Origin of the sequence: Salinicola salarius (genome assembly GCF_002179555.1) — a bacterium.
In the GTDB taxonomy this organism is placed as follows: Bacteria; Pseudomonadota; Gammaproteobacteria; order Pseudomonadales; family Halomonadaceae; genus Salinicola; species Salinicola salarius_A.
This window is the reverse complement of record NZ_NHOU01000005.1, coordinates 57,238-113,218: the sequence shown is the minus strand read 5'-3', so window position 1 is coordinate 113,218 and position 55,981 is coordinate 57,238. Positions and strand designations below refer to the sequence as shown.

Here is a 55,981-nt window from a genome sequence, read left to right as displayed (position 1 = left end):
CTATCGAAAAGCCGATGACGATGAATCGCCGTCATCGGCCTGACTGAGATCGCCGGCACACCGACGTGCCGGCTCAATCCGCCCAAGGCGGGACTCGACGAAGGAGCGACGAGCGATGATGTCACGGACACGATCCGTTTCGATGTTACTGGGTGTCCTGTTGACAGCGACGGCAACCGCAGCGGTCGCCTTGCCCAGCAGCTTCCCCACCGGCACGACCTACTACGATCCCGAGCGGGCCTACAACGGCTTTGTGCTGTTTCCCGGCGGTGACGGAAAGACCCACCTGATCGACATGAACGGCAACGAGGTTCACCGCTGGGACTACGAAAGCTTCCCGCCGGTGGCCTTGAGTGCCGACCAGACCAACGGCGAAAAAGGCCACCTGCTGGTGCAACTGGCACGGGCGAAAGAACTCCCGGAACACGCCAGCCCCGGCAACGGGCTGACCAACGCCTCGGTCGCCGAGGTGGACTGGGACGGCAAAGTGCAGTGGCAGTGGGGCAGCCAGCAGAACCCGGTCTATCAGCACCACGACATGCGTCGCCTGCCCAACGGCAACAACCTGGTGATGACCGCCGAGATGCGCGAGCTCAACGGCTTCGACTACCCGATCATCGAAAACGGTATCGAGGAGGTCGACGATGACGGCCGGGTCGTCTGGGAATGGAAGGCGGGCGACCATCTCGACGAGATGGGCTTTTCCGACGCCGGCCTGCGGTCGCTCAAGGATTCCGAGGATCCCGACTTCCTGCATCTGAACACGGCGGTGCCCGTCGGGCCCAATCACTGGTACGACGCGGGGGACGAGCGTTTCGCGCCGGACAATATCCTGGTCAACTCCCGCAACGCCAACGTCACTTTCATCGTCGATCGACAGAGCGACGAGATCGTCTGGCGCATCGGCCCCGATCTGCCGGCGCTGCAGCTCAACGGCAAGCTCGGACGCCCAGTGGATCAGACCGTGGGCTCCCACGATGTTCATCTGATCCCCGAAGGGTTGCCGGGCGCGGGCAACATGCTGATCTTCGACAACCAGGGCAATGCCGGCTTTCCGCCTGCCAGGCAGGGGTTCTTCTCGTCCTCCCGCGTGATCGAGGTCGATCCGAGCAGCGGCAAGATCGTCTGGCAATACACCGGCAACATGTCGGGAGGTTCGCCCTACACCTTCTACAGTTCGTTCATCTCGAGCGCGCGGCGACTGCCCAACGGCAACACGCTGATCGATGAAGGCCAGAACGGCCGCCTGTTCCAGGTCACCCCGGAAGGCGAGATCGTCTGGGAGTACGTGAGCCCGTTCTTCGGCAAGTCGATGCCGAGCGACGACTACGTCACCAACCAGGTCTACCGTGCGCAGCTGGTCGATTACGACTGGGCGACGGACGGCACGCCGCACGAGGAAACCGCGGTGAAGGCGGACTGCAGCCTCTATCCGGCGGCGCCTGGCTGCCATCCGGGCGAGTCCGACGATCCGTCCCACGGCGGAGTCGCGCGATCGGCCGGCGTAGCGGCAAGTCGCCGCATGCCGGCCGGATGCAGGTTGCGTGGTGTCTGCGTAGACTGCCAGTGACATTTTCTCGTGCGAGTCATCATGGACAGTCAGGCTGCAGACGTTTCGACCGCGACGCCTCGTTCCCCCAGCGAGGCCCTTTCCGATACCTTGATCGTCGGCGCTGGCGCCACCGGGCTGGCGGCGGCCTGGGCGCTGGCCAAGCGCGGACGACATGTCACCCTGCTGGAGGGCAACTCCCGGGTCGGCGGTAACCTTCGTACCGAGCGCGATAGCGAGTGGCAGATCGAGCACGGGCCTAACACCGTCATCATGAAGCCCCCCCTTTATGCGCTGCTGGAAGAGCTCGACCTGCTCGACGAGGCGCAACCCGCCAATGCCGTTGCCAACAAGCGTTACGTCGTGGTGAACGGCGAGCCGGTGGCGCTGCCGATGAAACCGCTGGACGCCCTGGTCAGCCCACTCATCGGCTGGCGCGGCTGGGCACGACTGGCTCGCGAGCCGTTCATCGGCCGTTCGAGCGCGCCGGAGGAAACCCTGGCCGCCTTCGTCGAACGGCGGCTCGGCCCGCGCATTCTCGCGCGCATGGTCGATCCGTTCGTCTCCGGCGTCTATGCGGGCGATCCGCGCAGACTGTCCGTTCAGGCGGCCATGCCGCGTCTGGCCGCCATCGAGCAGGAACATCGCTCGCTGATCCTCGGCGGGATGAAGCGGCTGCGTCAGGCGCGTCGTGATCCCGGCGGCGTGCCGGCCGAATGGCGCGGCAAGCTGGTGAGCTTCCCGCAGGGGCTGCAGCATCTGGCCGATAGGTTGGCGGAGCGCATCGCGGCCCAGCCGACGGCCGCCATCCACACCGATCGCCCCGTGCAGGGCATTCGTCGCGACGGCGAACAGTGGATCGTCTCGGATGATCACGGCGGGGAGTGGCGAGCCAGGTCGCTGGTGCTGGCGGTGCCCGCACCGGTCGCGGCCCGGCTCCTGCAGCCGCTGGACCCGGCGTTGGCGGAGCCGCTCCAGGGCATCGTCTATCCGCCGGTCAACGCCATTGCGCTGGGCTTTCGCGAGCAGGATATCGTCCATCCGCTGGACGGATTCGGCGTGCTGATCCCTCGCGCCGAAAAGCGGAGAACGCTGGGCGCACTATTCTCGTCGACGCTGTTTCCGAACCGCGCACCGGCGGGGCACAAGCTGCTCAACGTGTTCATCGGCGGGCGGCAGGATCCGTCGGCGGCGGACGGCAACGACGACACGCAGGTCGCGCGCGTGCGCGATGAGTTGCGCGATCTGCTGGGCATTCGCGGCGAACCGGTATGGCAGAAGGTAACGCGCTGGCCGCAGGCCATTCCGCAGTACGAAATCGGCCATCTGGCGCGAATCGAGGCCCTGGACGATGCGCTGCGGGCGCATTCCGGCTTGCATCTGGCGGGCAACTGGCGCGGCGGTATCGCGGTGGGGGACTGCCTGGAGAACGGCCGACTGCTGGGTGAGCGTCTGCTGTCGGAGACTTGAGCCGAGGCGGCGCGGGAAACGCCGCCTCGACGACGCGGGTAGCGTTACTTGTCCACCAGCTCCGCCACCGACGACAGGATCTCCTTGGGCCGGAACGGATAGCGTTCGATATCGGCCTTGTCGGCGATGCCGCTCAGCACCAGCACCGTGTGCATGCCCGCCTCGATACCGGCGACGATATCGGTATCCATGCGGTCGCCGATCATGCCGGTGCCATCGGAGTGCACGCCCAGCTTGTTGAGTGCCGAACGGAACATCATCGGGTTGGGCTTGCCGACGATATACGGCTTGCGCCCCGTCGCTTCGGTGATCAGTGCCGCCACCGCGCCTGTCGCGGGTAGCACCCCTTCGGCGCTGGGGCCGGTGGCGTCCGGATTGGTGCAGATGAAACGAGCGCCATCCTTGATCAGCCGGATCGCCTTGGTTATCGCCTCGAACGAATAGGAGCGTGTCTCGCCCAGCACCACATAGTCCGGCGCGGTGTCGGTCATAATGAAACCGGCTTCATGGATCGCCGTGGTCAACCCCGCCTCGCCGACGACGAAAGCCGAGCCGCCCGGTGCCTGGTCGCGCAGGAAGGCAGCCGTCGCCAATGCCGAGGTCCAGATGCGATCCTCCGGCACGTCGAGGCCGGATTGCTGCAGTCGCGCGCTCAGATCTCGCGGGGTGTAGATCGAGTTGTTGGTCAGCACCAGAAACGGGATGTCCTTCTTGCGCCACTGGTCGATCAGTTCCGCCGCTCCGGGAATCGCCTTGCTCTCGTGAACCAGAACGCCATCCATGTCCGTGAGCCAGGATTTGATGTTACGTCGGCTCAGGGTATTGGCCTGCGCCTTGTCTGCGCTCTTACCGGACGCGCTCTTGCCCGATCCATTCTGATTCGACATGACCTCTCCTTAGCGACCATCGATGAGCAGCCAGCTAGCGGTGATAGACGACTGGCTGTGGATAAAACCGAGGCAATGACTTGCCCATAGGCAGTCTAGCAAGTTGTTGGCGCTCGGTGGCGAGGCCTTGGGGGCCGTGGCGCTTTAATAGCCCCGCGCGGCGTCGGCGAGATCCGGTACGCTGCCTTCGCGCTCGAATCGCTCAATATTGGCGGCCACGATGCGCGAACCGGTGGGCGCGTCGATCAGCGACGCGGTGTGCGGCGTTATCGTCACTCCGGGATGTGGCCAGAACGCGTGCTCGGCGGGCAGCGGCTCGACATCGAAGACGTCCAGCGTGGCATGACTAAGCTGGCCGCTCTCCAGGGCAGCCAGCAGATCCGCCTCGACCAGATGCTGGCCGCGGCCGGCATTGATGATACTGGCGCTCTTGGGCAGGCGCTCGAACAGCGCGGCGTTCAAGATGCCTGTCGTCGCCACGGTCAGCGGCAGCAGGCAGACCAGAATCTCGCAGCGGCTGACGAATTCGGAAAATTCGCTGTCACCGGCGTAGGTGATGACACCTTCGATCTCTCGCTTCGTGCGTGCCCAGCCGAGCGTCTCGAAGCCGAGTGCGGCGAGCGTCCGCGCCGCTGCACCGCCGAGGTTGCCGAGCCCCATGACGCCCACGCGGCGCTGCGTCGCCGGTGGCACGACCAGCTGTTGCCAGCGCTTCTCGCGCTGGTTGGCGGCAATGGCCGGTATGTCGCGGTGGTGGCGCAGCACGTGCAGCGCCACGTACTCGCGCATGCGCTGGGTCAGGTCCGTGCCCACGGTGCGGATGATCGGCATCTGGCGCGGCAGTTCGGCATCGGCCAGCACGTGGTCGATGCCGGCGCCCAGCGACACGATCGCCTTGAGATTGGGGAAGGGCAGGAAAGCGCCGGTTGCCGGCTTCCAAACCACGGCATAGGTGACTTTCTCGACATCACCCGGGTCGTGAATGGGGCGGATCGTCCAGCCCGGGAGCAGGGCCTGAAGCTGCTCGATCCACCAGTTCGTTTTATCCACATCCGGTATTGATACAACGATAGACATCTCGGAATCCTGCTAGTGAATCAGGGGCGCACGACCGGCTCGTCGTCGAGCGGTTCAATCTGAAACGGCGCCGGTGTGGCACCGCCGCCGATCGGCTGGGTCGGGTCGTTGATGCCGATGCACTCGCCGCTTTCGGGATCTCGCGAAACCGCCGAGACGCAGGCGTAGAGCTTGGGAAATACCAGCTGCTGGGCAATCTCCAGCTCGAAGCGCTCGCCCAGCTTTGCCAGTGTCTCGGGATCGAAGCGCGGGTCGACACGGACCGAACCGCGGTAGCTGGCGTCCAGGCGCGGATGGTGCACGGCCTCTTTCAGACTCATGTCGAAGTCCATCATCAGCGCGGCCACCTGGGTCACTGCCGGCATGATCAGGTTGCCGCCGGAGGCGCCCACCGAGAAGCGCGCCTCGCCGCCCTTCACCGCAACCGTCGGGCACATGTTCGAGGAGTTGATGCGCTTGCCGCCTTCCATCGTCGTGGGATAGCCGGGGCGCGGGTCGAAGTAGCTGACGCTGTCGTTCATCAGCATGCCGGTCGAGGGCAGGGTGACGCCGGAGCCGAAGCGATTGAGCAGGGTGTAGGTGAGCGCCACCATGTTGCCTTCGGCGTCCACCGATGACATCGACGAGGTGCAGGCGCCCTGTTCACCGTCCGTCTCCGTTAGCACGCCGTTGCGAATCTTGTGCCGCTTCCAGCACTGCTCCAGCGCTTCGGCATAGACGAGCCAAGTCGCCGGTGTCGGCGTTTCCGGCGGGGTCGGCATCGCCTCCAGCGCGTACGCCAGCATCTCGCGCTGGCGCAGGCCGCCGGAAACCTCGCCCGGCGTATAGAGCGTGTAGCCGCGATGCGCGGCGGCCATGGGGGTGTATTCGAATACCTCGTAGGCGGCGAGGTCCTCTCGCGAGATGCGCGAGCCGCCCGCTTGCAGATCGCCAACGATCTTCTCGGCCAGGGCGCCGCGATAGAAAGTATCGGCGCCGTTCTCGGCGATCTCGCGCAGGGTGTCGGCCAGTTGCGGAATGCGCAGCCGGCTCTCCGGCGTCGCCGGGTGCCCGCCAGGCAGATAGATTGCCCTCGAGATCGGATCGCGGGCCAGCGTTCTGGCGCAGACGCCGATCTGCAGGCTGGTGAACCAGTCGACATGCAGGCCTCGCTCGGCCAGGGCGATCGCGGGCGCCATGACGTCGGCACGTGGTTTTGAACCGAAACGGGCGAGCGCGTGATCGAGCCCGGCCACGGCACCGGGAACGGTGATCGAGCGGTAGCCTTCGATGTTGGCATTGTCGACCACGCCGGGAAAGCCCATTGGCGTCGCGGGCAGAGCCGGATCGACGGGATAGTCCTCGAGTCGCGTATCGCCGGCCAGCACGCCCTGGAAATCGAGCGCCACGGCGCGCCGTTCCTTCGCCAGCCAGATCAACATGAAACCGGCGCCGCCGAGGCCGCACATCCACGGCTCGACGGCGTTGAGCGCATAGGCGGTGGCGATAATGGCATCGATGGCATTGCCGCCGGCATCGAGCTGGGCCGCGCCCGCCTGCGCCGCCATGCGGTGTTGCGAGGCCACCGCGCCGCGTGTCGATCGGACGGCGGGGGTGGTGAGGAGCCAGTTGTCGCGGTCTCGGTGAGGATGTTTCACGGGGAGGGTTCCTGATTGGGACGATGGGTCGCCTCGATCAAATCGGCAATCAGCGCTTCGACTTTTTCCAGATAGGCGCTGCCATTGGAGGGCGGCGTCGGGTCGGAGGTCATCACCACGGTCATGGCGCGAGATGGCACCACGTAGAGCAGCTGGCCGCCATAGCCCCAGCCGTAGTAGACGGGCTGGCCGGCGATGCGGGTGATGAACCAGCCGTAGCCGTAATCGTCGCCGTTGAAGAACGAGCGGGTGCGCGGCTGCCAGGAGCGTTCGATCCAGTCGGCCGAGAGCACCGTGCGGTCGTCGCGGATCCCGTGCTGGCGGATCATCTCGCCGAAGCGCAGTAGCGCCTGCGGTGTCAGGCCCATCTCGTTGCCGCCGAAATAGATGCCCTGCGGGTCCCGTGTCCAGGGAGGAATCGCGATCCCCAGCGGATCGCCCAGCCAGTCGCGCGCCAGTGCCAGGGTACTGCGGCCGGTCGCTTCGGTGAGCGCCGCCGAGAGCAGGTGGCTGTTGCCGGTGGAGTAGAGCATGCGTTCACCGGGTTCGGCGACGAAAGGGCGTTCCAGTGCGTCGGTGACCCAGTTCGAACTTGCCACCCAGGCGCCATAGTTGCCGCCCGAGGTGGGTTCGAGCCCCGCCTGCATCAAAAGCAGGTTGCCGACGGTGATATCGCTCACCCGCGGATCGATATCCGCGGAAACCCGGTCGCCCAGCAGTTCGATCACCGGCTGATCGACGCTCTCGATCACGCCACGGTCGATGGCCGCGCCCACCAGCGCCGAGACCAGCGTCTTGGAAAGCGACTTGATGTTGGCCGTCTCGTTCGTCCCGTGGCCGCGAAAGCCTTCGTCGATCACGGTATCGCCATCGATGGCGACCAGCAGGGAGTGACTGCGCGGCAGGACGCCCGCCTGCTCGGCAATGCTGTCGCGAGCGGCCTCGGGCAGCGGGGCGGCCAGGGCTGGCGACGTCAGTGTCGCCAGCAGCAGGGCAAAGGCGAAACGTCGCCCGCGGGTACGGGCGGCGACGGTCGGGAATCGAAACGAGGGCAGTATCGGCATGCGTCCAGTCTGGCGCATGCCGCGGCGTTCTTCCATGACGTCAAGCCGTGGACGATGGCGGCAGCGTACGATGCGCTGGCGGGTATCAGCCGCCGAGGAAAGAGGACATGGCTTTGTCGGCAATCATGCCGCAGGCGCGCTCGCCGACCTGATCCTTGAGGTTGGTCAGGCTGAAGGTCTGGCCGTTGCCGCTATCGAGCAGCCCGCCCAGCCCCTTCTGGTAGCTGTCGCTCTCTTCGGCCTGGCTCTGGCCGCCGATCTGCTCGAGCAGGCGGTTCTTGACCTTGTCGGTGGTGCTTTCGGTATAGCCCTGTTCCTGGCAATAACCGAGCACGCCGGCCACGTTCTGCATGCTGCCCAGGTTCAGGGAGCCGGAACTCAGCGCGCCGAGCAGCGAGGCGCCACCGGCGGTATCGGTGTTCTGAGAGGACTGGCCGGACAACATTTCGCCGGCGCTTTTCTTGACGCTATCGAAGCTCACGGCCGCGGCCATCGGGGAGGCGACGACGGAAGCGGTCAGCAAGGCGGCGGAAAGAAAACGAAGATTCATGAATTAATACTCCTGGCGGAAAAGACCCTGCAAACGAGGGGACGATGAAACGATCCGCGAATGGTGACGACAGGGCGATGAGGCGCCGCGCCAGCGCTGTCCTGCGCTAGGGTGACCATGGTCGGGGGTTCGGGGTCGGGTGGCAACGGTCATTCTGTGACCGAATGACACGGTGGTGAAACGCCCCCGGCGTCATGGTCTAGGCTTGGAGTGTCGGGGGGCGTTCGACGTTCCCTAGAACATTTCCTTGAACCATTCCCTCGAAAAAAGGAGAGGTCATGATCATTACCGTTGGCGAATTCAGGAAACTGCTCGAAGAGTACGATGATCAACTGGAGCTGAGCTTCAGCGGTCTGGAGTACCACCGCGTCCGAGCCAAGGGCGACAAGCATCTGGAAGTCGAGTTCGCGGAGAAGGTCTTCAAGGACAAGGTGGGCCATGTCAAGGTTCACAGCGAAAAGCAATGAACGCGCCTGTCGGCCTTGGAAATCGCACCGGCTTGAACACCGCTCGCTCGAACACGGACGGGGAGTATTGCCATCTGGTGCCGAACCGGCCGGATGATGGCGGCGTTAACCTGGGATGCGACGGGTGAGGCTTCGCCGTGGCATCTTTTTCCGTTACCGTTACGCCCCATTGACGCTAGGGAGCGGCACGAATGGATGATTCAATCTCTGTGACGCAGGTCGACGTCGCCATCGTCGGTGCGGGGCCGATTGGCTTGTGTTTTGCCAACGCGCTGTCGCGTCATGGCGTGAGTTCGGTGCTGATCGATCGTCAGTCGCGGTCGGCGATGGTGGAGCCGGCCAGCGATGGGCGAGAGATCGCGTTGACTCGGGCCGCCCAACAGATTCTCGACAAGCTCGGCGTATGGTCGCGAGTCGAGCCGGCCGAACGCGCTCGGATGCGTGCCGCCAAAGTCTTCGATGGTCAGTCGCTGTTCGCGATGGAAATTGCACCAGGCGCTTCTCGCAACGAACCCCTCGGCTGCCTGGTACCCAATCAGGTGATTCGACGTGCCGCCTATGCGGCGTTGCCGGCCGGCTCGATGGACGCGGGAGAGATCCTGTGGCGGGATGAACAGCAGATCAAGCGGTTCGAGGCCAACGACGCCGAGGTCGATATCACTCTCGCCGGCGGCGAGCGGCTGCAGGCCTCGCTGCTGGTGGCGGCGGACAGCCGCTTTTCCACCACCCGCCGTGCCATGGGCATTCCCGCCCATACCTACCAGCATGGTCAGCACATGCTGGTCTGCCGGATGCACCACGAAGAGCCGCACGACCAGACGGCGTGGGAGTGGTTCGGCTACGGCCAGACGCTGGCGCTGTTGCCGGTGGATACGCACTGCTCGTCGCTGGTGCTGACACTCTCGCCGGCGGAGATGGAAAAGCAGCTGTCATTGAGCGACGAGGACTTCGACGCCGATATCACCCGGCGCTTTGGCGGCCGACTGGGCGCCATGCGTCGGGTTGCGGCGCCTCATCGCTATCCGCTGGTCAGTGTCTATGCCGAACGCTTCGTCGGGCACCGCCAGGCGCTGATCGGCGATGCCGCCGTGGGCATGCATCCGGTGACCGCGCATGGCTTCAACCTCGGGCTGCAGGGGCTGTCGCGACTGGCAGACCTGATCGGCGAGGCGCGAGCTCGAGGGCAGGATATCGCCTCGCCGACGCTGCTGGCACGCTATCAGCGCGAGCAGCGTCTGGCGACGGCGCCGCTGTTCGCCGCCACGCTGGCGATCGTCGGGCTCTACACCGACGACCGTACACCGGCCAGATGGCTGCGCAAGGCGGTACTGCGCGCCGGTGAAGTGGCCTGGCCGGCCAGGCGCCTGATCGCGAGTCATCTGACACGCTCGATCGGCTAGCCACACACGCCAACCGTAGGCGCCGAGCGCGGGGAGCATCTCGGCCGACGACGCCTTTCTCGACTCAAGAGGAGTTCGTATGGATCTTGCAATGGTGGGACTCGGGCGCATGGGCGCCAACATGGCGGAACGCCTGGTGCGCGGCGGGCACCGCGTGGTGGGGCACGACCCCAGCGCGGAAGCGATGGCGAAGGCGGCAGAGAAGGGGATCGAACCGTCGGACTCGCTGGCGGCGGCGATCGACGCCCTTTCCTCGCCCAGAATCGTGTGGCTGATGGTACCGGCCGGCCCCCTGGTCGATACGCTCATCGGCGAGCTCGAACCGCTGCTGTCGAAGGGCGACATCGTCATCGATGGCGGCAATTCGATGTACAAGGACACGGTGCGTCGGGCCGAGACGCTGCGCGAATGCCACCTGCATTACGTCGACGTCGGTACCAGCGGCGGTGTCTGGGGCCTGCAGGAGGGCTACAGCATGATGGTCGGCGGCGAGACGGCTATCGTCGAATCGCTCAGGCCGCTGTTCGAGCGTCTGGCGCCGGCCGCCGACAAGGGATGGGGCCATGTCGGTCCCAACGGCGCGGGCCACTTCACCAAGATGGTCCACAACGGTATCGAGTACGGCATGATGCAGGCCTATGCCGAAGGCTTCGCGATCATGGAGCGCAAGGATTTCGATCTCGACCTGCATCAGGCCGCCGAGATCTGGCGTCATGGCAGCGTGGTGCGTTCCTGGCTGCTGGATCTGACGGCCAACGCGCTGGACAAGAATCCGTCGCTGGAGGGCATTGCGCCCTTCGTATCGGACTCCGGCGAAGGGCGCTGGACCGTGGCGGAAGCCATCGAGCTTGACGTCAGCGCGCCGGTGATTACCCTGTCGCTGCTCGAGCGCCTGCGCTCCCGCGAACAGGATTCCTATGGCGACAAACTGCTGTCTGCCATGCGTAACGAATTTGGCGGGCACGCGATCAAGAAGGGGTGATTCGCGTTCTGTCTTCGCTACCCGATCTCTCTTTTCCTGCTACCAGATAGTGTGTTTCGACGCGCCGGTTTGGCACAAGCCATCGGCGCGTTTCCAATTCCGGGGCAGGGCGTTTTCACCCTTGACATGACGGGAGGCGGGCTACCATGCGGCCTCCGCGAGGGCAAAAAGTTGTCCACAGGAGATTAACAGAAAAACAGCACATCTATGCTTGGAAAAAGGCGCGGCTACCATATATAGTATTTTGCAGAAGCGGCGGACACGCTCAGAAAGCGTGAATTCCAGTCGTCCAAGCCTGCACCATCGGACATCGATGGCGTCTTCCCCAGTCAAGGATGGTTATTCATGAGCATCACGATCTATAGCAAACCTGCCTGCGTCCAGTGCAACGCCACCTATCGCGCTCTGGACAAGCAAGGAATCGACTATACCGTGGTCGACCTGACGCAAGACGCCGATGCGATGCAGCGTGTCCAGAATCTGGGCTATCGCCAGGTGCCGGTTGTGGTCGCGGGTGACGATCACTGGGCCGGGTTCCGCCCGGACAAGATCAGCACGCTGGTTGCCTGATCTCTCTTTTTCGTTTTTCTAGGCGCGCATCGGGATTGTTCCGCGCCGTCTGAATGCCGCGCAGGGGCGCAGGAGAACCGTCATGGCTGAGCTGGTCTATTTTTCGACCAAGTCAGGCAATACGCGGCGCTTCGTCGAAAAGCTGGGCCTGTCGGCCAGTCGCATTCCTTTGAGTCGAAACGACCAGCCCCTGCGGGTCGACGAACCTTATATTCTTATCGTACCGACCTACGGTGACGGCGATCCGCTCAGTTCGGTGCCGCCTCAGGTCATACGATTTCTCAATGACGAACACAACCGGTCCCTGATTCGCGGCGTGATCGCGGGTGGCAACACCAATTTCGGCGAGGCATTCGGCCTCGCCGGACGGGTCGTGGCGCAGAAATGTCGGGTACCGCTTCTCTATCGGTTCGAACTGATGGGCACTGCAGAAGATGTCCGTCGCGTTCTTGCAGGGGTGAATGAATTTTGGAAACGCTCAGCCTAGAAAAAGATACGGCAGCGCGACCCGCTGCCGATCACAACGCCAAGACGCTCGATTACCACGCGCTCAACGCCATGTTGAACCTGTACGACGCCAATGGCCGTCTGCAGCTCGACAAGGACCGTGAAGCGGCGCGTCAGTATTTCCTGCAGCACGTGAACCAGAATACGGTGTTCTTCCACTCGCTGAAGGAAAAGCTCGACTACCTGGTGGAAGAGGGCTACTACGAGCAGCAGGTGCTCGACCAGTACGACTTCGGCTTCGTCTCGTCGCTGTTCGATCAGGCCTATGCGGCGAAGTTTCGCTTCCAGAGCTTTCTGGGCGCGTTCAAGTACTACACCAGCTATACGCTCAAGACCTTCGACGGCAAGCGCTACCTCGAACGCTTCGAGGACCGCGTGTGCATGGTCGCGCTGAGTCTGGCGCGGGGCGACGAAACACTGGCCAGACAGCTGGTCGACGAGATCATCCACGGTCGTTTCCAGCCCGCAACGCCGACTTTCCTCAACTGCGGCAAGCGTCAGCGCGGCGAGCTGGTGTCGTGCTTTCTGCTGCGCATCGAAGACAACATGGAGTCCATCGGGCGCTCCATCAACTCGGCGCTGCAGCTCTCCAAGCGCGGCGGTGGCGTGGCGTTCTCGCTCTCCAACGTGCGCGAATCCGGTGCCCCGATCAAGCGCATCGAGAACCAGTCCTCCGGCATCATCCCGATCATGAAGATGCTCGAGGACGCCTTCTCCTACGCCAATCAGCTGGGAGCGCGACAGGGCGCGGGCGCGGTCTATCTCAACGCCCACCATCCGGACATCCTGCGTTTCCTCGACACCAAGCGCGAGAACGCCGACGAGAAGATCCGTATCAAGACGCTGTCGCTGGGCATCGTGATGCCGGACATCACCTTCGAGCTGGCCAAGCGCAACGAGGACATGTACCTGTTCTCGCCCTACGACGTGGAGCGCATCTACGGCGTGCCGTTCGGTGACATCAGCGTGACCGAGAAGTACGAAGAGATGGTCGCCGACGGGCGCATTCGCAAGAAGAAGATCAACGCCCGCGAGCTGTTCCAGACCATCGCCGAGCTGCAGTTCGAATCCGGCTATCCGTATCTGATGTTCGAGGACACGGTCAATCGCGCCAACCCGATCCACGGCCGGATCAACATGTCGAATCTCTGCTCGGAGATCCTGCAGGTCAACACGCCCACCGAATACGACGACGATCTTGGCTATCGTCACATCGGCGAGGACATCTCCTGCAACCTGGGCTCGCTCAACATCGCCAAGACCATGGACTCGCCGGATTTCGGCACCACGGTGGAAGCGGCCATTCGCGGTCTGACCGCGGTCTCCGAGATGAGCAACATCACCTCGGTGCCGTCGATCGCCGAAGGCAACGCCAAGTCTCACGCCATCGGCCTGGGGCAGATGAACCTGCACGGTTACCTGGCGCGCGAGCACATTCTCTACGGTAGCGAAGAAGGGTTGGATTTCACCAACATCTACTTCTATACCATCGCGTTCCATGCCATCCGGGCGTCCAACCGCATTGCCATCGAGCGTAACCAGCGCTTCGCTGGCTTCGAGAAGTCGACCTATGCCAGCGGCGAGTACTTCGACAAGTACACCGAAAAGGCGTGGGAGCCGAAGACCGAGAAGGTACGCGGCCTGTTCGAGAAGAGCGGCATCGCCATTCCGACCCAGGACGACTGGCGCGAGCTGAAGGCCTCGGTCATGGCCCACGGCCTGTTCAACCGTAACCTGCAGGCGATCCCGCCGACTGGTTCGATCTCGTATATCAACAACTCCACCTCGAGCATCCATCCGGTGACGGCCAAGGTCGAGATCCGCAAGGAAGGCAAGCTGGGTCGCGTCTACTACCCGGCGCCATACCTGACCGACGAGAATCAGGAGTACTACCAGGACGCCTACGAGCTCGGCCCCGAGAAGATCATTGACACTTACGCCGAGGCGACCCAGCACGTCGACCAGGGCCTGTCGCTGACGCTGTTCTTCCGCGACACGGCGACGACTCGCGACGTCAACAAGGCGCAGATCTACGCCTGGCGCAAGGGCATCAAGACGATCTATTACATTCGTCTGCGGCAGGCCGCGCTGGAAGGCACCGAGGTGGAAGGTTGCGTTTCCTGCACCTTGTGATGCCTGTCTCTCGATAACGACCGACTTTGCGTGAACGCGCCGGGGCCCGATGTCTCATGAGGCATCACCCGCCCCGGCGCCAACCGAACGAGACCACTCTCATGGATATGCCCACCTCTGCTGCCCGCCACCTGAACCGTGTCGACGCGATCAACTGGAACCGCCTGCAGGACGACAAGGATCTGGAAGTCTGGAACCGGCTCACCGGCAACTTCTGGCTGCCGGAGAAGATCCCGCTTTCCAACGATATCCCGGCCTGGAACACGCTGACCGAGCACGAACAGCAGCTGACCATCCGCGTCTTCACCGGCCTGACGTTGCTCGACACCATTCAGGGCACCGTCGGTGCACCGGTGCTGATCGAGGATGCGATCACCCCGCACGAAGAGGCGGTGTTCACCAACATCAGCTTCATGGAGTCGGTTCACGCCCGCTCCTACAGCTCGATCTTCTCGACGCTGTGCGCGACTCGCGATGTCGACGACGCCTACCGCTGGAGCGAAGAGAACCCGTTCCTGCAGAAGAAGGCGGAGCTGATTCTCGAGCGTTACCGCGCCGAGGACCCGCTGATGCGCAAGATCGCCAGCGTGTTCCTGGAATCGTTCCTGTTCTACTCCGGCTTCTACCTGCCGATGTACTGGTCCAGCCGCGCCAAGCTGACCAACACCGCCGACCTGATCCGCCTGATCATTCGTGACGAAGCGATCCACGGCTACTACATCGGCTACAAGTTCCAGCGTCAGTTGGCCCGGCTGCCGGCAGAGCGTCAGGAAGAGATCAAGATCTATGCCTACGAGCTGCTCCACGAGCTCTACGACAACGAGGTCAAGTACACCGAGGCGCTCTACGACGACGTCGGCTTCACCGAAGACGTCAAGAAGTTCCTCCACTACAACGCCAACAAGGCGTTGATGAACCTGGGCTTCGAAGCGCTGTTCCCGGCCAGCGTCACCGACGTCAGCCCGGCGATCCTCGCCGCGCTCTCGCCCGGCTCCGACGAGAACCACGACTTCTTCTCCGGCTCCGGCTCCTCCTACGTGATCGGCAAGACCGTCAGTACCGAGGACGACGACTGGGCGTTCTAGACCGCCCGCCGGCTCCCGAACGAAAACCGCTCTGACAGGAGCGGTTTTTTTCTGTCTGCTGGCAGCGTCGACTAGTGGACCTCGTCACTTGCCGATTTGGTGATTCAACCTTTCACGCTCGCTGCACACTGTCTGCACGAAACGACGAGATAGTGTTCCTGCACCGCGTCTCGGTGCGCAACCAGGAGCGTGAAGTCATGAATTTTTCGAAAAAGAACCTGTTGGCGCTGGCCGTTGCTGCCTCCATCCTGTCACCGCTCGCTCAGGCCGCGCAGACCGAACAACCCCGACCGCCGGCGGCCCATGGCGAGCACAAGGCGCACGGCAATCCTCTCAAGGACGCCGTGGTCGCCAGCTGGAATCTCGACGAAGACGAGCTGGCCAGCCTGGCTCAGGCCGACAGCGATTTCCGTGCCGGCCTCCAGCAACTGCGTGGCGATGATGGCAAGACGGCGCCCGAGCAGCGCCGCGCCGCGATGGAATCGTTGCTCGAGCAGCAGCGCGAACAGCTGGCCGATGTACTGACCGACGAGCAGCTGCACGCCTATCAGATGCTGGAACGGCCGCGCCCTTTGAATATGCGTCATCACGGTGGCCCGAAAATGGATCCCGAGCGGATGACGGCTGGGTTGGAGGATCGCTACGCCCCGTTGTTCGCCACCTGGGATCTGAGCCAGGAGCAGAGTGCCGCCGTGCTGAATGCCGAGCGCACCTTCTTCGACGGGTTGCACCAACTGAAGCGCCCCGATGCCAAGGCGGGCGAAGCGACGAAGGATTCACGCGGCGCGCAGTTCAAGCAGCTGATGGAGCAGCGCCACAGCGCACTCTCCTCGGTTCTCGACGATGAGCAGGTCGCCGCCTTCGAAGCGCTGACGAAACCGCCCCGCGGCATGCACAAGGGGCCTCGACACGGTCCGCAGCCGGAAGGTGAAACGCCCACGGCGGGCTGATACGGTCGGATGCCGCCTGCGTCGATCTCGCTGTATCGACAAGTACGACACTAGCCCTTCTCCGGAAGGGCTTTTTCGTGCCTGACGCCACCGCTGCCTGACGTTGCCGGCCGCAGTTGTTAGTCTTCAGGTGAACATTACCCACCCCTGAATCGGAAATCACCTCATGGAAGATCAATGGCTCGCCTGGGCCAAGCGGCTATCGGCACTCTCCGATACCGGACTGCACTACTGCCGCGACAAGTTCGACCGCGAGCGCTATGAAGAGGTCGCCGAGATTTCGACGTCGATGATGGCGATGCTGGGCGATATTCCCATCGGTCGCGTGAACCTGGCGCTGGGCGACGGCGAAGGACATGTCACGCCCAAGATCGATGTGCGCGCGGCGATCATCGACGACGGCAGGATCCTGCTGGTCAAGGAGAAGATGGACGGACGCTGGACGATGCCCGGCGGCTATGCCGAGATCGGGCTGTCGGCGGCCGAAAACACGGTCAAGGAGGTTTGGGAAGAAGCGGGCGTCACGGTCGAGGCCAAGCGGCTCTATGCCGTTCGCCACAAGGCCAAGCACGCCTATCCGGCGGACGTGCTCGACTTCTACAAGCTGTTCTTCCTCTGCGAGCGGCTCGATACCAAGCCGCTCGATCCCGGTCACGAAGTCTTCGATGCCGCCTATTTCTCGCCGGACGAACTGCCGCCGCTCTCCGAGCCTCGCGTCATCGCCCGGGATATCTTTGATGCCTTCGAGTTTCACGCCGATCCCCGGCGTCCGGCGCTGATCGATTGATCGAATTGGCGCCAGCGTTAAACCTCCTCGCCTCGAGACGGTCTATAGCAGTGCGGAACATTCAGGCAACGGGGTGATGGAGGATCGATGAACGCGCAGAAAATTCTTTCGCAGATCATGAAGCAGGCGGGCAGCAGCCGGAAAACGTCGTCGAGCGGTGGTGGTTTCGATGCCAAGTCGCTGCTGGGTGGCGGCGCGCTGGGCATGCTGGTTGGCAGCAAGCGGGGTCGCAGCATGGGCGGCAAGGCGATCAAGTACGGCGCACTAGCCGGGCTGGGGGCACTAGCCTGGAAAGCCTGGCAGGCTCATCAAGAGAAGTCGTCTGCAGCGCCGGCCAACGCGCCGACGACCGGAGCCGATCAGCCGCTGGAGCAGCTCTCCGGCGATCGGCAGGAGAACCGAAGCCTGGTCATCCTGCGTGCGATGATCGCCGCCGCGCGGGCCGATGGTCATATCGACGCCGAAGAGCGGGCCGCGCTGGCCGAACAGATCGACGCGCTGGGCGCGGACGACGAACTGCATGCCTGGGTCGAGCAGCAGATGTCCGCGCCGCTGGACGCCGAGGCGATCGCTCGTGATACCGATTCACCGCAGGCAGCGCGGGAAGTCTATCTGGCCAGCGTGGCGATCATCGACGAGCAGAACCCGATGGAGCGGGCCTGGCTCGATCAACTGGCAGCGGCGCTCAAGCTCGACGGCGATCTCTGCCGTACGTTGGAGCGCCAGGCGGAAGACGCTTCCTACGCTTTGTCTGAAAAATGCCTGCGTTCACCCATACGGCGTTAAAAATCGACTCAAAATGCTCATTTACTCCGCGTAAACTCCGCTTTTTCGCCGATTTTGATTCGCTACGCTCACCCTTCGGGCCAGCCTTCGGCTGTTACTCCCTACGGTCGTTGCGCCTTGTCTGGCTATCGCTCGTCGATTTTTCAGACAGCTTAGACCTTGGACGGGAAAGCCAGAGGTTAGAACGTCTCCCACTCGGATTCTTCCTGACGCGCACTGGCCAGCGGGGGCTGGGTGCCAGATTGGGTGCGGGGCTGGGGTCGTGTCGGCTGCGGCATCGCCGGAATGGCGGCGCTTTCGCTGGCGCTGAGCCGGAAGACCGCCACGGCGGCCTGCAGCGCCTCCGACTCCCGCTCCAGCGCGCGGGCGTTGTCGGCTGCCTGCTGTACCAGCGCCGCATTCTGTTGCGTGACCTGGTCCATCTGCGTGATCGCCTGGTTCACCTGGTCGATGCCATGGCTCTGCTCCTCCGAAGCCGTGGCGATTTCATGCATGATGGCGTCGACATTGCCAATGGCCGTGACGATCTCCTTCATCGTCGCCCCCGCCTTGTCCACCAGCCGGGCGCCATCCTCGACGCGCTCCGCTGAACGCTGGATCAGTTCGCGAATCTTCTTCGCCGCATCGGCGGAGCGGGTCGCCAGCGTCTGGACTTCATGGGCCACGACGGCGAAGCCGCGCCCCTGCGCTCCGGCCCGGGCGGCTTCCACCGAGGCGTTAAGCGCCAGAATGTTGGTCTGGAACGCAATCGAGTCGATCGTATCGAGGATGTCCACCACCTGGCGCGACTGGTCGCTGATGTCATGCATGGTGGTGACCACCTTGCCCACCACATCGCCGCCCTCGCGAGCGACGGCCGAGGCATCGTCGGCCAGCTGACTGGCCTGGCGGGCGTTATCGGTATTCTGGCGTACCGTCGAGGTCAACTGTTCCATGCTTGCCGCGGTCTCTTCCAGTGCTGCCGCCTGCTGTTCGGTGCGCGCCGACAGGTCGGTGTTGCCCTGGGCGATCTCGATGGCTCCCTGATGTACATTGTCGCTGGCATTCCGGGTATTGCCGACAGTGTGCAACAGATGCGCCTGGGTGCGCTCCAGTGCGGCAAACAGGCGGCCGATCTCGTTGTTGCCCCGGCTTTCGATCTCGCCGGAGAGATCGCCCTCGGCCAGGCGCTCGAAATGCTCGACCAGACGCTTCAGCGGTCGAATGACGTTGACGGACACGCCCCAGAGAATGATCGCGACCAGGACCAGCGTGAACACGATGGCGGTGCCGATGGCGAGGTTCAACCAGCCCGTCGACACCGTGCCGCCAGCGTTGGCTGCATAGGCGGCAAGCCCGGCAACGCTGAGCACCAGGAAGGTAAAAGCCAATATTACCAGTAGCCAACTGGTTTTAACCGTCAGGTCGTCGAGTCGTTTCATGCGATAACATCCCAAGGAGTGGAAAGCCTGGCAGGCCTGCGTAGCCTGCCGGCACGGTCGTTACACGCTGGTTACCTGCCGGATTATCGGCATGGGCCGTGGAGACTTGCAACGAGTCCGACGAGATCGGTAGCTTCGATCACCTGAAGGGAGAAGACGGGAGCGGTATTTTCGACGATTTTGGAGGGATATTGGCGCTGAAGAAGGGAATTAATCGCGATTTCGCGGCACACCCGGGGCGACGAAATGTCACGCTACAGGGAGCTGATTGACGATCTCGCCTTGTGCCGCAACGTCAGCGGGAAAGATTTTGTGCAGATACACGTTAGGCAGGGTTGCGGCTGCGAGCCCGGGACTCGGGCTGGCGCTGCGTCAACGTGCCGACGAAGGCGGCGAGAGAGAGCAGGGCCACCAGGCTGCCGTAGGCGTAGGTGGTGGGGATCAGCCCCAGATGCTGGGTCGCGATACCGCCGCACAACGCCAGCGTGCTCGCGGAGAGATAGCAGACCACGTAGAACGCCGCCATCAACGCCGAACGCTCGGTGGGCGGCGCCAAGGGCATGACGACGCGCATGGCGCCCATGAACGCGGCGCCGAAGCCGATGCCGGCGATCGCCGTACCCGCCAGCAGGATCGCGACCGACCGCTGATGGACTCCCAGCAGCAGTCCCAGCATGCCGACGATCAGACAGGCGGTGCCGAGCAGTACGGCCAGCCTTGGCGGCCTGGCGCGAAGCGTCAGCACGCTGATACCGCCGATGAAAGGCAGCAGGAAGGTAATCAGGCAACCGACCAGCGGATTGTGAACGCCGCTGATTCTCTCTACCAGCGTCGGTCCCAGCGACAGCGAAAAGCCGCCCAGCGCCCAAGAGGAAACCACCGCCGGGATGACGCGAAACAGCGGGCCGCGCACCGCCGGCGGGATGTGCGCGCGCGGACGCAGTGCCGCCAACGCACCGGGCCGCGGTGTCACGCTCTCCGGAATCCGCTTGAGCCATAGTCCCATCACGACGAGCATCACGATCAATATCAGGTAGACCAGACGCATCGGTGCCGGTGCGTAAGCCACCAGCACGCCGGCAAACAGCGCCCCGATCCCCATGCCCGATAGCGGCGCGATGCTCGCCAGCACCGGGCCGCGGTTGTGGTCGCTGTCGAGCATCGCCGCTGCCAGCGCGCTGGTCACGATTCCGGTGGCCACCCCTTGCAGGATCCGGGCTGCCAGCACCCATGCCAGCCCGTCGGCAGCCAGGAACAGCGCCAGCGACAGGAGTTCGCCCACGATCGCCATGGCGACGACCGGCCGTCGGCCGATGTAGTCGGACAAGGAACCGGTGGTCAGCAATGCCAGCAGCAGCGCGAACACGTAACTGGCGAACACCAGCGTCAGCCAGGTGGTCGAGAAGTGCCAGGTCGTCTGGTAGAGCTGATACAGCGGCGTGGGTGCGCTGGAGGCCGCAAGAAACGTCACCATCAAAACTGCGTAATAGACCAGCGAACCGAGACGAGGAGACGGATAGACATTGGTCTTGGGCGCAGACGCGGGCGGTGACATCGAGGAATCCATTAATGCTAAAATTTTGCGTTAGTGGAGTCTGAGCCTAGTCGATTCATAAAGCAAATATTTTGCGTTTGCCTCTCTTTCGTGTAGTGGATAGCCATGCCGATCAAAGAAGCCGTCAGACCGGGCGGCCGCAGCGCCCGAGTACAGGAAGCCGTTCATCAGGCCGTTCGCGAACTGCAGGCCGTGACGCCACGCGACGAACTGACGGTGCCCCGAATCGCGGAGCGAGCCGGTGTCACGCCATCGACGATCTATCGCCGCTGGGGCAACCTTTCGGAGCTGGTTGCCGATGTCTCCGTGGAGCGGATGCGTCCCGACGACGATCCCGTGGATACCGGCGCGCTGGCCGGCGATCTGCAGGTCTGGGGCGAGCAGTATCTCGAGGAGATGACCTCGGTGCCGGGGCAGCGCGCGCTCAACGACGTCATGGCCAGTGCCGACGGCGGGCGCCGGGAGCGTTGCTATCGCTACAGCGAGTCGCTCATGGGCACGCTGCGAGAGCGGGCCCTGGCGCGCGGCGAAGGGGCGCCATCGGTAGTGCAGCTCATCGACGGCATCATCGCGCCGATGACTTACCGGCTGCTTTACGATCCGGAAGCAGCGACGGTCGACAATCTGCGGCGATGGATCGCCGGCACGTTGACGAACGAAAAGTGAGTCGACACCGAGACGAGCCATCATGGCATCCCCGGGCCCTGGCTCGTAGTTGTCCGGTTGCGACAGCGGCGAGCCTGAACTGTCGAATTGGCAACCCGGCGATCAAAGTCCAACCCGCGTTAACTTGATTAACGTCAACGACACGAATTAACCGTGGTGAATTTTCTCTTTAAATTCAATCATTTATTGATATCTGGCGGGGAGGCGTCTATAGTCTGATTCCTCCTTGGGGAGTAGCCGATCACCGCCGACCAGACTTCGGCGGTGATGTTCGTGTCAACATGCTCGGCCGATGCCGTGGCACGAACGCCGGATCCGGTTGGCGAGACCATGGACATTTCGCAGTGCAGAGTCGGGTGCGGCGAATGTCATGGTGATACCACCGGCTGGATAAGATCATGAACCCTGCTTCTCTCGTCATACTCGCCTTTGCCATGTCGACCGATGCGTTTGCCGCGTCGATCGGCAAGGGTGCTGCTCTCAGACGTACTCGCTTCCCCGAAGCGCTTCGTATCGGCGTCATCTTCGGCACGGTCGAAGCGATCACGCCGGTCATTGGTTGGGCCATCGGGCTGGCGGCGACTCGCTTCGTCTCCGAGTGGGATCACTGGATCGCGTTCGTGCTGCTGGGCGCGCTCGGTGCCCACATGATCTGGGAAGGGTTCAAGCCCGTCGAGCCAGAGGCGAACGACGAGCAGGCGCCGGAGCGAAAGTCGGTCTGGCTGCTCGCCGTCACGGCCCTGGCGACCAGTATCGATGCCATGGCGGTGGGGGTGACGCTGGCATTCGCCGACGTGAATATCGTGGCGGCGGCGGTGGCGATCGGGCTGGCGACGACGCTGATGGTCACCATCGGCATCATGCTTGGCCGTGCGATCGGCTCGCTGATCGGCAAGCGCGCCGAAATCGCAGGTGGCGTGGTGCTGATCGCCATCGGCATCACGGTCGTCTACGAACATCTGTTCGCCCACATGGGTTGAAGCGCCGCTTTCCGACCCATACCTTCCTGCCACGGCCGCATGACTATGCGGTCGTTTGGTATCTGATACTTCGACATTCTCCCGCTATTCAGGAGCCGATATGAAACCGCATCCCATCCGGGACAACGCGCTCAAGGCGGCGTTGCGCTCGCCTCAATTCCGCCAGCAGCAACAGAAGCCCAAGAAAGGCAAAGGCAGCTATTCGCGCAAGGGGCGCGCGCCTCGGGGAGGACACCATCGCCAAGCGGCCTGAGGCAATTTCGGTCCCGGGCTGTTTCGCCATGGTGTCTTCCCCTATCCCATTTTCTGCTGCTATCTCTCCGTCCTCTTCATCTTCATCTTCATCTGCTACCGCTCCTTCCGCTTCCTCTCCTTCCGCTTCCTCTCCGTCCGCTCTCTCCCGGCTCGTATTCGCCTCCTCTTGATTTGCCACGCTTCGTCTGGCGGCGTCTATGCTGAGACATCGATCCTCTCCGGGAGTCCCCATGTCGACCTCGTCTTCGCTCTGGCAGAGCTCGCTTGCCGATTTTCAGCACGCCGTCGAAACGCGCTCCACCCCGGGTTGTGGCGCCGCCGCGGCGCTGAATGGATGCCTAGGGTTGTCGTTGGTTCTCAAGGGGGTGCGGTTGCATCGCGGCGAATCCGACCGCGACCTTCACCGCCGGCTGGTTGCCGAGGGCGATGCGCTTCATGACGCGTTGGCCAGCGCCGTGGATGACGATGCCGCGGCGTTTGCCGATTATCTCGACGCGCAGCATCTGCCACATGACACCGGTGCCGAGGCGAACCGGCGTGATTCGGCGTTGCGCGAGGCCCGCGACGCCTCGATCCGGATTCCGCTGGCTGCCGCCGAGCGGTGTCGTGACGGGCTGGCGCTGGCGGTCGAGGCGTTGCCTCTGACATCCAAGGCGATGCGCAGCGATACCCTGGCCGGCGCCACGATGCTCAGGGCGGCCCTGGAGGCGTTGTTGATCGGCGCGGAGGCCAACCTGGAAGCGCTGGCCGACCAGACGTCGCGCCGAGAGCGGGAAGAGCGCTGCGATGCGCTTCGTGCCGACGCTCGCGGCCATTGTCGGCGGCTGGGCCTCGACGCCTGATCGTGCCCTCAGCCGCTATCGACGACGCGTTTCAGCCCGGCATCAGCACGCTCCACCACGCTACGCCCAGCAGCAGAAAAGCCAGCCCCCGGTTGAACCATTGCCATTGACGCGATGTGCGAAACAGCCGGCCGACACCGCTGCCCATCAGCGCCCAGCTCGCCAGACAGGGCACGGCGACGACACCGAAGATGAGTGCCAGCGCGGCGACGTGCGTCGTGCTGGCGTTGCCAGCGGCGAACACGCCGACGACCGAGAACGCCATCATCCAGGTCTTGGGATTGACCAGTTGCAAACCGGCAGCCTGCAGGGCGCCGAAGTGCGGCAGGCGGCCGGTTGCCACGCTCTCCAGCATCGGTGGCGGGCTGCGATAGAGCTTCCAGGCCAGCCAGCTCAGCCAGGCGACGCCGACCATTGCCATGACGTGGCGCACGAGCGGATAGGCCAGCAGGGTCTGCGCCAGACCGCCGCCGATGACCAGCACGATCATCGCGGCCGCCAGGCTGGCGCCGAATACCGCGGGTAGTGCGCGCTGCCAGCCCCGGCGCGCGCCTTGCGTCAGGATCAACAGGTTGGTCGGCCCCGGCGTGATCGAGGCGACGAAGGCGAAAAGCGTGAAGGGCAACCAGGACGACATGGACAACTCCTCGAAAGTCGGGAGCGTCACTATGACGTCGGCGGGCGTTGGCGTCTGGAAGGTTTGAGCAGCCGTGCGGCACGAGCGGGCTGAACGACTCGACCCCGTGAGCCAGCGTCAGCGCGATGGCCGGCAACGACGGCGATAGTCGGCCGGCGTCAAACCGTAGGCGCGGCGAAACCAGCGGCCCAGATGGCTCTGGTCGGCGAACCCCAGTTGGCTGGCCACGATGGCGGGTGACTCACCGGTGGCGAGACGCTGGCGGGCCTGGGCCAGGCGCAGCTGGACCAGATAGGCATGCGGCGCCAGGCCGAAGGCGGCCTTGAAGGCGCGGGTAAGGCGGAAGCGGTCGACGCCGCACTGTTCGGCGAGGGTCTGCAGACCGATATCGTCACCGCTGTGAGCATGAAGGTACGCCTGGGCACGTCGCGCCACGCGGGGCAGGCGCGGGTCGTCGTCACGGTGTCGCTGGCGCCAGCCCAGGTGCGGAAGCATGCCCTGCAGCAACGTATCGAGCGCGGCATCGCGCTGGAGTCGCGTGCCCGGCCCGCGCAACGTGGCGAACGCGTTGGCGACGGCGGCGATCAACGGCGCATCGTCGACCAGGGTCGCGGCGAAGCCCGGCTCCCCCGAGGCGAGGCCCGGCGTGCCGAACTGGCGCAGTTCGCGCTGCAGCCAGGCTGCGTCGAGATAGAGCATGGAGTAGGTGAAGCCGCCGCTGGCCGGTGCGTGTCCGTCATGGATCTCCCCCGGCTCGACGAAGAAGAGGCGGCCCGGTGTGCTGTCGTGTCGCGAGTGCCGGCAGTGGAACTGCTGCACGCCCTGTTCGGTGAAGCCGACCAGATAGCTGTCGTGCCAGTGCGGATCGTAGGCGTGGCCCTCGAAATGGGCGCGGATCGTCTCGATGCCCGTATCGCCATCCTGTTGCAGGTCGATCCAGTTCGTCGATGTCATGCTGCCTCCCGCGCCACGGCCGATGCGGTATGCCGTCTCGATCCGTCAGCATGCCAGCACGAGAGAGGCTTGTCTGGAACGTTCGTGCAGTCAGCCCTTCGGGCCTTTTCCGAAGCGCCTCAGTCCGGCACCGGCGTTTCGAAGGTGTCGCGTCGGCGTACCGTCAGCGTGGTGCCGATCGAGGCGACGATGATCAGACCGATGGCCAGCCACTGCAGCCCGCTCAGGAGCTGGCTCAGGAACAGCAGGCCGGAGAGCGCCCCGATTGCCGGTTCCAGACTCATCAGGGTGCCGAAGGTCTGGGTCGGCAGGCGCGGCATGGCGATCATCTCCAGCGTATAGGGCAGGGCCGTGGAGAGCACGGCGACGGCGAGCGCCAGCGGGAGGACATCCGGGGCGAAAATCGCCGGGCCGACGTCGATCAGGCCGACGGGGGCGATGACGACGGCGGCGATGGTGATGCCCAGCGTGGCGCTCTGGGCACCGTTGATCGAGCCCGCCTTCTGGCCGAACAGGATATACAGCGCCCAGCAGACCCCGGCTCCCAGCGCGCAGGCCGCGCCGTAAGGGTCGACCGGGCCGTTGCTGTCATCGCCCAGCAGCAGGAGACACGCCAGGCCGAACATGGCGAATGCCACCCACAGCAGGTCCAGCCAGCGTCGCGAGGAGAGCATCGCCACGGCGAGCGGCCCGGTGAACTCCAGCGCCACCGCGATCCCCAGCGGCACCGTCTGCAGCGCCTGGTAGAACAGCAGGTTCATGATGCCGAGCGCGACGCCATAGACGAGCGTCGACTTCCAGGCGCGGCGGCTCAGCGGCTGGCGCCAGGGCCGCATCACGACCAGCAGGATCAGCGCGGCGAGAATCAGGCGAATCGAGGTCGTACCGGTGGCGCCGATGACCGGAAACAGCGACTTGGCGATGGACGCGCCGGTCTGGATCGAACACATCGCCACGATCAGCATGGCCACCGGCCAGGCTCTGGCCACGGATTCACGCATGGCGACTGACATGACACCTCCTGAGGTCTGCGGCATGATGGCTCGCCAGACGTTGCCACTCGCCGAACCGGCGGCCGAGTGGCATTCGACGAGAGCCGCGATTGTACGGATGGGCAATATATTGCACAAGTCTAACGAGCGCCCCGACGTGCTGGTTCATGTGGCGACCAACGTCCGGCGCCTGCGTCAGGCCGCGGGGCTGAGTCAGCAGGCGCTGGCCGATCAGGCCGGGGTGAGCCGGCGCATGCTGGTCAATATCGAGAAGGGTGACGTCAATGTCAGTCTGAGCACGCTCGATCGCCTGGCCGAAGCGCTGGGCGTGCTGTTCTACGCGCTGGTCCAGCCGCCGGACAGCGAGGATTCGGCGCGCATCGACGAAGTCGCCTGGGTAGGAAAGCACCCCGCGAGTCGCGCCCGGCTGCTGGCGAGCAAACCGGCGCGGCAGGAGGTCGAGCTATGGTCCTGGTCGCTGGAGCCGGGAGATAGCTACGAATCGGCCGCCGATGACACCGGCTGGCACGAGATGCTGGTGGTGATCGAGGGAACGCTGACCCTGGAGCTTGCGGACAGCGAGGTGACGATCGAGGCCGGTGACTTTCACGTCTACCCCAGCGACCAATCCTACCGCTACCGCAATGAAGGGCCGGGTCGGCTGCGCTTCATCCGCAACGTGGTGCACTGAACGGCCAGCGCACAGACCGTGGAGGGTGCCGCTTTAGCGGGGCTGGCGGTTCCGGTCTTCACGCTTTTCACGCATGATTGGCGGCACCGTTTTCCGCGCCCGACGATGCCGTCGGCACACACTGCAGAGGATCGAAACCGTCATGAAACGAATCGCGTTAGGGGTGTCGTTGCTGCTGCTGGGTTCGTCGACCGCCGTATCGGCACAGAGCGACGGAGCGGGCATCAGAGAAGCCGTCGATCCGGTCATCGGGTCGTTGATGCAAGAGCAAAGTATTCCCGGTATGGCGGTGGCGGTGGTTCGCCCGCAGGGGGCGCGGATTCTGAACTACGGCGTCGCCGACCGTGACGACGGCACACCGGTCGATGGCGACACCCTGTTCGAGATCGGCTCGCTCAGCAAGACCTTTACCGCCGCCCTGGCATCGCTTGCCGTCGTCGAGGGCAAGCTCGACCTCGAGGCGCCGGTCAGCCGTTATCTGCCCGAGCTCGAGGGCAGCGCCTTCGACGAGATCTCCGGACGCAATCTTGGCACGCACACCACCGGCGGGCTGCCGCTGTTCGTGCCCGACGAGGTGACGGACCGCGACTCGCTGATGGCCTGGTATCGCCAGTGGCAGCCCACCGAGCCGATCGGCGAAAGCCGCACCTACTCCAACCTGGGCATCGGGCTGCTGGGGCTGGAAGCCGCCGCGAGTCTCGATCAGGCGTTCGTGCCGGCGGTGCAGGCTCGCGTGCTGGAACCACTCGGATTGCAGCACACCTGGTACGACGTCCCCGAGGCGCAGATGGCGCATTACGCCATGGGCGAGGACAAGCAGGGCCAGCCCGTTCGCGTGTCGCCCGGTGTGCTCGACGACGAGGCCTACGGCATCAAGACCACCGCCGGCGATCTGGCTCGGTTGGTGCAGGCCAATCTCGGTCTGCTCGAGATCGACGATGATCTGCAGCGAGCGATCGATGCTACGCGCCACGGTCATGTCCAGGTCGGCGAGATGACCCAGGATCTGATCTGGGAGCAGTATCCGCTACCCGTTTCGCTCGATACGCTGCTGGCGGGCAACGGTTACGACATGATCCTGAAGCCCAACAAGGCCGAGGCGATCGAGCCATCTCAGTCGTCGCAAGTTCAGGCGCCGCGGGACGACGTCTGGGTCAACAAGACCGGCTCCACCAACGGCTTCGGCGGTTACGTGGTCCTCGTGCCCGGCAAACAGGTCGGATTGGTCATGCTGGCCAACCGCAACTATCCCAACGAGGCGCGAGTGAAGGCGGCCTACGAGATGCTGTCGAAACTCGATGTGATCGACGCCAGCAGCGCCGTGGAATAGCCAGTCTCGGGATGTGGGGGCGAGCCGCCGCAACGGAAACTCAGGTCTGCCAACGTAAACCGCCCGCCTCGGCTTGGCCGAGGCGGGCGGTCGTCGCTTACGGAGACGCGATCCGGATCAGCTGCCGCTGGTTTCCGGCTCCGAGGTCGAGGCGGGTGTCGTGGTCAGGTCCGGCTCGCTCAGCTCCAGCAGCTCGCGTGACATGGCGCGCACATCGTAGAGCAGCTGCGGATTATCGGCCAGTGCCTTGCCGTAGGAAGGTATCATCGCCTTCAGCTTGGTCTGCCACTTGTCGCTGGCTACCTGCTCGGGAAAGACTTTCTCGAGCAGCGCGAGCATGATCGACGGTGCCGTCGAGGCGCCGGGCGATGCGCCCAGCAGCGCGGCGATGGAGCCTTCCGCACCGGTGACCAGTTCGGTGCCGAACTGGAGCGTGCCGCCCTTGCCTTCGATGTCCTTGATCGTCTGCACCCGCTGTCCGGCGGTCCACAGCTTCCAGTCTTCGCGGTTGGCTTCCGGGTAATAGTGCTGGAGCTCCTTGAACTGGCCGCTTTCGGACATTCGCAGCTGGCTGATCAGATACCGCACCAGATCCATGTTGTTGATGCCGACCTTGGTCATCGGCCACAGATTGTTGGGCGTGATCGAGCGCATCAGATCGGTCCAGGAACCGTTCTTGAGGAACTTGCTCGAGAAGGTGGCGAACGGCCCGAACATGATTGCCGGGGTGCCATCGAGAATGCGCTTGTCGATGTGCGGTACCGACATCGGCGGCGAACCGGCGGGCGCCAGACCGTAGACCTTGGCGTCGTGCTTGGCGACGATTTCCGGATTGGTGGTGAAGAGGAACTGACCGCCGACCGGAAAACCACCGTACTGCCGGGCTTCCGGAATGCCGGATTTCTGCAGCAGCGTCAGAGCCGCACCGCCCGCGCCGATGAACACGAAGCGGGCGTTGACGGTGCGCTCGTTGCCACCGTCGCTGGTGTTGGCCACGGTGACTTTCCAGGTGCCGTCCACGTTGCGCTTCAGATCCCGCACCTGGGTGTTGACGGACAGGTGGAAATTGTCGCGGCGGGCCAGCGCGTTCATCATCTGGCGGGTGATCTCACCGAAGTTGACCTCGGTGCCGATCGGCATCCGCGTCGCGGCGACGGGCTCGCTGGTATCGCGCCCGGTCATGACCAGCGGTATCCACTCCGAGATCTTCTGGGGGTCGTCGGAATATTCCATACCGGCGTAGAGCGGGTTCTGGCGCATCGCCTCGAAGCGGGTCTTCAAGAACGAGACGCGCTCGCCACTCCAGACGAAGCTCAGGTGCGGTACGGTATTGATGAAGGAGCGCGGATTGGCCAGTACGCCTTCGCGAACCTGGCTCGCCCAGAACTGACGCGAAACCTCGAACTGCTCGGTGATCTTGACGGCGCGCTGAATGTCCACGCTGCCATCGGGCTGAGGCGAGGTGTAATTCATCTCGGCGAAGGCCGAGTGGCCGGTGCCAGCGTTGTTCCAGACGTTGGAGCTCTCTTCGGCTGCCTTGTCCAGACGCTCGTAGAGGTGAATGGTCCAATCGGGCTGCAGTGACTGGAGCAGGGTTCCCAGGGTGGCACTCATGGTGCCTCCGCCGATGAGGACGACGTCGACGTCTTGGGTGTCGCCGGATTCGGCTCCAGACTGGGTCTGCAGGCTAGAACAGAAGGTCATGCCGTGACGCAATTTCATGAAGGTTCTCTGTCTGATGGATACGGACAGGCGCGAACGCGACTAGGACGACAGTTTAATGAGGTCGTGGCGTTAGTGCCATGATTATGACGGCCCAGGGTTGGCGGCGAACGTAGTGTGAAGTTCTTTTTTAAATTACAAATCAATGCTTTATCTTTAAATTACGGAATTTTTACAACATTGAGAGGAGCGCGGGATGAATCTGTATCCAGGCGTCTGGACGCTGGCGGACCCGGAGACGGCGCTAGCCGGAGCTTGTCGACCGGGCTTCACATCATCGAACCTCGAGGAAAAATGACATGACACGACAAGCAGCACGCTATCTGAGTGTGGCGATCACGATTCTTCTGCTCGCCGGATGCACCCAGTCTCGAACACTGCCGGACGGTGAAACGGCAGGTAGCCAGCCGGCCGGGAGTGGTCAGGCCGTGACTGATATTCGTTACCAGGTCGGTCCCTGTCACGGTACGTGCCCGGTTTACAGTGTCGAAATCAGCGAAGACGGCACGACGCGCTTCACCGGGGAGCGATTCACGGCTGTCGATGGCGAGCGCGTACGCGTCAATGATCCCGAGCGATTCACGCGGATCGAGAGGCGGCTCGCCCCGTGGCAGCCAACGATGGGAACGACGATCGACACGCCGGATTGTGGCCCGCGCGCGACGGACCTGTCTCATTACACGGTGACGTGGACGAGCCGCGATGGAGAAACGGCGACCCTCGAGCATGACAGTGGCTGCCATTCGGCGGAGGCTCGTCGGTTGACGGAGCAGCTTCGCGCTCTGCCGCAAACGTTGGACATCGAGCCCTGGATCGAACGCTGACCGACCAACGGGGAACGGCGAAGCACCAGAGATGCTACGACCATTCAGTGCTTGACGTGCGGACATTCGTTTAGCATGCTAATTAGGCGTCGCGACAAAACGTCGCAGGACGTGCCATTACCGAAGGAGTGGTCATGAAAGCGTTCAATAAACTGTTTTCGATGTTGGCCGCCATCGTCGTCTCCGCCGTGTTGCCGTTTTCCATGGCCGCGGAGAGCGAAGCCAGCCAGCACCAGAGTTCCTACAGCGGCACCAGCGTCAATTCCTCCGTGGTCAGCGAGGACAAGCAGGACGACGAGTCGGCCTGAATCCCCATGTGCGAGATGCAAATGACGATGAGGCCCCGATGTCGACACGATATCGGGGCCTCGTCGTCTGCGTGGGCAGTAACGTTTATCGTTGTAGCTCAGGGTCGAATCTCTGGGCCTAAAGTCGGCTGGCAGCCGATGCGGCCGCAGGCGAGGATGATGTCACCTTTCAGCCGGAGTCATGCCCATGCCTGTCTATGCCTATTTCGATGCAGTGCCGAATCTGCCGGACAAGGGGCGCTACTGGGTCGCGCCTAGCGCTCACGTCATCGGGCAGGTCGAACTGGGAGAGGACGTGGGCGTCTGGTTCAACGTGGTGATCCGGGGCGACAATGACCGGATCCTGATCGGCGAAGGCAGCAATATCCAGGAAGGCTGCATGCTGCACACCGATCCCGGCTTCGTGCTGCGCGTCGGCCGTGGCTGTACCATCGGCCACCACGCGATTCTCCATGGCTGTACCCTGGGCGACAACACGCTGATCGGTATGGGGGCGACCGTGCTCAACGGCGCGCAGATCGGCAATAACTGCCTGGTCGGCGCCAACGCGCTGGTGACCGAAGGCAAGTCTTTCCCCGACAATTCACTGATCGTGGGCGCGCCGGCAAAGGCGGTGCGCACGCTGGACGACAAGGCAATCGAGGGGCTGAAGGCCTCGGCAGCGCATTACGTCGAACGCTGGCAAGCCTTCTCTCGAGGTTTGAAACCGATCGACATCGATTGACATTCGAGGCCTGTCCAGCCCCTGATCCAACCCGATAAACCTATTCCGCTTTCCTGCTTCTTCCCGAATATCGGCATGAACCTTCGTCATCGGCGAGGGTTTTGTCATTTGCGACTATCTTTGTATTCAACACGGCTAGCTTGTGTTCAATGCGGCGAGAAAACGGTTTCAGGAGACTGCCATGACGAGCCAGTACACGACCGACGAACCCGCCCGGGAGGCGCTGTACGACATCGCCGGGCCCGCCGTGATCGAATTCGGCGCGCCCTGGTGCCCCTGGTGTCAGGCAGCTCAGCCGCTGATCGCCGAAGCGTTCGAAGGCGCGCAGGAGCTACCGTACTTCAGGATCGAGGATGGCAAGGGCCGGCCGCTGGGGCGGGCCTTCCGGGTCAAACTCTGGCCGACGCTGATCTTTCTGCGTGACGGCGAGGAGGTCGCGCGCTGTGTCCGGCCGGAGTCGGCGGCGCCCTTGGAGCAGGCGCTGGCGAAAGTCGTCACGCCATCGTGAGAATTTCCGCTACGCTTGGCGCATTCCTGATTCACCGATAGAGGACTCTTCGTGGCCGCAGGCAGTCTACTGACACTACTCGACGATATCGCCACGTTGCTTGACGACGTTTCCCTCATGACCAAGGTGGCTGCCAAGAAGACGGCGGGCGTGCTGGGTGACGATCTGGCGCTCAATGCCCAGCAGGTCACCGGCGTTCGCGCCAGTCGCGAGCTGCCGATCGTGTGGGCCGTGGCGAAAGGGTCGCTGCGCAACAAGCTGATTCTGGTGCCGGCGGCGCTTCTGATCAGCGTGATCGCTCCCTGGCTGATCACCCCGCTGCTGATGCTGGGCGGTGCATTCCTCTGTTACGAGGGCGCGGAAAAGCTGGCCCACAAGTTTCTGCACGGTGGCGCCGAGGCGAGCAAGGAAGACGTCCGCGCCGCCGCGAAACTGAAGTCGAAGGAGGAGCGGCTGGCGTTCGAGAAGGACAAGATCAAGGGCGCCGTGCGGACCGACTTCATCCTCTCGGCGGAAATCATCGCCATTACGCTCGGCTCGGTGGCCAGCGCCAGTTTCACCCAGCAGGTCGTGGTTCTGGCGATCATCGCCGTCGCCATTACCGCAGCGGTCTACGGCCTGGTAGCCGGCATCGTCAAGCTCGACGATCTCGGCGTCTATCTCACCGAACGCTCGGCGAGCTTCGCCCAGTCGATCGGTCGCGGGATTCTGTGGGCGGCGCCCTATCTGATGAAGCTGCTGTCGATCGTCGGCACCATCGCGATGTTCCTGGTCGGCGGTAGTATCCTGACGCATGGCGTTCCCTTCATTCACCATGCCATCGAGAATCTCGCCGAAGCGCCGGCCGATATTCCCGGCGTGGGTGCGATCATCCAGCCGCTGGCTCCCATGCTGCTCAACTTCGCTTGCGGCCTGCTGGCCGGGGCGGTCGTGCTCGGGGCGGTGCAACTGATCAAGAAGCTCCGATCCGGCAGCGGCCACTGACAAGGCAAAGCGCTGCCCGCGAGAAGCGGTCGAACTCACGGATCAACCCATGGATCAATCCGCGAGCAGGGCGCGCTCCAGGGCGAAGACATGGGCGTCCTCGAATCCCAGCTCGCGCAACGCGGCCGCCAGATTGAGCAGATAGTCGCGGTTGGGGCCGCTCGGGCCGTGAGAGGCCGCGATCTGGCGCGCGATCTCGGCTTCCGAAGCCGGACCGAGATAGGCGGCGTTATCCTCTCCCGCCAAGTACACCACGCCCTCGACTCGGCTGACATGATCCGAGGGCGAGTCCTCGAAGGTCATCTCTGTCACGACGCGCAGATAGCCATTCTTCTCACGGATATCCAGCGGTTCGAACACGCGGGGAGAGATGCGATAGGCCATGCCGTGGCAGATCGCATCGGCATCCGGCGTAAGCGTCACGACCCGCCCCGGCGCTTCCGGCGTGCCACGATGATCGTGGGAGCCTTGCCAGAAGCGCCGCGTCCAGCCGCGAATCGAGGCCGGGCGGCGTTCCAGGTAGTCGAAGTCCGCCTTCCAGATCAGCGAACCGTAGCCGAAAAGCCATACCGATTCGTGATCGTCGAAGTAGGTCATCCGGCGATTGTGGGCAGTGGTATCGAAAGACATGGGGCTCCGGTGTTGAAGACTGGCGAACGGGCGTGTGCCGCGGCGGGGGAATAATATGCGGTGGCGAGTGTTCGATCTCAAGGCCGGCGGGGCGCGCGTTTTCCGTCACCCGTCGTGGCGGTTCCCGCCGATTTGACAGTTGACCCGGCGATGCCATGTTGAAGTTCCAACATCATTGAAACTCCGTCATCGCTTTCGGGAGTCACCATGGCCAGTCAAAAACGGATCATCGCGGCACTGATGCAGCGTCATGGACGCACCTTCGCCAGCGAACTGGGCATCGACCTGCGTAAGAACACACCGTCGCCACTGTTTCGCCTGCTCTGCTATTCGCTGCTGACCAGTGCGCCGATCAGTGCCGAGCTGGCGATGCGTGGCACCAGGGCGATGGCCAAGGCCGGCTGGACGACGCCGCAGAAACTGCAGGCGAGCGACTGGGAAACCCGGGCGCGGGTACTCAACGAGTCCGGCTACGCGCGCGTCGACGAAAAGACCGCCACGCAGTTGGCGGAAATGAACGCCGCGCTGCTGGAGACCTACGGTGGCGACCTGCGCAAGTTGCGCGAAGCGGCGGAAGGTAGCCCCAAGGCGTTGCGGAAACGGCTCAAGGCCTTCAAGGGAATCGGCGGCACCGGCGCCGATATCTTTCTGCGCGAGATCCAGCTGGTGTGGGACGAATGCTACCCCTATGCCGACAAGGCCGCGCTCTCCGCGGCCGAAAAACTGGGGCTCAAGGCCGATGCCGATAAGCTCGCCGACAAGGTATCCCGCGAGGATTACCCCAGGCTGATGGCCGCGCTGGTGCGCTGCAAGCTGGAGAAGGATGTCCAGGGCGTGCGGGACGCGGCCAAGGGCTGAGCGCCTACCACTGGCGCTTCGGGTCGCTCAGCCACTTGCCCACCGGCCCGATGCCGTCCGTACACCAGGGCTCGCTCAGCCGGGTGATGAAAAAGCGGGGCTGCTTGCCGAACGCCCGGTTCAACCGCGAACGCAGAAACTCGATCGGGTCGGTCGACTCGATCAGCCAGGTCGTGCGAAACAGCGGGATGGATTCGAACCGTCCGAGCATCGACTCCAGGCGATGGCTATCCATTCTTCCCAGCGGTCTGTCGAAGGTCAGGCAGTAAATGCCCATGGCATGCTCCTTGCTGCCGAATTAGCCAACCTTCAGCGTAGACCGATCGGCGACGGCTTGTCCTTGTCCCCGATCGAATCCGTTGGTCATGAGCGCTCAGGATACAGGGTCATCCGCCGTTGCCGCTTCGCCGGCGGCCTTTGGCAGGATCAGGTTGAGAATGATCGATGCCAGCGCCCCGGGGATCAGGCCCGACTCCAGCAGTACGCCGATCTGCTGAGGCGCGCCTTCGTACAGCCCGCTCTGGGCCGGCAGGCCGATCGCCAGTGCCAGGGAGATACCGACGATCAGCATGTTGCGCTTGTTGAAGGCAGCGCGGGAGAGCATCTTGACGCCGGCACTGGCGATCATCCCGAACATGATGATGACCGCGCCGCCCAGCACCGCCGCCGGGATTGCCGAAACCAGCGCGCCCAGCTTGGGGATCAGGCCCGCCAGCACCAGAAACCCGCCGCCGATGGCGACGACGAAACGGCTGGCGACGCCGGTCAGCGCGACCAGGCCGACATTCTGGCTGAAGCTGATCTGTGGGAAGGCACCGAACAGCGACGCGAAACTGCTGGAGAGGCCGTCCGCCATGACGCCGCCGGACAGCTCCCGCTTGGTGGCCTCGCGCTCGGCGCCGCCAATCGCCGTGCCGGAGATGTCGCCGATCGATTCGGCGCAGGTCACTACCGCCATCAGCGCGATGGCCATGATCGCCGCCGGATCGAAGCTGAGACCCATCTGCAAGGGCAGCGGCAGCTGGAACCAGCTGGCATCGGCGACCTTGGAAAAGTCGAGCAGGCCGAACGGCGCCGCCGCCACGCAGCCGACGAGGATGCCGATCAGCACGGCGGCTTCCGACAGAAATCCGCGACAGAACTGGTGAAACGCCACGGTGACGATGAAGACCAGCGCGGCCAGCAGCAGGTGATGCGGCGCTCCGAAGTCCTCGGCACCGACGCCGCCACCGACATAGGCGAAACCCACCGGTAGCAGCAGAATGCCGATCAGCAGCACGAAAGTGCCGGACACCACCGGCGGAAAGAACACGCTCAGGCGCTTGTAGAAAACGCCCACCACCGCCATGGCCAGGCCGCCGATCAACGCGCCGCCGAAGACGGCCGGCAGACCCTGGGCAGCGGCGATCGGGATCATCACCGGTACGAAGCCGAAACTGGTGCCCATGACGATCGGCAGGCGTGCGCCCAGCGGGCCGATACCCAGCGTCTGGACCAGCGTGGCGATCCCCGCCACGAACATCGCCATCTGTACCAGGAAGACGGTATCCGCCCCCGAAAGGCCCGCCGCGCCAGCAATGATCAGCGGCACGGCGGCATTGCTGACGAACATTGCCAGCACGTGTTGTATACCAAGTGGAATCGCCTTCCTGAGCGGAGGGAAGTAGTCGACATCGCGTAGCCGGCTGTCGCTTTTACCGGCATGGCGGCGGTCCTCGCGACCGTCATGGTGGCTCGACGTGGTGGTATCCTGACTCATCGGGAACTCCAAAGTCCGTTGTTGTTGTCTACCTTTGTCGAACTACTCTAGAGCGTTTTTGTGTACAAAAAAACCGTTAAAGCGAAAGGCTTGGGCGACGCCGGCTTCAGTTCCCGTTGTCCTCCGGCCACCAGCGTGCCAGCACGGACTCCGCCTGGCGCTTGATGTCCTCGTCGATATAGATCGACACGGCCACCAGCGCGGCCGCCAGTACGCTGGCGTCATCGGTATAGCCGACGCCGGCGACGAAGTCGGGGATCGCATCCAGCGGCGAGATGAAATAGCCCAGCGCCCCGATGATCGTCGACTTTGCCCAGAGAGGGACATCGGGCCGCTTGAGCACGAAGTAGAGCTGCAGCGCTTTCAGTGCCACCTCGCGCCCGGCCCGCTTGCCGAAGCGGGTCAGCTTGCGCCAGAAGCGCTCGTCGCTGTAGGCGTCGTGATGGGCGTTTTCGTTCTGGAGGCCGAGGTCGCCTTCCGGCAGGTGAATGGCATCGTCGTGGACGATGTCGCCAGTAGGGCCGGACGTTCGAGCGCGAGAAGCCCGGACTCGAGAAAACGGGTCACGGCTAAACAGTGAATCACGGGTAAACAAGGGCATGATGGTGCTCCGTCGTGGCGGGCAATCGCTACAGTCTAGTCATCACGTCGGCGGGGGCACAACGCTGGCCAGGGCGATCCGCTGACAGTAGCGGCGATACCGGTGATCTGGATCCTGATGACATGCTAATGTTGAATCTAACGTCGACTGTCGACACTTATCGCGTTCACGGCTGGCGCTTTCGGGGTGTGATTATCTGCCCGGAAGCCTGGCATCGAACCAGGCGGATCCACTCCAACATAACAAGGACAACGACATGACTTCGGCTCTTTCAGATCAAGACCCTTCACGACGCATAAACCCAGCGCCACATTCTACGCAATCACTCGACGTCGACGGCGAACGGCTGTGGCAGACGCTGATGGAGCTGGCCGAGATCGGCGGCACGCCCAGGGGCGGCTGCAACCGTCAGGCACTGACCGAGCTCGACCGGCAGGGGCGTGAACTGCTGATTCGCTGGTGTGAAGCCGAAGGCCTCGAGGTGCGCTTCGATGCCATCGGCAACATCTTCGCCCGGCGCGCCGGCCGTGAGGACAGCGCTGACCCGATCGTCATCGGCAGTCATATCGACACTCAGCCTACCGGCGGCAAGTATGACGGCTGCTTCGGCGTGCTGGCGGCGCTGGAAGTCATCCGCACGCTGAACGCCGGCGGCATCGAGACCGAGCGGCCGATCGAGCTGGTCTCCTGGACCAACGAGGAGGGCTGCCGCTTCGCGCCCTGCATGATGGGCTCCGGCGTCTTCGCCGGGCAGGTGGCACTGGAAGACGCGTTGTCGCGTACCGACGCCGATGGCGTCACCGCCGGCGAGGCGCTGAAGGCGATCGGCTACGTCGGCGACAATACCGCTTGCCCGACGCGCTTTGCCGGCTATCTCGAGGCGCATATCGAGCAGGGGCCGATTCTCGAGGATACCGGCGACACCATCGGTGTGGTGACCGGGGCGCTGGGCCTGAAGTGGTTCGACGTCACGATCACCGGCATGGCCGCCCACTCCGGTTCCACGCCGATGCATCTGCGCCAGGATGCGCTGCTCGGCGCCACCCGGATCGTCGAGGCGGTCAATCGGATCGCCCAGTCGCATCAGCCTGACGGGCGAGGCACCGTGGGAGCCTTCCAGCTACTGCCCAACTCTCGCAACGTGATTCCCGGCCAGGTCATTCTCAGCGTCGATTTTCGCCACAGCGAGAGCGAAGTGCTCGAGACCATGGTCGCCGAATTCCGGCGAGCACTGGACGAGATCGTCGGCGACAGCGCTCTCGGCATCGACGTCACGCCGACGGCGGACTATCCGCCCCAGCACTTTCATCCCGAATGCATCGCAGCGGTGCGACAGGGTGCGCTGGCAGGCGGCTATGCTCATCGCGACATCGTCAGCGGTGCCGGGCATGACGCGGTATTCATTGGCGACATCGCACCGGCCGCGATGATCTTCATCCCGTGCGAGAAAGGCATCAGCCACAACGAAGCCGAGTACGCGACGCCGGAGGACATCACTGCCGGCGCCAACGTGCTGCTGCACGCAACGCTGAGTCTGGCCGGGGTGGGTGAATGAGTCCCGATATCCAGGCGACCAGGCTCGCCGAGCTGACGGCGCACGAGGCGTTGGCCCTATTCGAGCGCGGCGAGCTCTCGCCGCTGGAGCTGACCCGAGACTGCCTGGCACGAATCGAGCGTCACAACCCGGTCGTCAACGCGTTTTGTCATGTCGATACCGAGGGTGCCCTGAACGCGGCACGAGCATCCGAACAGCGCTGGCGACGAGGCGAGCCTGTGGGGCCGCTGGATGGCGTACCCGGCACGATCAAGGATCTGACCCTGACCGCCGGCATGCCGACGCGCAAGGGCTCGACCACCACGCCGGCGGAGGGCCCTTGGGAGATCGATGCACCGTTGACTGCCCATATGCGCAAGGCTGGTGCGGTGCTGCTGGGCAAGACCACCACGCCTGAATTCGGCTGGAAAGGTGTCACCGACAACCCGCTCTACGGGGTGACGCGCAACCCCTGGAATCCCGAGCTCACGGCCGGGGGTTCTTCCGGGGGCGCCGGCGCTGCGGCCGCGCTCAACCTGGGCATGCTGCATCAGGGCAGTGATGCTGGCGGCTCGATCCGCATTCCCTGCGGATTTACCGGCACCTTCGGCATCAAGCCGACCTTCGGCTGGATTCCGCAATGGCCGGCCAGCGCCATGAGCACGCTCTCACATCTGGGACCGATGACCCGCACCGCCACCGATAGTTCGCTGATGCTCTCGGTCATCGCCCGGCCCGACGCCAGGGATGGCTACGCCGGCACCGCCTGTTTGATCGATTGGCTGGCGACCGGACCACGGAACCTCGAAGGCATGCGTATCGCCTACAGTCGCGATCTGGGCTATGTCGCGGTGGCGCCGGACATCCTGCGCGTCGTTGACGCCGCAGTCGAACGGCTCAAATCGCTGGGGGCCGAGGTGGTCGAGATCGATCCAGGCTTCGACTCGCCCAAGGCGACCTTCGATACGCTCTGGCACGCCGGTGCCTCGCGCCTGCTGGACGGGCTGAACGACGCCCAGCGGGACGCGCTCGATCCCGGTCTGCGTGCCATCGCCGAGCATGGCAAGACGCTCACGCTGACCGATTATCTCGTCGCTCGCGAAGCGCGAACGGCGCTCACGGCCCACATGGCCGAATTCCACCGCGAGTTCGATCTGCTGGTGACGCCGACCTTGCCGCTCTCGCCCTTCGCCGCCGGTCACGACGTGCCGCCAGGCAGCGGCTACGTCGACTGGGTCGACTGGACCCCGTTCAGCTACCCGTTCAACCTCACTCAGCAGCCCGCCGCATCGCTTCCCTGTGGCCTGGATGACCATGGCTTGCCGGTTGGCCTGCATCTGGTCGGTCCACGCTACCGCGATGACCGGGTGATGGCGGTGGCGCGACTGCTGGAGGCGCAGTTGCCGCGGCTGACGCCGCAGATGGCGAGAGAGTGAGTCAGCCCCCTCAATGGCTGCGCACCGCGCCCGGCGTCCTGCCCGTGGCGCGCTTGAAGGCGCGGCTGAAGGCGGCCTGGGAGCCGTAGCCGAGCCGTTCGGCGACCTGCTCGATCGATAGCTGCCGCTCGGCGATCCATTGCGTGGCCAGGCGCATGCGCAGTTGGGTGACATAGCCGAGCGGCGACACGCCCAGCGAGTGGCGGAATCGTTCGGCGAATACCGAGCGGGAGCTGCCCATCTCCGCTGCCATGGCGGCGACCGTCCAGTCGCGGCCGGGCTCGCGGTGGACGGCGGCGATGACCTTGCCCAGACGCGGATCGCGCAGCGCCTCGACCCAGCCGCCAATATCGGCACAGTCACACTCGACCCAGCCTCGTACGATGCTGGCGGCCACCACATCGGCCAGCCGCGAGAGAATACCGGCGGCACCGGCGCGTTCGAGACTCGCTTCGCGCGCCATTGTCTCCAGCATCGGCAGCATCTCCGGATGGCGCGAGAGCAGCGTGCCGACATGCATCACTCCTGGCATCAGCGTCATCAGCGGCTGCATGCCCCCCAAGTCGAACTGCATGCAGCCGCTGAACAGGCGAGCCGGCGGCGCGCCGTCGAGCCTGTCGGCACATTCGTCGACGCAGCTGAAGTCCTCGCACAGTGGCAGCGCCTCGATCTGCTCGATATCGCGGCTCTGCACCTCCGGCGAGGAGAGCAGATCATGGCGGCCGCCCCGCGGGAGCAGTACGGCATCGCCGGATGCCAGCACCTGCTCGCTGTCGCCGAGCCGCAGCAGGACCGGCCCTTGGGCGACGAAGTGGAATTGCGCGCAGCGGACGTCGGTATCGAAACGAATGCCGAAGGGCGGCGCGATCTGGACGCGCCGATAGCTCACTCCAGACAGTCGCATGCCGAGAAGCAGCTCGTTGATCCATTCGCTGGAGCTGGCGTCGACGCCGACACTGGCCCCATTTTCGGACTTTTGGTCAAACATGACGGAGCTTTAGTGATAGAGGGTCTTGAGATACTACTTTAGTCTAGGCGTCATCCCAAGTCTTGATCGGAAATCTCGAAATGACGACGCAAGAACCTCGACACTCGACTCAGACGGCGCCAGACCCCTCACGCTGGATCGCCGTATTCTCGCTGACGATGGGCGTGTTCAGCCTGGTGATGGCGGAATTCCTGCCGGCCAGCCTGCTGACGCCGATGGCGGAGTCGCTCGCGATCAGCGAGGGGCAGGCCGGGCAGGCCGTTACCGTAACGGCGATCGTGGCACTGCTTTCAGGATTGCTGGTGACGGCAGTGACTCAGCGGCTCGATCGCCGCCATGTGCTGCTGGCGTTCGGCGTGGCGAACTTCGTCGGCACGCTGGTCGCAGGATTCCTGCTCGAGCGCAGCCTGAGACTGACGCTATTGCTGATGCCGCTGCTCATGGGCGTGCTGGGCTGGATGCTGGCAACCCTGGGCGGTTTCTCGATGGGTACCGACGCCATCATGGTAGCGGTATGGGGCTTCGCCTTCGGCGCGGTGCCGGTCGCCTGGTCGACCTGGATCACCCGTGTCGTCCCGGACGAAGCCGAAAGCGGCGGCGGCCTCATCGTGGCCTCGATCCAGCTGGCGATCGCGCTGGGCGCTGCCGTCGGCGGCGTCATGTTCGATATCAGCGGGGTCCTGGGCGTCTGTGCGACGGCCGGCACACTGCTGCTGGCCGCTGCGGCGCTGATCCTGGTGGCGGTCAGGACGCGGCCGGAGGCGTCGGTCGATCGCGACGCCATAGCGGCAACCTGTCAGTAAAACGTGAAAGCATCGGCAGCCCGGCCGGCGGTGCCGGGGTATCGGTCGGGAGGATGGGCGAGCTCATCTTGCTTGTCGGGCAGAGATGATGGTCTGCTATAAGGAATCCGCCCCAAGGACCATCGAAAGGAACCGACGATGAGTATCGATCCCCAAGCAGGACGCTTGCCCGATGAACACAGTCTCGCCAATCTGCCGCGTCTGGTGTCGCGCTATTACAGCGAACGCCCGGACGCCAGCGATCCCGGCCAGCAGGTCGCCTTCGGCACTTCGGGCCATCGCGGCTCGTCGCTGAAGACGAGCTTCAACGAGTGGCACATCCTGGCGACGACCCAGGCGATCTGCGAGTACCGCGAGGCCCAGGGGATCGATGGGCCGTTGTTCATCGGCATGGATACGCATGCGCTGTCCGAGCCGGCATTCGTCTCCGCGCTGGAAGTGCTGGCGGCCAACGACGTCGAGACGCGGATCGACGCCGGCTGCGAGGAGACCGGCGGTGAGGTCGGTTACACGCCGACGCCGGCAATCTCCAACGCCATTCTGGTCTACAACCAGGGGCGCACCAGCGGTCTGGCTGACGGCATCGTGATCACGCCGTCGCATAACCCGCCGGTGGATGGCGGCTTCAAGTACAACCCCACCAACGGCGGCCCCGCCGACACCAATGTCACCAAGTGGATTCAGGAGCGCGCCAACGAGCTACTCGCCGGCGGGCTCGAGGGCATTCGCCGCGTCAGCTACGCCGAAGCGCTGAAGGCGCCGACCACCCAGCGCTTCGATTTCATCGACAGCTATGTCAGCGGATTGGACAAGGTCATCGACATGGCCGCGATTCGCGATTCCGGACTCAAGTTCGGCGTCGATCCGCTGGGCGGCGCCGGGGTGCACTACTGGCCGCGTATCGCCAAGCGCTACGATCTGCCGCTGGAAGTGATCTCCACCACCGTCGACCCGACCTTCCGCTTCATGCGCGTCGACTGGGACGGCAAGATCCGCATGGACTGCTCGTCGCCTCACGCCATGGCAGGGCTGATCGAGAACAAGGATCGCTTCGACGTCTCGTTTGCCTGCGACACCGACCATGATCGCCACGGCATCGTCGCGCGCTCGACCGGGCTTCTGAATCCCAACCACTACCTGGCCGTCGCCATCGAGTATCTCTTCACTCATCGTCCGGACTGGGGCGACAAGGCCGCCATCGGCAAGACGCTGGTGTCGTCGTCGATGATCGATTACGTCGCCGAAGGCCTGGGCCGGGACGTGGTCGAGGTGCCGGTGGGCTTCAAGTGGTTCGTCGATGGCCTGATCGAGGGCACTCTCGGCTTCGGCGGCGAGGAATCCGCCGGCGCCTCGTTCCTGACGCGGGACGGCAAGCCCTGGTCCACCGACAAGGACGGCATCATCCTCGGCCTGCTGGCCGCCGAGATCACCGCCGTGACCGGCAAGGATCCGGGCGAGCGCTATCAGGCGCTCACCGAGCGCTTCGGGGCGCCGGTCTACGAGCGCGTGGACGCGCCGGCCAACCGCGAGCAGAAGGCCAAGCTCGGCAAGCTCTCGCCGGAACAGGTCACCGCCGATACGCTCGCCGGCCATCCGATTACCCGCAAGCTGACCGAAGCGCCTGGCAACGGCGCCGCCATCGGTGGTTTGAAAGTAGTCACCGACGCCGGCTGGTTCGCCGCGCGCCCCTCCGGCACCGAGGACGTCTACAAGATCTACGCCGAAAGCTTCGAGGGCGAGGAGCATCTCAAGCGGATTCAGGAAGAGGCCAAGGCGCTGGTCGACCAGGTACTGGCGGGCTAGATCCGGCGACGAGACGACCCTGCAGGAAAAACAAGAGCGGGCTGCGCATGCAGCCCGCTCTTTTTTGCGTTTAAACCCTACCCATCACGTCATGCCAATCACCCCATATGGGTGACCAGCTTGGTGGTGAGATAGGCTTCCAGCGCTTCGCTGCCGCCTTCGGAACCGTAGCCGGAATCCTTGATGCCACCGAAAGGAAGTTCAGGCAGCGCGATGCCCAGATGGTTGATGGTCAGCATGCCCGCCTCCAGCCGGTCGCTGAGCGCCTGGGCGGTCTTCGACGAGGCGGTGAAAGCGTAGGCGGCCAGCCCGAATGGCAGGCGGTTGGCCTCGGCCAGTGCCTCTTCCAGATCGTCGAACGGAACCAGCAGTGCCAGCGGGCCGAACGGTTCTTCGTTCATGGCACGCATCTGCGGCGTCAGCCCGGTCAGTACCGTCGGTTCGAAGAAATAACCGGGGCCGTCGGAGCCCTTGCCGCCGAGCTGGACGGTCGCGCCCTGGCTGCGGGCATCGTCGATCAGGGCTTCCAGTGCCGGACGACGGCGCTCGTTGGCCAGCGGCCCCATGGTCACGTCGGGGTCGAGTCCGTTGCCGACCTTGACCTCGCGGGCCAGGGCGACGAAGCGCTCCAGGAAGGTTTCGAACACGCCGCGTTGGATCAGGAAGCGGGTCGGCGAGACGCAGACCTGGCCGGCGTTACGGAATTTCGAACCGGCGAGCAGCCGCGCGGCCTGCTCGACATCGGCATCGTCGAAGACCAGCGCCGGCGCATGGCCGCCCAGTTCCATGGTGGCGAGCTTCATGTGCTCGCCGGCCATGGCGGCCAGTTGCTTGCCGACGGGGGTGGAACCGGTGAAGGTGACCTTGCGGATCGTTGGATGCGGAATCAGGTAGCTGGAGATTTCCGCCGGTACGCCGTAGACCAGACCGATGACGCCGGCCGGTACGCCGGCATCGGCGAAGGCGCGAATCAGCTCGGCCGGAGAGGCGGGCGTCTCTTCCGGCGCCTTGACGATGATCGAACAGCCGGTGGCGAGCGCCGAGGAGAGCTTGCGCACCACCTGGTTGATCGGGAAGTTCCACGGCGTGAAGGCCGCGACCGGGCCGACCGGCTGGCGGACGACACGCTGCTCGACGCCGGCTGCCCGCGCCGGCACGATGCGCCCGTAGGTACGCCGACCCTCCTCTGCCAGCCAGTCGATGGTATCGGCGGCGGCCAGGGTTTCACCGCGTGCCTCGGCCAGCGGCTTGCCCTGTTCCTGGGTCATCAGCCGTGCGATGCCATCGGCGCGTTCGCGCAGCAGTTCGGCCGCCTTGCGCATGATCTTGTAGCGCTCGAACGCGGAAGTGGCGCGCCAGGTCTGGAAGCCACGTTCGGTGGCGGCCAGGGCCGCGTCGAGATCGGCGGTGGTGGCGTGTGCGACCCGGCCGATCACCTCGCCGGTAGCCGGATTGACCACATCGATCTGGCGGCCGTCGCTGCCTTCGCGCCATTCGCCATCGATGTAGAGTTTTACGTCGGAGTAGGATTGTGTTTCGAGTGGCATTCTTCGAGGTTCCTTATTGATGTGTTGTATGTCGCCGTTCAGCCATCATAACCGTTCGGCGCCGGTTGCGGGGCCGTGCCTTGCCCGACGTTCGGCCAGCGCGCAGAAGAAATCGATGTACTGGATGTGGCCGCCGGGGAAGATCACGTCCAGACGCAGCGGATCGTCGGCATCGCTGATCCCTTCCAGCGCCGGCCAGACATCGATGTCCGGATCCTCGGCATGGCGTGACAGCCGCTCGATATCCACCCCGGCGCGCCGCACTTCGCCGCCGCTGCTGTCGACGTAGAGCACCCGGTTGCCGCTGTCGAACGCGTCTCCCAGCTGCTGGACCAGGGTCAGGAAGCCGCGATCGCTGCCGCCGCGCTGGCGCTCGGCCTGCGGGTCGCCCGGCTGGACGAACGAGGTCACGGTATCCCCGACACCGACGATACGCGGCATCAGGGCGGGATCGAAATGCTCGCGAGCCAGCTGCAGCAGTGCGGCGTGGTCACGAGGCGCTTCCCGGGCGTTGAAGGTTTCGCCCAGCGGGTAGTGACCGGTATGGCGATGGTAGTAGCGGTTGAGTATGACCAGCACGCCGACTTCCTTGACGGCGCCACGCAACATCAGCTGGAAGTCGGTGGTGCCGGCGTTGCCGCCATCGTTGTCATCGTCGACGCTCTCCCGCAGGCGCTCGTTGCCTTGCGCGTCTCGCCCGGCATTGGGGGCATAGTGGATGAAAAAGGCGTCGTCGAGGCCGGCCAGACTGGCGGCTTCCAGGCGTTCGCGCATGAAGTCGGCAACGGCGATCTGCAGCGCTCGATAGCGCGCGGGAGTCTCCCGCCAATGACGGTAGAAGACGTTGAGGTTGAGTGTCGGTGACGCCAGATTGTCGAGCACCGCGGCGGCGATCAGGTCGCGTCGCACCTCGGCCGGCAGGTCGTAAGGCGGCCGGGACAGCAGCGCGTCGAGAAAATCCTCGGCCTGAGCGGGGAACGCCTCGAGGAACGCCAGTTCGGCGTCGGTGACGCCGGGATGGCTGACGCTGCCGAAGCGGTCCTGCCACTGTACCCCGCCGGCCGCCAGGCCCGGTAGATAGCGACCCTGTTCGCCGGCGCGGTCGGGCGTCTCGAACAACGCCTCGACGATGCCGTTCACCCCGCGCGAGCCGATGTGCTCGCCGTTGGTCAACACGAAGAAGTGGCCGTCGAGCTGGCGCGCGGCATCGAGGTAACGGCGTTCCAGGCGTCGGGTCAGCGGGTCGCCGACCAGCCCCATGCAGACCCCGTCGAGATCCTGGATGATCAACAGGTTGTCGGTAGCCGCCAGTTCGTCCAGCAGGCTGGCGTGATCGAGAGAGAAGGGGCGAGTCGGGGGCATGGTCAACGTCTTGTTCGGAGGCGAATAGTGATGGCGCGGAAACCGCGGTTCGCCACTAGTATAACGTCAGGCTTCGAGACGAATAGCGGCGGTTTGCCCCGCCGGGAAGCCGCGACTAGGCTGCAGGAAGTCGCCATTGCCGTTTGTCGTCATCGGCAGGGTGCGACGACGGTGCTGGAAAGCTGGAAGGTAGTGCAGAAACGGCAAGACGCTCACGCCCGGATGGCGTGATGAGAGCCCGGTCAGGGCAACATTGACAAGGAGGCAACGATGTCCAGTCCCGAACACAAGCAGAAGATCTGGAAGCTGATCGAGAAGATCAAGGTCGGTATGTTGGTGACCCTCGACGACGGCGTGCCGCGCTCCCGCCCCATGCATCTGGTGCAGGATGCCTACGATGGCAAGCTCTGGTTCTATACGCGACGCAGCGCGGAGAAGACGTTCGAGGCGAAGGCCGATCAGGATGTCTGCCTCTCCTTTTCGGATCAGGATGACGGCATCTACGTCTCCCTGTCGGGTACGGCACGCCTCAACCATGATCCCGAGCTGATCGAAAAATACTGGAACCCGTTCGTGGCAGCCTGGTTTACCGGCGGCAAGGAGGATCCGGATCTCACCATGATGGAGATCGACGTCCATTTCGGCGAACACTGGCAGTCGCGGGAGAGCAAGACGTTCCAGCTCTATGAATTCGCCAAGGCGAACGTGAAGAAAGACCACCAGCCGAATGTCGGCGAGAACGAGAAGTTCGGTCACTGAGGCTGGCCGCCGCCAGCGTCCAACCGGCGCTGGCGGCTTTATGTATTCCGGATCATTGACAGTAGCGCGCCAAGTCAGGATAAAGAGTCCTCATTAGTCACATAGCGACCCCCCATGTTTCTGCTGACGGCATTCGTCGTTCTCTCGATCGGTTTCTCCTTTGTCTGTTCGGTGCTGGAGGCCGCGCTGCTTTCGCTGACGCCAAGCTATATCGCGCAGCTCAAGGACTCCCGCCCCAAGCTCCACGACAAGCTCAACAAGCTCAAGTCCAACATCGACCGCCCGCTGGCGGCGATTCTGACGCTCAACACCATCGCGCATACCGTTGGTGCCACCGGCGTCGGCGCGCAGGTGTCGATCGTGTTCGGCGACGCCCATGTGGCGATCGCCTCGGCGCTGATGACGTTCGGCATTCTGGTGTTCTCGGAGATCATTCCCAAGACCATTGGCGCAACTTACTGGCGAGCGCTGGCGCCGCTGCTGCCGCGTATCCTGAACATCATGGTGCGCACGCTGCTGCCGTTCATCTGGCTCTCCGAGATGATCACCAACCGTATCGCCAAGAACGAGAACGATGTCGACATGCGCGGCGAGATCAAGGCGCTGGCGCGTATCGGGCTCGACGAGAAAGCGCTGGATCCGGACGAGACCCGCACCATCACCAACATTCTCAACCTGCACGAGATCCCGGTGAAGAGCGTGATGACGCCGCGGACGGTGTGCGAGACGGTAACGCCCGACATGACCGTGGCCGAGTTCGATCAGCGTTACGGCAAGACCCAGTTCACGCGCTTTCCGGTCATGGATGGTGCCGAGGATGCGCTGGGTTACGTGCACAAGGCCGATACCTACCACGCCGAGGACGGAGAGACGCTGAAATCGCTGATGCATCCAGTGGCTATCGTCGATGAAGCCGATAGCGTCGAACACGTCTTCACCGCGATGCTCAAGGACCACAACCATCTGCGGGTGGTCTACGACGACCACGGCAACTGGGTGGGACTGATCACCATGGAAGACGTGATCGAGACGATCCTGGGGCAGGATATCGTCGACGAGACCGACAACGTGCATAACCTGCGCAAGTACGCCAAGCAGCGCTGGTTGAAGCGAATCAAACGAGGCGAATCCGCCCAGCCGCCGCCGGACTGATGCCGGCGGTGCGTTGTCCGGGGTGGCGTTTGCAATACCGCTCACCCCGGTTCTGGAGGCTTCTCCCGGCCATCTTCCGTCCCAGCCTTGTTTCCTGCCTTCCTTCGATAACGCACCACGCCTCCCATGATGCCTAGCCATGATGTCTCGCCATGCCGGCGTGGTCCGGGCGCCGTTCCCGAACCAAAACTGCCCGGGCTCGCCGACTTTCTCGCCAGGTCACTCGGCTCTGATTTGCGTGATCCATGCGCCTCACCGGTCGATGCCTAAAATCTTGGGCAATACGGTCGATACTAAGGGCAACGCACTCAGGATAAGGCATTCCATGCACGCACTCACCGAACCGCCAAAGACTCGCAAAGAGTTCGGCGAACCGTAAAAAGGAACGCAGGCATGGCCCTATTTCGTTCGCCGCACCACCATGAAGCCGTGCTTGACGCGATTCATCGCGCCATGGCCGTTATCGAATTCTCTCTCGATGGCACCATCCTTTCCGCCAACGCCAACTTTCTCGATATCACCGGCTATCGTGCCGATGACCTGATCGGCCAGCACCATCGTCGACTCTGCGCGCCTGAACTCGTCGCGAGCCAAGAATACGTAACCTTCTGGGAGCGGCTGCGCCAGGGCGAGTTCATTGCCGGACGCTTCAAACGCCTGACTTGCGACGGCCATGTTCTCTGGCTGGAAGCCTCGTACAACCCGGTCATCGATCGACACGGCAAGATCATCCGGGTGGTCAAGACGGCGATCGACATTACCGCGCGGGTACGTGACGAGCAGGACATGCACAGCCGGCTCAGTGCCATCGACCGGTCCATGGCAATCATCGAGTTCACCCCCGACGGGTACATCCTCACCGCCAACGCCAATTTCCTGGGCACGGTGGGCTATGCACTCGACGAAATCCAGGGGAGGCATCATCGGATCTTCTGCGAGCGCGACTATGCCGCAGGCCAGGAGTACCACGATTTCTGGGCTCATCTGAACGCTGGCGAATTCATGACGGGGCAATTCAAGCGGCTCGACAAGCAAGGCCGGACGCTGTGGCTCGAAGCGAGCTACAACCCGGTCTTCGACGTCGAGGGGCGGCTCTACAAGGTGGTCAAGTTCGCCACCGACATCACCGACCGCGTGACACGTGAAAACGAAAGCACCCGGATGGCCTATCGCATCTCGTCGAATACGGAAACTTCCGCCAACGACGGCTCGCGCATCATCAACGAGACCATCACTGAAATTCGTCGTATCGCCAGTCAGGTCGCGACCACGTCGCAGCAGCTCGACACCCTGGCGCAGCGCTCGATCGACATCAATGCGGTGATCGAAAGCATTCGCGACATCGCCGAGCAGACCAACCTGCTGGCGCTCAACGCTGCCATCGAGGCGGCCCGCGCCGGTGAACACGGTCGGGGTTTCGCGGTGGTGTCCCACGAAGTACGCCAGCTGTCGATACGCACCTCGCAAGCCACCCGCGACATTGCCGCCACTATCGCCAGCCTGCGCAACCTCACCCAGGAGGTGAGCGGCGGCATGCAGGCCTGTCTGGGCAGCGTGGAAAACGGCGTCCGCATGGCGGGGGAAGCGGGCAATGCCATCGACAGAATTCGCGCCGGGGCCAACGACGTCGTCAGTGCCATCGCCCACGTTGCCTCCACCCTGCACGACCTCGAAGCCCAAAAGGATCCGGGAGCCGCGCCGGCCGCCGCCATCGCCGGCCGCGGCTGAGATACCCGCTCCTTGCTGCTCCGGCCCGCCTGGCGGCGGCAATAGCCGGTCCCGCTCGAATCTGCGGGACATTTTCTCGCGGCTGCCGGCTGGGGAGGCATTGCCAAACAATTATTAGCCAGCTACATTTTTGCCATCATTCATCTCAGGAACGCGTTCATGGCATCCCCCAAGCTTTTCACGCCGCTTACGCTCGGCGAGCTGGAACTTTCCAATCGCATCATCATTTCGCCAATGTGTCAGTACTCCGCCGATACGCATGGCAACATGACCGGCTGGCATACCATTCACCTCGGAAACCTGGCGCTCTCCGGCGCCGGGCTGCTGGTGATTGAGGCGTCGGCGGTCGCGGCGGAAGGGCGGATCACGCCGGGCGACGTGGGGCTCTATTCGGACGACAATGAACAGGCGATGGCGCGCATGCTCGAGTCCGTGCGTGCCCACTCGCCGATGCCGATCGGCATCCAGCTCGGCCACGCCGGCCGCAAGGCCTCCTGCCAGGCACCGTGGGAAGGCGGTGCGCAACTGGGGCTCGAGGAGGGCGGCTGGCAGACCGTGGCACCGTCCGGGGTTGCGTATCAGGACGATCAGCGTCCGCCGCAGGCGATGAGCCTCGACGACATCGAACGGCTCAAGGCAGACTTCGTTGCCGCGGCCAGGCGCGCCGACCGTCTCGGCTTCGAACTGATCGAGCTGCACGCCGCCCACGGCTATCTGCTGCACGAGTTCCTGTCGCCGATCTCCAACCAGCGAGACGACCAGTACGGCGGCAGCCTCGAAAACCGCATGCGGTTGATTCTCGAGATCTTCGATGCCGTTCGCGAGGTCTTCCCGAGCGAGAAGCCGGTGGGCATTCGCATCTCCGGCAGCGACTGGGTCGAAGGCGGCTGGGATCTGGAGGAGAGTGTCGTACTGGCTCGTGCGCTCGATGCCCGTGGCTGCAGCTTCATCGATTGCTCCGGCGGTGGTCTCGATCCGCGCCAGGCGCTCGATGTCGGCCCCAGCTATCAGGTACCGTTCGCGCGCCGCATGAAGCAGGAAGTCGCCATGCCGGTGATCGCGGTGGGATTGATTACCGAGCCGGAGCAGGCCGAAGGTATCGTCTTCAGCGGCGAGGCGGACGCCGTCGCCTTGGCACGCGGCATGCTCTACGATCCGCGCTGGCCGTGGCACGCCGCCGCCAGGCTCGGCGCCAGCGTCCACGCGCCGAAGCAGTATCTGCGCAGCCAGCCGCATACGCTCAAGCAGCTGTTCGAATGAGCCGGTAACAACGCCTTCGAGCGCCGCGCTGATCGCATCGACCACGCCCCGTATCGCTGCTGCGATACGGGGCGTGATGTATTCGGATGCGATGTTGTTTGGCGCCCTTTCTCTCGGTCCGCCTCACCGTTCAATGCTTTCCGCTCTCGAACGCTAGACCGTGTCCTCGATCCGCCAGTTGACCGGCACTTCGGCGATGCTGGCCGATGGTGGCAGTTCCAGCAGCAGGCGAACGATGCGTGCGACATCCTCGGGCTGGGTGACCTCCTCGGCATCGATATCGGCGCCAGCGGCCATGTCGGTGGCGACGAAACCGGGGCAGATCGCGGTGGCGCGCACACGCGTCTCCGCACTGCAGTGACGCAGGCCGTGGACGAACGCCTGTGCCGCGAACTTGCTCATGGCGTAGAGCCCCGACCCCGCCGAGCGCACCCGCTTGCCCGAGAGCGACACGATCGACACCACCTTGCCGCGTTCGGCGGCGACGAGGTGGGGCCAGGCCTGCTGCGTCAGTAGCATCGGCGCCTTGGCGTTGACCGCCATGACCCGGTCGAATTCGTCGCTGTCCGCTTCCAGCACCGAGGCGCGGCTGAGAATGCCGGCGTTGTTGACCAGCGCATCGATACCGCCGAACACGCGTACCGTCTCCTCGACCCAGGATCGGGCGCTCTGAGAATCCAGCGCATCGTAGTGGCAGACCAGCCAGTCATTGCGCTCCGGGCGTTCGGCGGGCTCCGTCCGGCAGCCGAGGCTGACACGCCAGCCGGCGGCGTGAAGGGTCTCGGCAATGGCGGCACCGATGCCGCGATTGGCACCGCTGACCATGACCACGGGGGCGTCGTTGGGCATCTCTGGTTCCTCGCGTTGAGACGGGCTGTGGCGGGCCGGGTGGCAGCCCGCCGACTTCTCGATCAGCCTAGCGGGACGTGTCTCATCCCGCGAGCGAATCCGCCAGCGCGCGCCATGGCGATCGAAGAGCCACACGCCGTCACCGCGTACCGGATGGAACGGCTCGTCGTAGAACAGCCGATAGGAGGCGCCGAGCAGGCGTAGGCGGCGTTCGAGCAGGGTGTCGTCGTGAGGGGCTGTCATGCGTGCGAGCCTCCTGCCATGATGGTGTCGTCGAGTGCCGCGGACAGGCGGCGCTCGCCACCCTGCAGAGAGCTCATAGATGCAAGACCTACCTTCTCCCGACTCTTTCCGCGGTATCGTGCATTTCGTCACTGCGGCAGATAGCCAAAGCTTTACAGAAGCTGCAGAGCGGCTGGGCATCACGAAGTCGGCTATCGGAAAGAGTATTACCCAGCTGGAGCAGAGGTTGGGGACGCAGCTTTTTCACCGAACCACGCGGAAAAACAGTTTAACGACGGAGGGGGAGGCCTATCTGGCGAGCTGTTTGACTGCCCTGGAAACCCTTCGAGACGCGGAAAGGGCGTTGCATTCGAAGGCGATTGAACCCGCCGGTACCGTTCGAATCGATGTGCCGGCATTTTTCGGACGTTCGATCCTGATGCCCGTTCTGCTGCAGATGGCTGAACACCACCCTCAACTGAAGCTGACGATCACATTCAACGACCAGATCATCGATCCTGTTGATGCCGGCTTCGACCTGGCTATCCGTTACGGCATCGTGAAAGATAGTACCGACCTAGTTGCCAAAAGACTCAACCATCAGAGGCTGGCGATCTGTGCCGCTCCGGAATACCTGGAGAAGCATGGCATCCCAGAAACCCTGGAAGCGTTGGACTCACACAGGTTGATCATGGCGTGGCGGAAAGGGGCGCCGCTAAGCTGGCTGGTAAAAGATATCAACGGACGTGACATCAGGTTCAAGCCTACCCCTTTTCATCAGATAAGCGACGGCGATGCCATGGTCGACGCCTGCGTTGCGGGCGCAGGTATCATTCAGTTTCCTGAACCACTATTGCGCCCCAAGATCGACCGGGGGCAGCTGATCAAAATTCTTCCAGAACTGGAACCTGCCCCCATCGAATTGAACATTATATGGCCGCGCTCACGATATCTATTGCCGGGTGTTCGCTTCGTGATAGACGAGCTGTTCTCGATGGCGCAATCCAATGCGTTTGATTGAGCTTCGTGATCCTGGGCTCGGCATGGCGTGGTTATGTATCGGTAAGTCCAGTTTTGATAATACCAAGAGAAGTCTGCTCGGTTTGTTTCACAAGCGGTAATGTTGATCGCAAAGGCACTCGTTCAGGCCCGCCAATCGATTGTAGTGTTTCGTTCTACTCTGAGTCGCCCAGCAATGCCTTTATCAAAAACCTCTTCACGTCTAAGGTCCTACTCACCCTGAGTTTGACCATTGATTTTGCCATTGGAGAGAATGCTATGCCTGTCGTAAATATCCAGATGTTCGAAGGGCGTGATGAAGGAAAGGCCGCGATTGCCAAAGCCGTGACCGATGCAATCGTTCAGCATGGCAACGTCGACCCGCAGTATGTCTACGTCATTTTCAATGATGTAAAAATGGATGACTGGGCTATCTCCGGGGAGCTCTTTTCCGAAACGCTTAAAAAGCACAGTTAGCCATTCTCTCTGCTTTAAATATCAAAAAGATCCATTGTGCCGCTGTTTTTCACAGCGGCTTTTCAGGTTGCAGCTATGTCGGGGTAACTTGTCTGGTACATGGCTGTCGTCGTGAATGGACGCTATTTGCCAGCAAGCGATCATGAGCCTCCGGCCGCGTTCGCCTCCCTTCTCGCCGTACGCCGGCTGGAAACGACGAAGGCGATGCCGAAGACGATCGAGAACAGCAGCACGATGGTCGGGGCCGGTGCGCTGTCGATGAAGAACGAGAGATAGACGCCGAGAAAGGCGATGATGGCGGACAGTGTCACCGAGAGCAGCAGCATGGTGGCGAAGCGACAGGCCAGCAGGAAGGCGATGGCGCCGGGCGCGATCAGCAGTGCGATGGCGAGGATGATCCCGGCGGCTTTCAGGGCGCCGACGATGGTCAGCGAGATCAGGCAGAGCAGGCCGTAGTGCAGTGCCCGGGTTCGCAGGCCCACCGCCCGGGCCTGGGTCGGGTCGAAGGCGTGGAGCAGGAAGTCTTTCCACTTCAGGCCGATGATACCGACGGTGATCAGGGCGATCAGCGCCGATTCCCCAATATCGCGCCAGGCGACCCCGAGGATGTCGCCGAACAGGATGTGGTCGAGATGCACCGTCGTCTGGATCTTGACGTAGAGCACCAGGCCGACACCGAACATGCCGGCGTAGACGATGCCCATCACCGTGTCCTGCTTGATCCGGCTGTTCTCCTCGAGGAAGCCGGTCGTGACGGCGCAGAACATGCCGGCGATGAAGGCGCCGATGGCGTAGGGAATGCCGACGAGATAGGCAATCACCACGCCCGGGAAGACGGCATGGGAGATGGCATCCCCCATCAGCGACCAGCCCTTGAGCACCAAAAAGCAGGAGAGCAGGGCCATCGGCACGGTGACCAGCACGGCGATGATCATGGCGTTGACCATGAAGCCGAACTGGAACGGCATCAGCAGCGTATCGAGCCAGCTCATGAGTGCGGCTCCCTGTCGGGCGCTTGCGATTCTGATAGAGGCGCTGGCGATAGCGGCTGGCGCGTTGGCTCACGAGCCAGCGACGCCGCGGCACGGCGTCTTGCCGCCAGCATGCCGTGCTTGGGCGCGAAGGCGAACGCGATCAGGAAGATAAACGTCTGCAGTACGACGATGATGCCGCCGGTGGCGCCGTCGAGAAAATAGCTGGCGTAGGCGCCAACGAAGCTGGTCAGCGTGCCGATCGCCACCGCGATGACCAGCAGTCGCGGGAAGCGGTCGCTCAGCAGGTAGGCCGTGGCTCCCGGGGTGATGACCATGCAGATCACCAGAAAGGCGCCTACCGTCTGCAGGGCCGCGACGGTCGATGCCGCCAGCAGGGTGAAGAACAGGATCTTGAGCGCGGTGGGGTTGAGCCCGATCGAGCGGGCGTGGCTCTCGTCGAAGAACGTCACCATCAGATCCTTCCACTTGGCCAGCAGGATGACCAGCGACGCCACGCCGATCGCCACCAGTTGCAGCGTGTCGGCGGGCGTGATCGCCAGGATGTTGCCGAGCACGATGGTCTGGATGTTCACCGAGGTCGGCGACAGCGAGACCATGAACAGCCCCAGGCCGAAGAACGAGGAGAAGATCAGCCCGATGATGACGTCCTCTTTCAGCTTGCTGCGCTGATTGAGAAACAGCATCGCCGCCGAGGCGAGCCCGCCGGCAAGGAAGGCGCCGAGCGAAAACGGCAGGCCCAGCATGTAGGCGCCGGCGACGCCGGGCACGATCGAATGCGACAGCGCATCGCCGATCAGCGACCAGCCCTTGAGCATCAGGTAGCAGGAGAGAAACGCGCAGACGCCACCGACCAGCGCCGACACCCACATGGCGTTGCGCATGTAGCCATAGCCGAAGGGCTCCAGCAGCAGGCCGGAAGGCATGA

General features: G+C 63.7%; 55 protein-coding genes (1 of these 55 cut by a window edge). 34 read left to right on the top strand and 21 right to left on the bottom strand.

The window, feature by feature from the left end; genetic code table 11:
* Positions 1–142 precede the first annotated feature (142 nt).
* Both CCD76_RS05920 and hemG read left to right on the top strand, forming a co-directional pair.
* Positions 143–1,570, top strand: coding sequence for an aryl-sulfate sulfotransferase (locus CCD76_RS05920; RefSeq protein ID WP_218776977.1), 1,428 nt, complete (start codon positions 143–145; stop codon positions 1,568–1,570).
* A gap of 21 nt (positions 1,571–1,591) precedes the next feature.
* Positions 1,592–3,019 carry a protoporphyrinogen oxidase gene (gene hemG / locus CCD76_RS05915; RefSeq protein WP_087718599.1) on the top strand — a complete coding sequence of 476 codons (1,428 nt, stop codon included), beginning with the start codon at positions 1,592–1,594 and terminating at the stop codon, positions 3,017–3,019.
* 44 nt (positions 3,020–3,063) lie between these two features.
* Here the strand turns inward: hemG and CCD76_RS05910 are convergent, their stop codons facing one another.
* From CCD76_RS05910 to CCD76_RS05890, 5 genes are all read right to left on the bottom strand, one after another.
* Positions 3,064–3,906: an HAD-IIA family hydrolase gene (locus tag CCD76_RS05910; RefSeq protein ID WP_087718598.1), complete on the bottom strand. Its 843-nt coding sequence runs from the start codon at positions 3,904–3,906 to the stop codon at positions 3,064–3,066.
* Positions 3,907–4,050: 144 nt separating this feature from the next.
* Positions 4,051–4,983: a 2-hydroxyacid dehydrogenase gene (locus CCD76_RS05905; protein WP_087718597.1), complete on the bottom strand. Its 933-nt coding sequence runs from the start codon at positions 4,981–4,983 to the stop codon at positions 4,051–4,053.
* A gap of 20 nt (positions 4,984–5,003) precedes the next feature.
* Positions 5,004–6,620, bottom strand: a complete 1,617-nt coding sequence (locus tag CCD76_RS05900; RefSeq protein ID WP_256961135.1) for a gamma-glutamyltransferase family protein — start codon at positions 6,618–6,620, stop codon at positions 5,004–5,006.
* On the bottom strand, positions 6,617–7,720 hold the full coding sequence (locus CCD76_RS05895; RefSeq protein WP_256961133.1) for a serine hydrolase domain-containing protein: 1,104 nt from the start codon (positions 7,718–7,720) through the stop codon (positions 6,617–6,619). Before CCD76_RS05895 ends, CCD76_RS05900 begins: the two co-directional genes overlap by 4 nt.
* Positions 7,721–7,769: 49 nt before the next feature.
* Positions 7,770–8,234 carry a DUF2501 domain-containing protein gene (locus tag CCD76_RS05890; RefSeq protein ID WP_087718596.1) on the bottom strand — a complete coding sequence of 155 codons (465 nt, stop codon included), beginning with the start codon at positions 8,232–8,234 and terminating at the stop codon, positions 7,770–7,772.
* Between the two features lie 278 nt (positions 8,235–8,512).
* Here CCD76_RS05890 and CCD76_RS05885 point away from each other — a divergent pair, with 278 nt between their 5' ends.
* The 10 genes from CCD76_RS05885 (at position 8,513) to CCD76_RS05840 (ending at position 17,901) form a co-directional block, all read left to right on the top strand.
* A complete protein-coding gene (locus tag CCD76_RS05885) occupies positions 8,513–8,701 on the top strand; it encodes a hypothetical protein (protein WP_087718595.1) in 189 nt (62 codons plus the stop codon).
* Between the two features lie 191 nt (positions 8,702–8,892).
* Positions 8,893–10,101, top strand: a complete 1,209-nt coding sequence (gene ubiM, locus CCD76_RS05880; RefSeq protein ID WP_218776976.1) for a 5-demethoxyubiquinol-8 5-hydroxylase UbiM — start codon at positions 8,893–8,895, stop codon at positions 10,099–10,101.
* 79 nt (positions 10,102–10,180) lie between these two features.
* Positions 10,181–11,083 carry a phosphogluconate dehydrogenase (NAD(+)-dependent, decarboxylating) gene (gene gnd, locus CCD76_RS05875; RefSeq protein ID WP_087718594.1) on the top strand — a complete coding sequence of 301 codons (903 nt, stop codon included), beginning with the start codon at positions 10,181–10,183 and terminating at the stop codon, positions 11,081–11,083.
* Between the two features lie 345 nt (positions 11,084–11,428).
* Positions 11,429–11,653 (top strand): glutaredoxin-like protein NrdH, encoded by a 225-nt coding sequence (nrdH, locus tag CCD76_RS05870; protein WP_087718593.1) that lies wholly within the window; start codon positions 11,429–11,431, stop codon positions 11,651–11,653.
* Positions 11,654–11,735: 82 nt separating this feature from the next.
* Positions 11,736–12,140, top strand: coding sequence for a class Ib ribonucleoside-diphosphate reductase assembly flavoprotein NrdI (nrdI, locus tag CCD76_RS05865; protein ID WP_087718592.1), 405 nt, complete (start codon positions 11,736–11,738; stop codon positions 12,138–12,140).
* Positions 12,122–14,293, top strand: a complete 2,172-nt coding sequence (nrdE, locus tag CCD76_RS05860) for a class 1b ribonucleoside-diphosphate reductase subunit alpha (RefSeq protein ID WP_087718591.1) — start codon at positions 12,122–12,124, stop codon at positions 14,291–14,293. The genes nrdI and nrdE overlap by 19 nt, the downstream gene beginning before the upstream one ends.
* A 101-nt stretch (positions 14,294–14,394) precedes the next feature.
* Positions 14,395–15,378, top strand: coding sequence for a class 1b ribonucleoside-diphosphate reductase subunit beta (gene nrdF / locus CCD76_RS05855; RefSeq protein WP_444875467.1), 984 nt, complete (start codon positions 14,395–14,397; stop codon positions 15,376–15,378).
* A gap of 197 nt (positions 15,379–15,575) precedes the next feature.
* Entirely contained in the window at positions 15,576–16,328 is a 753-nt protein-coding gene (locus tag CCD76_RS05850) for a hypothetical protein (RefSeq protein WP_143543255.1), read from the top strand.
* Between the two features lie 166 nt (positions 16,329–16,494).
* A complete protein-coding gene (locus CCD76_RS05845) occupies positions 16,495–17,115 on the top strand; it encodes an NUDIX hydrolase (RefSeq protein ID WP_087718589.1) in 621 nt (206 codons plus the stop codon).
* An 87-nt stretch (positions 17,116–17,202) separates the two neighbouring features.
* On the top strand, positions 17,203–17,901 hold the full coding sequence (locus tag CCD76_RS05840) for a tellurite resistance TerB family protein (protein ID WP_087718588.1): 699 nt from the start codon (positions 17,203–17,205) through the stop codon (positions 17,899–17,901).
* Positions 17,902–18,080: 179 nt separating this feature from the next.
* On the opposite strand, the gene CCD76_RS05835 is transcribed toward CCD76_RS05840, so the two are convergent.
* Entirely contained in the window at positions 18,081–19,322 is a 1,242-nt protein-coding gene (locus CCD76_RS05835) for a methyl-accepting chemotaxis protein (RefSeq protein WP_087718587.1), read from the bottom strand.
* Positions 19,323–19,647: 325 nt separating this feature from the next.
* Positions 19,648–20,877 (bottom strand): MFS transporter, encoded by a 1,230-nt coding sequence (locus CCD76_RS05830; protein ID WP_087718586.1) that lies wholly within the window; start codon positions 20,875–20,877, stop codon positions 19,648–19,650.
* Between the two features lie 105 nt (positions 20,878–20,982).
* Here CCD76_RS05830 and CCD76_RS05825 point away from each other — a divergent pair, with 105 nt between their 5' ends.
* The 4 genes from CCD76_RS05825 to CCD76_RS05810 all read left to right on the top strand — a co-directional run bounded on the left by CCD76_RS05825 (position 20,983) and on the right by CCD76_RS05810 (position 23,620).
* Positions 20,983–21,543 carry a TetR/AcrR family transcriptional regulator gene (locus CCD76_RS05825; protein WP_087718585.1) on the top strand — a complete coding sequence of 187 codons (561 nt, stop codon included), beginning with the start codon at positions 20,983–20,985 and terminating at the stop codon, positions 21,541–21,543.
* Between the two features lie 398 nt (positions 21,544–21,941).
* Positions 21,942–22,523: a manganese efflux pump MntP gene (gene mntP, locus CCD76_RS05820; protein ID WP_087718584.1), complete on the top strand. Its 582-nt coding sequence runs from the start codon at positions 21,942–21,944 to the stop codon at positions 22,521–22,523.
* Positions 22,524–22,623: 100 nt separating this feature from the next.
* On the top strand, positions 22,624–22,776 hold the full coding sequence (arfA, locus tag CCD76_RS05815) for an alternative ribosome rescue factor ArfA (RefSeq protein ID WP_087718583.1): 153 nt from the start codon (positions 22,624–22,626) through the stop codon (positions 22,774–22,776).
* A 232-nt stretch (positions 22,777–23,008) separates the two neighbouring features.
* Positions 23,009–23,620 (top strand): cyclodeaminase/cyclohydrolase family protein, encoded by a 612-nt coding sequence (locus tag CCD76_RS05810; RefSeq protein ID WP_179208863.1) that lies wholly within the window; start codon positions 23,009–23,011, stop codon positions 23,618–23,620.
* Between the two features lie 31 nt (positions 23,621–23,651).
* Here CCD76_RS05810 and CCD76_RS05805 read toward each other — a convergent pair whose 3' ends face one another.
* The 3 genes from CCD76_RS05805 to rhtA form a co-directional block, all read right to left on the bottom strand.
* Positions 23,652–24,257, bottom strand: a complete 606-nt coding sequence (locus CCD76_RS05805; protein WP_087718581.1) for a LysE family translocator — start codon at positions 24,255–24,257, stop codon at positions 23,652–23,654.
* A gap of 117 nt (positions 24,258–24,374) precedes the next feature.
* The gene (locus CCD76_RS05800; protein WP_087718580.1) at positions 24,375–25,211 is read right to left on the bottom strand and encodes an AraC family transcriptional regulator; all 837 of its coding nucleotides are present in this window, start codon (positions 25,209–25,211) and stop codon (positions 24,375–24,377) included.
* A 119-nt stretch (positions 25,212–25,330) separates the two neighbouring features.
* Entirely contained in the window at positions 25,331–26,224 is an 894-nt protein-coding gene (rhtA, locus tag CCD76_RS05795; protein WP_179208862.1) for a threonine/homoserine exporter RhtA, read from the bottom strand.
* Here rhtA and CCD76_RS05790 point away from each other — a divergent pair.
* Positions 26,223–26,894 carry a helix-turn-helix domain-containing protein gene (locus tag CCD76_RS05790; RefSeq protein WP_256961130.1) on the top strand — a complete coding sequence of 224 codons (672 nt, stop codon included), beginning with the start codon at positions 26,223–26,225 and terminating at the stop codon, positions 26,892–26,894. The two genes, rhtA and CCD76_RS05790, sit on opposite strands and share 2 nt — an antisense overlap.
* 142 nt (positions 26,895–27,036) lie before the next feature.
* Positions 27,037–28,224: a class C beta-lactamase gene (gene ampC, locus CCD76_RS05785; protein WP_087718578.1), complete on the top strand. Its 1,188-nt coding sequence runs from the start codon at positions 27,037–27,039 to the stop codon at positions 28,222–28,224.
* Between the two features lie 117 nt (positions 28,225–28,341).
* On the opposite strand, the gene mqo is transcribed toward ampC, so the two are convergent.
* Positions 28,342–29,946 (bottom strand): malate dehydrogenase (quinone), encoded by a 1,605-nt coding sequence (mqo, locus tag CCD76_RS05780; RefSeq protein WP_087718577.1) that lies wholly within the window; start codon positions 29,944–29,946, stop codon positions 28,342–28,344.
* A gap of 299 nt (positions 29,947–30,245) precedes the next feature.
* Here mqo and CCD76_RS05775 point away from each other — a divergent pair, with 299 nt between their 5' ends.
* From CCD76_RS05775 to CCD76_RS05760, 5 genes are all read left to right on the top strand, one after another.
* The gene (locus CCD76_RS05775; RefSeq protein WP_087718576.1) at positions 30,246–30,770 is read left to right on the top strand and encodes a DUF6438 domain-containing protein; all 525 of its coding nucleotides are present in this window, start codon (positions 30,246–30,248) and stop codon (positions 30,768–30,770) included.
* A gap of 134 nt (positions 30,771–30,904) precedes the next feature.
* Complete coding sequence (locus CCD76_RS20005; RefSeq protein ID WP_157957066.1) at positions 30,905–31,078, top strand: hypothetical protein; 174 nt, start codon at positions 30,905–30,907, stop codon at positions 31,076–31,078.
* 187 nt (positions 31,079–31,265) lie between these two features.
* A complete protein-coding gene (locus CCD76_RS05770) occupies positions 31,266–31,802 on the top strand; it encodes a gamma carbonic anhydrase family protein (protein WP_071230901.1) in 537 nt (178 codons plus the stop codon).
* Positions 31,803–31,983: 181 nt separating this feature from the next.
* Positions 31,984–32,310: a thioredoxin family protein gene (locus tag CCD76_RS05765; RefSeq protein WP_087718575.1), complete on the top strand. Its 327-nt coding sequence runs from the start codon at positions 31,984–31,986 to the stop codon at positions 32,308–32,310.
* A gap of 51 nt (positions 32,311–32,361) precedes the next feature.
* A complete protein-coding gene (locus CCD76_RS05760) occupies positions 32,362–33,294 on the top strand; it encodes a DUF808 domain-containing protein (protein WP_087718574.1) in 933 nt (310 codons plus the stop codon).
* Between the two features lie 54 nt (positions 33,295–33,348).
* Here CCD76_RS05760 and CCD76_RS05755 read toward each other — a convergent pair whose 3' ends face one another.
* Positions 33,349–33,924, bottom strand: a complete 576-nt coding sequence (locus CCD76_RS05755; RefSeq protein WP_087718573.1) for a gamma-glutamylcyclotransferase — start codon at positions 33,922–33,924, stop codon at positions 33,349–33,351.
* Between the two features lie 207 nt (positions 33,925–34,131).
* On the opposite strand from CCD76_RS05755, the gene CCD76_RS05750 reads away from it, so the two are divergent.
* Positions 34,132–34,782, top strand: coding sequence for a hypothetical protein (locus tag CCD76_RS05750; RefSeq protein ID WP_218776975.1), 651 nt, complete (start codon positions 34,132–34,134; stop codon positions 34,780–34,782).
* A gap of 4 nt (positions 34,783–34,786) precedes the next feature.
* Here CCD76_RS05750 and CCD76_RS05745 read toward each other — a convergent pair whose 3' ends face one another.
* The 3 genes from CCD76_RS05745 to CCD76_RS05735 form a co-directional block, all read right to left on the bottom strand.
* A complete protein-coding gene (locus tag CCD76_RS05745; RefSeq protein ID WP_071230896.1) occupies positions 34,787–35,059 on the bottom strand; it encodes a hypothetical protein in 273 nt (90 codons plus the stop codon).
* Between the two features lie 96 nt (positions 35,060–35,155).
* Entirely contained in the window at positions 35,156–36,541 is a 1,386-nt protein-coding gene (locus CCD76_RS05740; protein ID WP_087718572.1) for a uracil-xanthine permease family protein, read from the bottom strand.
* A 106-nt stretch (positions 36,542–36,647) separates the two neighbouring features.
* The gene (locus CCD76_RS05735) at positions 36,648–37,142 is read right to left on the bottom strand and encodes a YkvA family protein (RefSeq protein ID WP_087718571.1); all 495 of its coding nucleotides are present in this window, start codon (positions 37,140–37,142) and stop codon (positions 36,648–36,650) included.
* A gap of 256 nt (positions 37,143–37,398) precedes the next feature.
* Between CCD76_RS05735 and CCD76_RS05730 the strand changes: the two genes are divergently transcribed.
* Both CCD76_RS05730 and CCD76_RS05725 read left to right on the top strand, forming a co-directional pair.
* Positions 37,399–38,697, top strand: coding sequence for a Zn-dependent hydrolase (locus CCD76_RS05730; protein WP_087718570.1), 1,299 nt, complete (start codon positions 37,399–37,401; stop codon positions 38,695–38,697).
* Entirely contained in the window at positions 38,694–40,112 is a 1,419-nt protein-coding gene (locus CCD76_RS05725; protein ID WP_087718569.1) for an amidase, read from the top strand. The genes CCD76_RS05730 and CCD76_RS05725 overlap by 4 nt, the downstream gene beginning before the upstream one ends.
* A gap of 10 nt (positions 40,113–40,122) precedes the next feature.
* On the opposite strand, the gene CCD76_RS05720 is transcribed toward CCD76_RS05725, so the two are convergent.
* A complete protein-coding gene (locus CCD76_RS05720) occupies positions 40,123–41,100 on the bottom strand; it encodes an AraC family transcriptional regulator (RefSeq protein WP_087718568.1) in 978 nt (325 codons plus the stop codon).
* An 80-nt stretch (positions 41,101–41,180) separates the two neighbouring features.
* On the opposite strand from CCD76_RS05720, the gene CCD76_RS05715 reads away from it, so the two are divergent.
* Positions 41,181–41,903, top strand: coding sequence for a hypothetical protein (locus CCD76_RS05715; RefSeq protein WP_087718567.1), 723 nt, complete (start codon positions 41,181–41,183; stop codon positions 41,901–41,903).
* Between the two features lie 138 nt (positions 41,904–42,041).
* A complete protein-coding gene (gene pgm / locus CCD76_RS05710; protein ID WP_071230894.1) occupies positions 42,042–43,706 on the top strand; it encodes a phosphoglucomutase (alpha-D-glucose-1,6-bisphosphate-dependent) in 1,665 nt (554 codons plus the stop codon).
* A gap of 98 nt (positions 43,707–43,804) precedes the next feature.
* On the opposite strand, the gene CCD76_RS05705 is transcribed toward pgm, so the two are convergent.
* Positions 43,805–45,253 carry an NAD-dependent succinate-semialdehyde dehydrogenase gene (locus CCD76_RS05705; protein ID WP_087718566.1) on the bottom strand — a complete coding sequence of 483 codons (1,449 nt, stop codon included), beginning with the start codon at positions 45,251–45,253 and terminating at the stop codon, positions 43,805–43,807.
* A 45-nt stretch (positions 45,254–45,298) separates the two neighbouring features.
* Complete coding sequence (stpA, locus tag CCD76_RS05700) at positions 45,299–46,615, bottom strand: glucosylglycerol 3-phosphatase (RefSeq protein WP_087718565.1); 1,317 nt, start codon at positions 46,613–46,615, stop codon at positions 45,299–45,301.
* Between the two features lie 270 nt (positions 46,616–46,885).
* Between stpA and CCD76_RS05695 the strand changes: the two genes are divergently transcribed.
* The 4 genes from CCD76_RS05695 (at position 46,886) to CCD76_RS05680 (ending at position 51,514) form a co-directional block, all read left to right on the top strand.
* Entirely contained in the window at positions 46,886–47,374 is a 489-nt protein-coding gene (locus CCD76_RS05695; RefSeq protein ID WP_087718564.1) for a pyridoxamine 5'-phosphate oxidase family protein, read from the top strand.
* 114 nt (positions 47,375–47,488) lie between these two features.
* Positions 47,489–48,526: a CNNM domain-containing protein gene (locus CCD76_RS05690; protein WP_087718563.1), complete on the top strand. Its 1,038-nt coding sequence runs from the start codon at positions 47,489–47,491 to the stop codon at positions 48,524–48,526.
* Between the two features lie 393 nt (positions 48,527–48,919).
* On the top strand, positions 48,920–50,254 hold the full coding sequence (locus CCD76_RS20575; protein WP_087718562.1) for a methyl-accepting chemotaxis protein: 1,335 nt from the start codon (positions 48,920–48,922) through the stop codon (positions 50,252–50,254).
* Positions 50,255–50,413: 159 nt separating this feature from the next.
* Complete coding sequence (locus CCD76_RS05680; protein WP_087718561.1) at positions 50,414–51,514, top strand: NADH:flavin oxidoreductase/NADH oxidase; 1,101 nt, start codon at positions 50,414–50,416, stop codon at positions 51,512–51,514.
* Positions 51,515–51,667: 153 nt separating this feature from the next.
* Here the strand turns inward: CCD76_RS05680 and CCD76_RS05675 are convergent, their stop codons facing one another.
* Positions 51,668–52,606 (bottom strand): SDR family NAD(P)-dependent oxidoreductase, encoded by a 939-nt coding sequence (locus tag CCD76_RS05675; RefSeq protein ID WP_256961128.1) that lies wholly within the window; start codon positions 52,604–52,606, stop codon positions 51,668–51,670.
* A gap of 79 nt (positions 52,607–52,685) precedes the next feature.
* Here CCD76_RS05675 and CCD76_RS05670 point away from each other — a divergent pair, with 79 nt between their 5' ends.
* Complete coding sequence (locus tag CCD76_RS05670) at positions 52,686–53,606, top strand: LysR family transcriptional regulator (protein WP_087718560.1); 921 nt, start codon at positions 52,686–52,688, stop codon at positions 53,604–53,606.
* A gap of 5 nt (positions 53,607–53,611) precedes the next feature.
* Entirely contained in the window at positions 53,612–54,061 is a 450-nt protein-coding gene (locus tag CCD76_RS20160) for a tautomerase family protein (protein ID WP_256961159.1), read from the top strand.
* 140 nt (positions 54,062–54,201) lie between these two features.
* Here the strand turns inward: CCD76_RS20160 and CCD76_RS05660 are convergent, their stop codons facing one another.
* Positions 54,202–55,053, bottom strand: coding sequence for a metal ABC transporter permease (locus CCD76_RS05660; RefSeq protein ID WP_087718558.1), 852 nt, complete (start codon positions 55,051–55,053; stop codon positions 54,202–54,204).
* Positions 55,050–55,981, bottom strand: the 3' portion of a protein-coding gene (locus CCD76_RS05655; RefSeq protein WP_306298793.1) for a metal ABC transporter permease. The gene runs 13 nt beyond the window's last position; only the last 932 of its 945 coding nucleotides appear in the window; its start codon lies off the right edge, out of view; its stop codon occupies positions 55,050–55,052. The genes CCD76_RS05660 and CCD76_RS05655 overlap by 4 nt, the downstream gene beginning before the upstream one ends.

Coding starts and splice junctions, on each gene's coding strand:
- rhtA (WP_179208862.1), bottom strand. CDS start 26,224: ATGTCAGTCGCCATGCGTGAATCCGTGGCCAGAGCCTGGCCGGTGGCC.
- CCD76_RS05920 (WP_218776977.1), top strand. CDS start 143: ATGTTACTGGGTGTCCTGTTGACAGCGACGGCAACCGCAGCGGTCGCC.
- CCD76_RS05675 (WP_256961128.1), bottom strand. CDS start 52,606: ATGACAGCCCCTCACGACGACACCCTGCTCGAACGCCGCCTACGCCTG.
- CCD76_RS05885 (WP_087718595.1), top strand. CDS start 8,513: ATGATCATTACCGTTGGCGAATTCAGGAAACTGCTCGAAGAGTACGAT.
- CCD76_RS05755 (WP_087718573.1), bottom strand. CDS start 33,924: ATGTCTTTCGATACCACTGCCCACAATCGCCGGATGACCTACTTCGAC.
- CCD76_RS05690 (WP_087718563.1), top strand. CDS start 47,489: ATGTTTCTGCTGACGGCATTCGTCGTTCTCTCGATCGGTTTCTCCTTT.
- gnd (WP_087718594.1), top strand. CDS start 10,181: ATGGATCTTGCAATGGTGGGACTCGGGCGCATGGGCGCCAACATGGCG.
- CCD76_RS05910 (WP_087718598.1), bottom strand. CDS start 3,906: ATGTCGAATCAGAATGGATCGGGCAAGAGCGCGTCCGGTAAGAGCGCA.
- pgm (WP_071230894.1), top strand. CDS start 42,042: ATGAGTATCGATCCCCAAGCAGGACGCTTGCCCGATGAACACAGTCTC.
- CCD76_RS05775 (WP_087718576.1), top strand. CDS start 30,246: ATGACACGACAAGCAGCACGCTATCTGAGTGTGGCGATCACGATTCTT.
- CCD76_RS05895 (WP_256961133.1), bottom strand. CDS start 7,720: ATGGAAGAACGCCGCGGCATGCGCCAGACTGGACGCATGCCGATACTG.
- CCD76_RS05705 (WP_087718566.1), bottom strand. CDS start 45,253: ATGCCACTCGAAACACAATCCTACTCCGACGTAAAACTCTACATCGAT.
- nrdH (WP_087718593.1), top strand. CDS start 11,429: ATGAGCATCACGATCTATAGCAAACCTGCCTGCGTCCAGTGCAACGCC.
- CCD76_RS20005 (WP_157957066.1), top strand. CDS start 30,905: ATGAAAGCGTTCAATAAACTGTTTTCGATGTTGGCCGCCATCGTCGTC.
- CCD76_RS05670 (WP_087718560.1), top strand. CDS start 52,686: ATGCAAGACCTACCTTCTCCCGACTCTTTCCGCGGTATCGTGCATTTC.
- arfA (WP_087718583.1), top strand. CDS start 22,624: ATGAAACCGCATCCCATCCGGGACAACGCGCTCAAGGCGGCGTTGCGC.
- CCD76_RS05770 (WP_071230901.1), top strand. CDS start 31,266: ATGCCTGTCTATGCCTATTTCGATGCAGTGCCGAATCTGCCGGACAAG.
- CCD76_RS05805 (WP_087718581.1), bottom strand. CDS start 24,257: ATGTCGTCCTGGTTGCCCTTCACGCTTTTCGCCTTCGTCGCCTCGATC.
- CCD76_RS05720 (WP_087718568.1), bottom strand. CDS start 41,100: ATGTTTGACCAAAAGTCCGAAAATGGGGCCAGTGTCGGCGTCGACGCC.
- CCD76_RS05840 (WP_087718588.1), top strand. CDS start 17,203: ATGAACGCGCAGAAAATTCTTTCGCAGATCATGAAGCAGGCGGGCAGC.
- CCD76_RS05740 (WP_087718572.1), bottom strand. CDS start 36,541: ATGAGTCAGGATACCACCACGTCGAGCCACCATGACGGTCGCGAGGAC.
- CCD76_RS05830 (WP_087718586.1), bottom strand. CDS start 20,877: ATGTCACCGCCCGCGTCTGCGCCCAAGACCAATGTCTATCCGTCTCCT.
- nrdF (WP_444875467.1), top strand. CDS start 14,395: ATGGATATGCCCACCTCTGCTGCCCGCCACCTGAACCGTGTCGACGCG.
- CCD76_RS05850 (WP_143543255.1), top strand. CDS start 15,576: ATGAATTTTTCGAAAAAGAACCTGTTGGCGCTGGCCGTTGCTGCCTCC.
- nrdI (WP_087718592.1), top strand. CDS start 11,736: ATGGCTGAGCTGGTCTATTTTTCGACCAAGTCAGGCAATACGCGGCGC.
- mntP (WP_087718584.1), top strand. CDS start 21,942: ATGAACCCTGCTTCTCTCGTCATACTCGCCTTTGCCATGTCGACCGAT.
- CCD76_RS05765 (WP_087718575.1), top strand. CDS start 31,984: ATGACGAGCCAGTACACGACCGACGAACCCGCCCGGGAGGCGCTGTAC.
- CCD76_RS05905 (WP_087718597.1), bottom strand. CDS start 4,983: ATGTCTATCGTTGTATCAATACCGGATGTGGATAAAACGAACTGGTGG.
- CCD76_RS05725 (WP_087718569.1), top strand. CDS start 38,694: ATGAGTCCCGATATCCAGGCGACCAGGCTCGCCGAGCTGACGGCGCAC.
- CCD76_RS05790 (WP_256961130.1), top strand. CDS start 26,223: ATGACACCTCCTGAGGTCTGCGGCATGATGGCTCGCCAGACGTTGCCA.
- CCD76_RS05835 (WP_087718587.1), bottom strand. CDS start 19,322: ATGAAACGACTCGACGACCTGACGGTTAAAACCAGTTGGCTACTGGTA.
- CCD76_RS05695 (WP_087718564.1), top strand. CDS start 46,886: ATGTCCAGTCCCGAACACAAGCAGAAGATCTGGAAGCTGATCGAGAAG.
- CCD76_RS05745 (WP_071230896.1), bottom strand. CDS start 35,059: ATGGGCATTTACTGCCTGACCTTCGACAGACCGCTGGGAAGAATGGAT.
- CCD76_RS05845 (WP_087718589.1), top strand. CDS start 16,495: ATGGAAGATCAATGGCTCGCCTGGGCCAAGCGGCTATCGGCACTCTCC.
- CCD76_RS05730 (WP_087718570.1), top strand. CDS start 37,399: ATGACTTCGGCTCTTTCAGATCAAGACCCTTCACGACGCATAAACCCA.
- CCD76_RS05810 (WP_179208863.1), top strand. CDS start 23,009: ATGTCGACCTCGTCTTCGCTCTGGCAGAGCTCGCTTGCCGATTTTCAG.
- CCD76_RS05825 (WP_087718585.1), top strand. CDS start 20,983: ATGCCGATCAAAGAAGCCGTCAGACCGGGCGGCCGCAGCGCCCGAGTA.
- CCD76_RS20575 (WP_087718562.1), top strand. CDS start 48,920: ATGGCCCTATTTCGTTCGCCGCACCACCATGAAGCCGTGCTTGACGCG.
- CCD76_RS05800 (WP_087718580.1), bottom strand. CDS start 25,211: ATGACATCGACGAACTGGATCGACCTGCAACAGGATGGCGATACGGGC.
- CCD76_RS05680 (WP_087718561.1), top strand. CDS start 50,414: ATGGCATCCCCCAAGCTTTTCACGCCGCTTACGCTCGGCGAGCTGGAA.
- CCD76_RS05750 (WP_218776975.1), top strand. CDS start 34,132: ATGGCCAGTCAAAAACGGATCATCGCGGCACTGATGCAGCGTCATGGA.
- CCD76_RS05715 (WP_087718567.1), top strand. CDS start 41,181: ATGACGACGCAAGAACCTCGACACTCGACTCAGACGGCGCCAGACCCC.
- mqo (WP_087718577.1), bottom strand. CDS start 29,946: ATGAAATTGCGTCACGGCATGACCTTCTGTTCTAGCCTGCAGACCCAG.
- ubiM (WP_218776976.1), top strand. CDS start 8,893: ATGGATGATTCAATCTCTGTGACGCAGGTCGACGTCGCCATCGTCGGT.
- ampC (WP_087718578.1), top strand. CDS start 27,037: ATGAAACGAATCGCGTTAGGGGTGTCGTTGCTGCTGCTGGGTTCGTCG.
- CCD76_RS05735 (WP_087718571.1), bottom strand. CDS start 37,142: ATGCCCTTGTTTACCCGTGATTCACTGTTTAGCCGTGACCCGTTTTCT.
- CCD76_RS05890 (WP_087718596.1), bottom strand. CDS start 8,234: ATGAATCTTCGTTTTCTTTCCGCCGCCTTGCTGACCGCTTCCGTCGTC.
- stpA (WP_087718565.1), bottom strand. CDS start 46,615: ATGCCCCCGACTCGCCCCTTCTCTCTCGATCACGCCAGCCTGCTGGAC.
- hemG (WP_087718599.1), top strand. CDS start 1,592: ATGGACAGTCAGGCTGCAGACGTTTCGACCGCGACGCCTCGTTCCCCC.
- CCD76_RS05660 (WP_087718558.1), bottom strand. CDS start 55,053: ATGAGCTGGCTCGATACGCTGCTGATGCCGTTCCAGTTCGGCTTCATG.